At 58.7% G+C, this 57305-nt stretch carries 50 protein-coding genes and 5 tRNA genes (2 of these 55 running past the window's edge); 30 read left to right on the plus strand and 25 right to left on the minus strand.

Annotated features, from left to right (window positions below):
- Positions 1-466: the start of an IS1249 family transposase gene (locus HMPREF3158_RS08130; RefSeq protein WP_070498012.1), read on the minus strand. It extends 713 nt beyond the left edge of the window; 466 of the gene's 1179 nt are visible here — the first part of the coding sequence; the start codon lies at positions 464-466; its stop codon lies beyond the left edge, outside the window.
- Between the two features lie 240 nt (positions 467-706).
- Positions 707-779: transfer RNA gene (locus HMPREF3158_RS08135), tRNA-Lys, on the minus strand.
- Between the two features lie 285 nt (positions 780-1064).
- Between HMPREF3158_RS08135 and HMPREF3158_RS08140 the strand changes: the two genes are divergently transcribed.
- Positions 1065-2285, plus strand: coding sequence for a L,D-transpeptidase (locus HMPREF3158_RS08140; protein WP_061924316.1), 1221 nt, complete (start codon positions 1065-1067; stop codon positions 2283-2285).
- A gap of 9 nt (positions 2286-2294) precedes the next feature.
- On the opposite strand, the gene crtI is transcribed toward HMPREF3158_RS08140, so the two are convergent.
- The 4 genes from crtI to orn all read right to left on the minus strand — a co-directional run bounded on the left by crtI (position 2295) and on the right by orn (position 5644).
- Complete coding sequence (gene crtI / locus HMPREF3158_RS08145) at positions 2295-3902, minus strand: phytoene desaturase family protein (protein WP_070498013.1); 1608 nt, start codon at positions 3900-3902, stop codon at positions 2295-2297.
- Positions 3902-4798, minus strand: coding sequence for a phytoene/squalene synthase family protein (locus HMPREF3158_RS08150; RefSeq protein ID WP_246816198.1), 897 nt, complete (start codon positions 4796-4798; stop codon positions 3902-3904). Before HMPREF3158_RS08150 ends, crtI begins: the two co-directional genes overlap by 1 nt.
- A gap of 90 nt (positions 4799-4888) precedes the next feature.
- A tRNA-His gene (locus HMPREF3158_RS08155) sits at positions 4889-4961 on the minus strand.
- A gap of 50 nt (positions 4962-5011) precedes the next feature.
- Positions 5012-5644, minus strand: coding sequence for an oligoribonuclease (gene orn, locus HMPREF3158_RS08160; RefSeq protein ID WP_061924309.1), 633 nt, complete (start codon positions 5642-5644; stop codon positions 5012-5014).
- A 332-nt stretch (positions 5645-5976) separates the two neighbouring features.
- Here orn and HMPREF3158_RS08165 point away from each other — a divergent pair, with 332 nt between their 5' ends.
- Positions 5977-7488 (plus strand): alanine/glycine:cation symporter family protein, encoded by a 1512-nt coding sequence (locus tag HMPREF3158_RS08165; protein WP_070432979.1) that lies wholly within the window; start codon positions 5977-5979, stop codon positions 7486-7488.
- 40 nt (positions 7489-7528) lie between these two features.
- On the opposite strand, the gene cmrA is transcribed toward HMPREF3158_RS08165, so the two are convergent.
- The gene (gene cmrA / locus HMPREF3158_RS08170) at positions 7529-8341 is read right to left on the minus strand and encodes a mycolate reductase (RefSeq protein ID WP_062037495.1); all 813 of its coding nucleotides are present in this window, start codon (positions 8339-8341) and stop codon (positions 7529-7531) included.
- Positions 8342-8487: 146 nt separating this feature from the next.
- On the opposite strand from cmrA, the gene HMPREF3158_RS08175 reads away from it, so the two are divergent.
- Positions 8488-8673 (plus strand): PspC domain-containing protein, encoded by a 186-nt coding sequence (locus tag HMPREF3158_RS08175; RefSeq protein WP_201057373.1) that lies wholly within the window; start codon positions 8488-8490, stop codon positions 8671-8673.
- A gap of 3 nt (positions 8674-8676) precedes the next feature.
- Here HMPREF3158_RS08175 and HMPREF3158_RS08180 read toward each other — a convergent pair whose 3' ends face one another.
- The 3 genes from HMPREF3158_RS08180 to HMPREF3158_RS08190 form a co-directional block, all read right to left on the minus strand.
- Positions 8677-9339, minus strand: a complete 663-nt coding sequence (locus tag HMPREF3158_RS08180; RefSeq protein ID WP_070498189.1) for a hypothetical protein — start codon at positions 9337-9339, stop codon at positions 8677-8679.
- 102 nt (positions 9340-9441) lie between these two features.
- Positions 9442-9515, minus strand: a tRNA-Arg gene (locus tag HMPREF3158_RS08185).
- Between the two features lie 56 nt (positions 9516-9571).
- Complete coding sequence (locus HMPREF3158_RS08190; protein ID WP_070498015.1) at positions 9572-10537, minus strand: LysR family transcriptional regulator; 966 nt, start codon at positions 10535-10537, stop codon at positions 9572-9574.
- 75 nt (positions 10538-10612) lie between these two features.
- On the opposite strand from HMPREF3158_RS08190, the gene HMPREF3158_RS08195 reads away from it, so the two are divergent.
- From HMPREF3158_RS08195 to ald, 6 genes are all read left to right on the plus strand, one after another.
- Entirely contained in the window at positions 10613-12733 is a 2121-nt protein-coding gene (locus tag HMPREF3158_RS08195) for a bifunctional copper resistance protein CopD/cytochrome c oxidase assembly protein (RefSeq protein ID WP_070498017.1), read from the plus strand.
- Between the two features lie 262 nt (positions 12734-12995).
- Positions 12996-13595, plus strand: a complete 600-nt coding sequence (locus HMPREF3158_RS08200) for a single-stranded DNA-binding protein (RefSeq protein ID WP_070455883.1) — start codon at positions 12996-12998, stop codon at positions 13593-13595.
- Between the two features lie 160 nt (positions 13596-13755).
- Positions 13756-15426, plus strand: a complete 1671-nt coding sequence (ettA, locus tag HMPREF3158_RS08205) for an energy-dependent translational throttle protein EttA (protein WP_062037514.1) — start codon at positions 13756-13758, stop codon at positions 15424-15426.
- A gap of 29 nt (positions 15427-15455) precedes the next feature.
- Complete coding sequence (locus tag HMPREF3158_RS08210) at positions 15456-15884, plus strand: acyl-CoA thioesterase (protein ID WP_062037517.1); 429 nt, start codon at positions 15456-15458, stop codon at positions 15882-15884.
- Between the two features lie 56 nt (positions 15885-15940).
- Positions 15941-16585 (plus strand): DUF8185 domain-containing protein, encoded by a 645-nt coding sequence (locus HMPREF3158_RS08215; RefSeq protein ID WP_062037520.1) that lies wholly within the window; start codon positions 15941-15943, stop codon positions 16583-16585.
- 230 nt (positions 16586-16815) lie between these two features.
- Positions 16816-17907 carry an alanine dehydrogenase gene (ald, locus tag HMPREF3158_RS08220; protein WP_061924230.1) on the plus strand — a complete coding sequence of 364 codons (1092 nt, stop codon included), beginning with the start codon at positions 16816-16818 and terminating at the stop codon, positions 17905-17907.
- 3 nt (positions 17908-17910) lie between these two features.
- Here the strand turns inward: ald and HMPREF3158_RS08225 are convergent, their stop codons facing one another.
- Both HMPREF3158_RS08225 and HMPREF3158_RS08230 read right to left on the minus strand, forming a co-directional pair.
- Positions 17911-18306: a globin gene (locus HMPREF3158_RS08225; protein ID WP_070498019.1), complete on the minus strand. Its 396-nt coding sequence runs from the start codon at positions 18304-18306 to the stop codon at positions 17911-17913.
- Positions 18307-18309: 3 nt separating this feature from the next.
- Positions 18310-19350: a mechanosensitive ion channel family protein gene (locus HMPREF3158_RS08230; RefSeq protein WP_062037527.1), complete on the minus strand. Its 1041-nt coding sequence runs from the start codon at positions 19348-19350 to the stop codon at positions 18310-18312.
- 237 nt (positions 19351-19587) lie between these two features.
- On the opposite strand from HMPREF3158_RS08230, the gene HMPREF3158_RS08235 reads away from it, so the two are divergent.
- Positions 19588-20739 (plus strand): cystathionine gamma-synthase, encoded by a 1152-nt coding sequence (locus tag HMPREF3158_RS08235; RefSeq protein WP_062037530.1) that lies wholly within the window; start codon positions 19588-19590, stop codon positions 20737-20739.
- A 163-nt stretch (positions 20740-20902) separates the two neighbouring features.
- Here the strand turns inward: HMPREF3158_RS08235 and HMPREF3158_RS08240 are convergent, their stop codons facing one another.
- The gene (locus HMPREF3158_RS08240) at positions 20903-22810 is read right to left on the minus strand and encodes an FAD/NAD(P)-binding protein (RefSeq protein WP_070498021.1); all 1908 of its coding nucleotides are present in this window, start codon (positions 22808-22810) and stop codon (positions 20903-20905) included.
- 149 nt (positions 22811-22959) lie between these two features.
- On the opposite strand from HMPREF3158_RS08240, the gene HMPREF3158_RS08245 reads away from it, so the two are divergent.
- From HMPREF3158_RS08245 to HMPREF3158_RS08275, 7 genes are all read left to right on the plus strand, one after another.
- Complete coding sequence (locus tag HMPREF3158_RS08245) at positions 22960-24591, plus strand: TIGR04028 family ABC transporter substrate-binding protein (protein WP_070498023.1); 1632 nt, start codon at positions 22960-22962, stop codon at positions 24589-24591.
- Positions 24592-25572 (plus strand): ABC transporter permease, encoded by a 981-nt coding sequence (locus tag HMPREF3158_RS08250; protein ID WP_070498026.1) that lies wholly within the window; start codon positions 24592-24594, stop codon positions 25570-25572.
- Positions 25569-26444, plus strand: a complete 876-nt coding sequence (locus HMPREF3158_RS08255; protein WP_070498029.1) for an ABC transporter permease — start codon at positions 25569-25571, stop codon at positions 26442-26444. The genes HMPREF3158_RS08250 and HMPREF3158_RS08255 overlap by 4 nt, the downstream gene beginning before the upstream one ends.
- A gap of 7 nt (positions 26445-26451) precedes the next feature.
- The gene (locus HMPREF3158_RS08260) at positions 26452-28134 is read left to right on the plus strand and encodes a dipeptide ABC transporter ATP-binding protein (RefSeq protein ID WP_070432990.1); all 1683 of its coding nucleotides are present in this window, start codon (positions 26452-26454) and stop codon (positions 28132-28134) included.
- 65 nt (positions 28135-28199) lie between these two features.
- Entirely contained in the window at positions 28200-29426 is a 1227-nt protein-coding gene (locus HMPREF3158_RS08265) for an alkylhydroperoxidase domain protein (protein ID WP_070432991.1), read from the plus strand.
- Positions 29427-29476: 50 nt separating this feature from the next.
- Positions 29477-30178, plus strand: coding sequence for an SDR family oxidoreductase (locus tag HMPREF3158_RS08270; protein ID WP_062037553.1), 702 nt, complete (start codon positions 29477-29479; stop codon positions 30176-30178).
- A 154-nt stretch (positions 30179-30332) separates the two neighbouring features.
- Positions 30333-31091, plus strand: coding sequence for a GntR family transcriptional regulator (locus tag HMPREF3158_RS08275; protein ID WP_070498032.1), 759 nt, complete (start codon positions 30333-30335; stop codon positions 31089-31091).
- Between the two features lie 12 nt (positions 31092-31103).
- Here the strand turns inward: HMPREF3158_RS08275 and pepN are convergent, their stop codons facing one another.
- Positions 31104-33659 (minus strand): aminopeptidase N, encoded by a 2556-nt coding sequence (gene pepN / locus HMPREF3158_RS08280; RefSeq protein WP_070498035.1) that lies wholly within the window; start codon positions 33657-33659, stop codon positions 31104-31106.
- A 107-nt stretch (positions 33660-33766) separates the two neighbouring features.
- On the opposite strand from pepN, the gene HMPREF3158_RS08285 reads away from it, so the two are divergent.
- Positions 33767-34390: a mycothiol-dependent nitroreductase Rv2466c family protein gene (locus HMPREF3158_RS08285; protein WP_062037564.1), complete on the plus strand. Its 624-nt coding sequence runs from the start codon at positions 33767-33769 to the stop codon at positions 34388-34390.
- A 20-nt stretch (positions 34391-34410) separates the two neighbouring features.
- Here the strand turns inward: HMPREF3158_RS08285 and HMPREF3158_RS08290 are convergent, their stop codons facing one another.
- Positions 34411-35112, minus strand: a complete 702-nt coding sequence (locus HMPREF3158_RS08290; protein ID WP_062037568.1) for a hypothetical protein — start codon at positions 35110-35112, stop codon at positions 34411-34413.
- A gap of 119 nt (positions 35113-35231) precedes the next feature.
- Between HMPREF3158_RS08290 and HMPREF3158_RS08295 the strand changes: the two genes are divergently transcribed.
- A complete protein-coding gene (locus HMPREF3158_RS08295; protein WP_061924185.1) occupies positions 35232-35705 on the plus strand; it encodes a ribose-5-phosphate isomerase in 474 nt (157 codons plus the stop codon).
- Positions 35706-35865: 160 nt separating this feature from the next.
- Here HMPREF3158_RS08295 and HMPREF3158_RS08300 read toward each other — a convergent pair whose 3' ends face one another.
- Both HMPREF3158_RS08300 and HMPREF3158_RS08305 read right to left on the minus strand, forming a co-directional pair.
- Entirely contained in the window at positions 35866-36699 is an 834-nt protein-coding gene (locus tag HMPREF3158_RS08300) for an aldo/keto reductase (RefSeq protein WP_062037572.1), read from the minus strand.
- A 133-nt stretch (positions 36700-36832) separates the two neighbouring features.
- The gene (locus HMPREF3158_RS08305; protein WP_062037575.1) at positions 36833-37618 is read right to left on the minus strand and encodes a hypothetical protein; all 786 of its coding nucleotides are present in this window, start codon (positions 37616-37618) and stop codon (positions 36833-36835) included.
- A 150-nt stretch (positions 37619-37768) separates the two neighbouring features.
- Here HMPREF3158_RS08305 and HMPREF3158_RS08310 point away from each other — a divergent pair.
- From HMPREF3158_RS08310 to tig, 3 genes are all read left to right on the plus strand, one after another.
- Positions 37769-37843: transfer RNA gene (locus HMPREF3158_RS08310), tRNA-Gly, on the plus strand.
- 573 nt (positions 37844-38416) lie between these two features.
- Positions 38417-38490, plus strand: a tRNA-Pro gene (locus HMPREF3158_RS08315).
- Positions 38491-38574: 84 nt separating this feature from the next.
- Entirely contained in the window at positions 38575-39933 is a 1359-nt protein-coding gene (gene tig, locus HMPREF3158_RS08320; RefSeq protein ID WP_061924176.1) for a trigger factor, read from the plus strand.
- 106 nt (positions 39934-40039) lie between these two features.
- Here tig and HMPREF3158_RS08325 read toward each other — a convergent pair whose 3' ends face one another.
- The 5 genes from HMPREF3158_RS08325 to HMPREF3158_RS08345 form a co-directional block, all read right to left on the minus strand.
- Positions 40040-40615 carry an NADPH-dependent FMN reductase gene (locus HMPREF3158_RS08325; RefSeq protein ID WP_061924173.1) on the minus strand — a complete coding sequence of 192 codons (576 nt, stop codon included), beginning with the start codon at positions 40613-40615 and terminating at the stop codon, positions 40040-40042.
- A gap of 286 nt (positions 40616-40901) precedes the next feature.
- Entirely contained in the window at positions 40902-41927 is a 1026-nt protein-coding gene (nrdF, locus tag HMPREF3158_RS08330) for a class 1b ribonucleoside-diphosphate reductase subunit beta (protein WP_082787678.1), read from the minus strand.
- Positions 41928-41980: 53 nt separating this feature from the next.
- A complete protein-coding gene (nrdE, locus tag HMPREF3158_RS08335) occupies positions 41981-44179 on the minus strand; it encodes a class 1b ribonucleoside-diphosphate reductase subunit alpha (RefSeq protein ID WP_062037791.1) in 2199 nt (732 codons plus the stop codon).
- Positions 44180-44214: 35 nt separating this feature from the next.
- Positions 44215-44643 carry a class Ib ribonucleoside-diphosphate reductase assembly flavoprotein NrdI gene (nrdI, locus tag HMPREF3158_RS08340; RefSeq protein WP_246815603.1) on the minus strand — a complete coding sequence of 143 codons (429 nt, stop codon included), beginning with the start codon at positions 44641-44643 and terminating at the stop codon, positions 44215-44217.
- Positions 44644-44790: 147 nt separating this feature from the next.
- Positions 44791-45471, minus strand: coding sequence for a metal-dependent transcriptional regulator (locus tag HMPREF3158_RS08345; RefSeq protein ID WP_062037796.1), 681 nt, complete (start codon positions 45469-45471; stop codon positions 44791-44793).
- Positions 45472-45608: 137 nt separating this feature from the next.
- Here HMPREF3158_RS08345 and HMPREF3158_RS08350 point away from each other — a divergent pair, with 137 nt between their 5' ends.
- On the plus strand, positions 45609-46208 hold the full coding sequence (locus tag HMPREF3158_RS08350) for an ATP-dependent Clp protease proteolytic subunit (protein WP_062037799.1): 600 nt from the start codon (positions 45609-45611) through the stop codon (positions 46206-46208).
- A gap of 21 nt (positions 46209-46229) precedes the next feature.
- The gene (locus tag HMPREF3158_RS08355; RefSeq protein WP_070498037.1) at positions 46230-46853 is read left to right on the plus strand and encodes an ATP-dependent Clp protease proteolytic subunit; all 624 of its coding nucleotides are present in this window, start codon (positions 46230-46232) and stop codon (positions 46851-46853) included.
- A 94-nt stretch (positions 46854-46947) separates the two neighbouring features.
- Here the strand turns inward: HMPREF3158_RS08355 and HMPREF3158_RS08360 are convergent, their stop codons facing one another.
- Positions 46948-47343 (minus strand): hypothetical protein, encoded by a 396-nt coding sequence (locus HMPREF3158_RS08360; protein ID WP_070498039.1) that lies wholly within the window; start codon positions 47341-47343, stop codon positions 46948-46950.
- A gap of 201 nt (positions 47344-47544) precedes the next feature.
- Between HMPREF3158_RS08360 and HMPREF3158_RS08365 the strand changes: the two genes are divergently transcribed.
- Complete coding sequence (locus HMPREF3158_RS08365) at positions 47545-49044, plus strand: peptide MFS transporter (RefSeq protein WP_070498042.1); 1500 nt, start codon at positions 47545-47547, stop codon at positions 49042-49044.
- 304 nt (positions 49045-49348) lie between these two features.
- Complete coding sequence (gene clpX, locus HMPREF3158_RS08370; protein WP_061924143.1) at positions 49349-50644, plus strand: ATP-dependent Clp protease ATP-binding subunit ClpX; 1296 nt, start codon at positions 49349-49351, stop codon at positions 50642-50644.
- A 67-nt stretch (positions 50645-50711) separates the two neighbouring features.
- On the opposite strand, the gene HMPREF3158_RS08375 is transcribed toward clpX, so the two are convergent.
- A complete protein-coding gene (locus tag HMPREF3158_RS08375) occupies positions 50712-51482 on the minus strand; it encodes a TetR/AcrR family transcriptional regulator (RefSeq protein WP_082787679.1) in 771 nt (256 codons plus the stop codon).
- A gap of 271 nt (positions 51483-51753) precedes the next feature.
- Between HMPREF3158_RS08375 and HMPREF3158_RS08380 the strand changes: the two genes are divergently transcribed.
- Positions 51754-52716, plus strand: a complete 963-nt coding sequence (locus HMPREF3158_RS08380) for a malate dehydrogenase (RefSeq protein WP_070498044.1) — start codon at positions 51754-51756, stop codon at positions 52714-52716.
- On the opposite strand, the gene HMPREF3158_RS13280 is transcribed toward HMPREF3158_RS08380, so the two are convergent.
- Positions 52713-52841, minus strand: coding sequence for a hypothetical protein (locus HMPREF3158_RS13280; protein WP_256374589.1), 129 nt, complete (start codon positions 52839-52841; stop codon positions 52713-52715). The genes HMPREF3158_RS08380 and HMPREF3158_RS13280 overlap by 4 nt on opposite strands.
- A gap of 43 nt (positions 52842-52884) precedes the next feature.
- Here HMPREF3158_RS13280 and HMPREF3158_RS08385 point away from each other — a divergent pair, with 43 nt between their 5' ends.
- The 3 genes in view from HMPREF3158_RS08385 to HMPREF3158_RS08395 are tightly spaced (each overlapping or abutting the next) and all read left to right on the plus strand, a layout consistent with a single transcriptional unit that may run on beyond the window.
- Positions 52885-55665, plus strand: a complete 2781-nt coding sequence (locus HMPREF3158_RS08385) for a valine--tRNA ligase (protein ID WP_062043553.1) — start codon at positions 52885-52887, stop codon at positions 55663-55665.
- Positions 55665-57200, plus strand: a complete 1536-nt coding sequence (locus tag HMPREF3158_RS08390; protein WP_061924129.1) for a bifunctional tetrahydrofolate synthase/dihydrofolate synthase — start codon at positions 55665-55667, stop codon at positions 57198-57200. The genes HMPREF3158_RS08385 and HMPREF3158_RS08390 overlap by 1 nt, the downstream gene beginning before the upstream one ends.
- On the plus strand, positions 57197-57305 hold the 5' portion of the coding sequence (locus HMPREF3158_RS08395) for a DUF4233 domain-containing protein (protein ID WP_061924127.1). Its footprint extends 356 nt past the window's final position; 109 of the gene's 465 nt are visible here — the first part of the coding sequence; its start codon is at positions 57197-57199; its stop codon lies beyond the right edge, outside the window. Before HMPREF3158_RS08390 ends, HMPREF3158_RS08395 begins: the two co-directional genes overlap by 4 nt.

Consider the following 57305-nt stretch of genomic DNA (forward strand, 5'->3'; position numbering starts at 1 on the left):
CATCGAGTACCACCATAAGTGGTGGCTGGAGTGGTTCAAGTAGTTGCTGGTAGGCCTGTGCGGTTTCGTGCTTGGCCCATACCCAGTTCAGGACGTGGAAGCGTGTGGCTGCAATGAGAAGGCACCCGGCTCCGGTGTAGGTTCCGTCTATAAATATCTGGTCGTAGATGCGGAAGCTGTCGATGTGGTGGGGGATGTCGATGAACCAGAAAGTATAAAATCGTCGTTCCACGCTGCGCCGGCTGATGTTGTGGCTAGCAGCGACGTGCGCTACTGAGGCACCGCCGCAGATGCAGTCAATGAATGTGTTGAAGTCTGCGGATAGTTGACGGTCTGGACGGGTCTTTGTCGTGGATGCCCCGCACGTCGGTGAGGTGCAACGCCATCGAGTTGTACCTTTGGTTGTTGTGCCGTTTTTCTTCATTACCCCAGCGCACACGGGACATCGTGGTCTGTTTTTCTTCATCCACTAAGACAACACCCACGCCTACCACAGACTCTGCATTGGATCGTGGATTGACCGTTCCGGGGACGTTTATATCGCTTCGAAGATTATAAACGCCCCAGTTTTACCCCCTTCACCTGCGTGTACCCCACCCGCACAGACACACTTTCTGTCGCATATCCCTCCGGCGAAGGTTAAGGGCGTTTCCGGAATAAAAAATCTCGCGGCCTCCGTGAAAGGAAACCGCGAGATTCTGTATTGTGCGCCATCAGGGACTTGAACCCCGAACCCACTGATTAAGAGTCAGTTGCTCTGCCAATTGAGCTAATGGCGCTTATGTTGTCTGGCTGGTTTGTTTGCCTGCCGTGCAACGAGAAATAACTTTAACACCCACTATTCAAAACTGTAAAATCGCCAGGCCATTGTGTGTTTTTAGGGCGTTTTATGATGGTTTATAGGGCTTCAAGATCTGCCGTCGAAGAAGGTGGGTGGGGCAGGGGTGTTCTTCTTATAACAATTGATTAACGCGTGAAGCGCCGTGTGGTGTTTTGAAGGTGTGCGATATACGCTAATTGAGAAATTCTGACCGTCTTATATACACAAATTTTAAAGGGCCCAAGTGTTTAATTCCCTCCCTCTCGCTCGTCGTGTCCTTGCCACTACCGCTGTAGCCCTAACAGCCACTGTTGCGGCAGCGTGCACCATTGATTCTTCCGCTCAAGATAATGCCGCTGAACAAGCCGCGTCCGCTGATGGCAGTCAGGGTGGTGCAGAGCAATCGCAAGCGCCAAAGGCAAAGGATCTGCAGTTCTCCGTTAAAAACGGTGCGAAAGACGTCGATCCTTCCGAGCTCGTCACGGTAAAGACCGAGGGTAAGCTGAAGTCCGTCACCATGACCAATGAGCTTGGCGTTGAGGTTGCGGAAAAGCTTTCCTCTGACGCGAAGACCTGGTCCACCGATGAGGTTCTGGGCTATAACCACACCTACACAATCAAAGCCGCCGACGTTGATGGAAACGAAAAGACCATCACCTTCAGCACCCCGCAGGCGGCGGGTGTCTCTGAGGTTGCGCTTTCCCCGATTCCGGGCGCCGAAGTGGGCGTTGGTCAGGTCATCGGCGTGCGCTTTGGCAACTACGTCACCGACCGCAAGGCTGCCGAGGAAGCAATCACCGTCAAGACCACCCCAGAGGTTGAAGGCGCCTTCTACTGGATCAATGACCAGGAAGTGCGCTGGCGTCCGAAGGATTACTGGCAGCCAGGCACCAAGGTTGAGGTCAACGTTGATCTCTACGGCCGCAACCTGGGCGGTGGCATCTATGGCGGCGAGGACGCTTCCACCAACTTCACCATCGGTGACCGTGTGATTTCCCTGGTGGACAACGCCACCAAGACTATGAAGGTATTTAAGAACGGCCAACTGCTGCGCGAGATTCCGGTTTCCCTGGGCACCGATGGCCAGTGGGATACTCCGAATGGCCGCTACATCATCGGCGATGAGTACGAGTCGTTGGTCATGGACTCCAGCACCTTTGGCTTGGCTGTCGACGCCGGCGGCTACCGTACCTCCGTCAATTACGCTACGCAGATGTCCTACTCCGGCATCTACGTTCACTCCGCACCGTGGTCCATCGGCGCACAGGGCGTCTATAACCAGTCCCACGGCTGCATCAACCTCTCCCCGGAGGCCGCGCAGTGGTTCCAGTCTGTGGTCAAGCGCGGCGACATCGTCCGCGTCTTTAACACTGGCGGTGAGCAGCTCAACCCATTCGATGGTTTGGGTGATTGGAACATGGACTGGGAGACTTGGTCCAAGGGCAATACCAACGCCAACGCTTAAAGCAGAGCTTCAAGCAGGATAAAAGGAACTAAGCGGTGACGCCGTGGCGTCGCCGTGCATGCGTTTGAGCACGTTCTCGGCGGAAATTAGGCACATCGGCACGCCCACTCCGGGCACTGTCGTGGCACCAGCATAGTAAAGCCCGGCAACCTTGGAAGAGACGTTCTTTCCGCGCAGGAACGCAGACTGCGCCAGCGTGTGCGCCGGGCCGATCGAGCCGCCGCGCCACGCGTGATAGCGTTCTGCAAAATCCGCTGGGCCCAGCGTGCGGCGGATTACGATGCGTTCTTCCAAGTCTGCGATACCGGCCCAATCCCCAATCTGCTTTACGGCAGCGTCAGCAATGGCCTCCACGTGGGCAGAAGGACTATCGCGGTAGGCGTTGCCGTGTCCCAGCGCGGAATCAGCCGGCACTGGCACGAGCACGAAGAGATTCTCGTGACCTTCCGGCGCCACATCGGGGTCCGTTGCCGAAGTCTTGGAGATGTAGATGGAGTGCGAACAGTCCAGCGGACGGGCTGGCTCAGGGCCGTGATAGACCGCGCGGAAGTCCGGCGCCCAGTCCTTGCTAAACAACAACGTGTGGTGTGAAAGCTCCGGAAGCTTGCCCGTCACTCCGAGCAGCACCAGCACGGTTCCAAGCCCCGCATCCCGCCCGGCAAAATACTTTTCCGGGTAGGTGCGCAGGCGTTGTGGGAGGAGCGCGTTCTCGGTGTGGTGAAGATCGGCGGCGGAAACCACGGCGTCGGCAAGCAGCTTTTGCGTGCCGGAGGCGTCGGTGATGCGCACGCCCGTCGCGCGCGGGGAGGCGCCCGCTGTGAGGATGCTGGTGACCTCCGCGCCCAAGCGGAACTGCACGCCGGCGAGCTGGGCCTGCTTGGCGATGGCGCGTACCACCGCATCGAAGCCACCCAGCGGGTAGCGCACGCCCTCGACCAAGTCCGTGTGGCTCATCAGCGAGTACAACGCCGGCGCCGCCGCGGGTTCGCTGGATAAGAACACCGCTGGATAGCTGAGCACCTGGCGCAGCCGGTAATCGCTAAAGGACTGCGCCACATGTTTGTCCAGCGTCCGTACAAGGAGCTGCGCCAGCATACCTAGCCGGGAGCGAACCGCGGGGCCTAAAAGCTCGCGGGGACTGCTGAAAGTGGTGTAAAGGAACTTCGATAGTGCCACGTTGTAGATGTCGCTGGCCTGGGCGAGGTAGGCGCGGATGCGGGCGCCGGCGCCGGGTTCGATGGACTCGAAGAGTTTGGCGACTTTCTCAACGCCGGTCTCGACGTCGAGGAAGTCACCATCGTCGTTGTAGACGCGGTAGGCGGGGCTGAGATCGATAAGCTCGAGCTCTGCCTGCGTGGACGTGCCACAGAGCTCAAAGAAGTGGTCGAATGCCTCTGGCATCAGGTACCAGGAAGGGCCCGTATCCCAACGAAAGCCCGCTTCTGTCAGGCTGCCCGCGCGGCCGCCCACCTCTTCTAGTTTGTCCACTACGGTGACCTTCTTGCCATCGCGCGCAAGCAACGCTGCGGTGGCAAGGCCGGCGACGCCTGCCCCGATGACGATGACGGTCTCGGGCTGCCCGCTGGAGTGGGCGGTAGAAAGGCGGGGCAGTTTCATCAGTTGCTCTTTCTTAAAGAATGCAAGGTGGCGCGGGTTAAAAGTGACAGCTTGCGTGGGGTGCTGACGCGGGTGCGTTGGGAAAAGACGGCGTCGGCAGGCAGTGCTGCAAGGTCGTTGGTCAAGGCCTCGAAAAGGTCAGTGGCGGCGGTGACACCGACACGCGCCGAGAATGGAAGCCTGCCGGTAACGGCGCGGGCAGTGGCGAGATCGCTGCGGATATCGGCGATGAGCAGGTCTTTGTCCTGCGTGCTCAAGCCGCCGTCGCCTGCCTGCGGGAAGTAGCTGCGGCCAAGTTGTGCGGTATCCGCGCCGAGGTCGCGCAAAAAGTTGACCTTTTGAAAGGCGGCGCCGAGGCGCCGTGCACCCGTCTCGAGCTGGCTCAGCTCGGGGCCAGAAACTGGATGATCCACCAAGAAAGCAGACAGGCACAAAAGCCCAATGACCTCCGCGGAGCCGTAGATATAGGCCTCGAGATCTTCCTCGTCGACGTAATCGCACTGGTGAAGGTCGCGGCGCATCGACGCGAAGAAGGCCCGGATGTGTTCATCTCTGAACCCGCAGCGCCTGGCGGAAATACCATAGGCATGCAGAACAGGATCAGTGTGAAAGCGTTGCGAAGGCGCGCGCAGAACCGCCTCTTCGTATGCATTGAGAGTCTGTTCGACTTCTGTTGTGTTAAGGCCCGCGGCGGTTGCGGCGCCGTCGACGATTTCATCCGCTATGCGAACCACGGCATAAAGATTGCGGATATCGGTGCGTGTGCGGGGAGCGAGCAGCTCGGAGGCAAAGGAAAAGCTCGTGGAATAGGCCGCGATGATTTGTGCTGCGGCTCTTTGGGCACTTTGGTCATAGCGTGGCAAAGGCTGAGTGGGGAAGCGAGAAATCCCAAACACAATCGGCCACCTTAATCCACGGGGCTAAAAATAGCGCGAGAAAAGTATAAGGCCCTAACCTGAAAAATAACAGGTTAGGGCCCTCATCGGGGTGGCTGACGGGGCTCGAACCCGCGACACCCAGGATCACAACCTGGTGCTCTACCAGCTGAACTACAGCCACCATCGCTGCCTTAAAAGCAGCACGGATAAGATTAACTCACGCCGCGTAAATTACAAAAACGCCTGGTAGTCAGCGGTAGTTGACTCCTTGAGATCCGCTGCTTCCGCGGAGGAGGGACCGTCGTCGGTGCGGAACACACTGCGGCGGTAGTAGTCCAACTCGCGGATGGACTCGATGATGTCCTGGAGCGCGCGGTGCGCCATGCCCTTGTCTGGCTGGTTGTAATAAGCGCGCGGGAACCAACGGCGGCTGAGCTCCTTGATGGTGGAAACGTCAATCATGCGGTAGTGCAGCGCTTCATCCAAGCGCGGCATGTAGGCGCGAATGAAGGTGCGGTCGGTGGCGATGGAGTTGCCTGCCAGGGGGGCAGGATGCTCGGGGTCGCAGTGCTCAGCGATGAGCGCCAGGACGGCATCTTCGGCTTCCCGCAGAGTGGTGGTGGATTCGCGGATTTCCTTATCCAGGCCGGAGTTGGCGTGCATGTTGGTGACAAAGTCATCCATCTCAGCGAGCTCCGCTTCCGTGGCATGGACCACTAGGTCGATTCCCTCACCAATGACGTTGAGGTTGCCATCAGTGATGATGGCGGCCACCTCCACGATGACGTGGCGCTTCGGGTCCAGCCCTGTCATCTCCAAGTCAATCCAGACGAGTCGGTCATTCTTCGGGGCGATGTCAGTCATGGGTTTAACCTTAGTCTTCCTAGAGCCGCGCTTGTCGACGCCTCCCTTCCCACCGTCTGATTTAATCCACCGGCGTGGAAGGTGTGGCGGGGGTAGGCAAAGGGTGTGTTTTGGTGCAGATAGTTCAGTTTTTCTAAATGGTTTGTCTTAGCGGTATTGACGGTCCTTGAGCTGTGCATTAAATTTCGTTCAACCGACAGGTAATGTGAAGAATTAGATTCTTCCAAAACATTTTCGTGATTATCCTCACAAAGTTCGATTGAAGTAGTGCATGATTCTTTATGTCACTCTTTATGTTAGAGATCACACTTTTAGAAAGTAGGTTCCCTCATATGGCCGGGTTCTTGGATGTTCTCAACTCCCTCATTTGGTCCCCAGCACTCGTGTTCCTGTGCTTGGGCGCCGGTGTCTATTTCACGATCGTGACCAAGGGGTTGCAGATTCGCTGTATTCCCGACATGATTGCGCAGCTGAAGAACGGCGAGAAATCAGACTCCGGTGTTTCTTCCTTCCAGTCCCTGATGATTTCCCTCGCCGGTCGCGTCGGCGTCGGCAATATTGCCGGTGTTGCCACGGCGATCGCCTTCGGTGGCCCAGGTGCTGTCTTTTGGATGTGGGCGGTGTCGCTGTTGGGGTCCGCTACCTCGTTCGTGGAATGTACTCTCGCCCAGGTCTACAAGGAAAAGGATCAGGACACCGGCGAGTACCGCGGTGGCCCGGCGTACTACATCGAAAAGGCTTACCGTCACACCTCTGTGGGCCCGTTCATGCTGGTCTACGGCATCATCTTCGCTGTCGCCATGACTCTGGCTACCAGCTACTTTCTCCCAGGCATCCAGGCCAACGGTGTGGCCGCTGCAGTGGGGAACGCCTGGGGTGTCAACGTCACCTGGTCCGCAGTCATCCTGGCTGGCGTCTTGGCCTTCATCATCATCGGTGGCGTCAAGCGTATCGCTAACTTCACCTCGCTCATCGTTCCATTCATGGCCGGCGCTTATATCATCATTGCGCTGACCATCCTGTTCATGAACTTCGGCGACATTCCACACGTTTTTGGCCTCATCTTCAAGTCTGCATTTGACATGGAAGCAGGATTCGCGGGCATGCTGGGCTCTGCAATCATGTGGGGCGTAAAGCGCGGTATCTACTCCAACGAGGCAGGCCAGGGCACCGGCCCGCAGTCGGCAGCAGCTGCTGAGGTTTCCCACCCAGCAAAGCAGGGCTTCGTTCAAGCATTCGCCGTCTACGTCGATACCCTCTTCGTCTGCTCGGCCACCGCCTTCATCATCATCTCCACTGACATGTACAAGGTCTTCGAAGGCGAGTCCGAGGACGGCGCCGTTCGCTACGCCGGCTCCCTGCCTGACGGCATTGAGGTCGGCCCAGGCTTCGTTCAATCCGGTATGGACTCGGTATTCAACGGGGTCGGCGCTTCCTTCGTGGCAATTGCTATCGCGTTCTTCGCCTTCACCACCGTTCTGGCTTACTACTACATGGCAGAGACCAACCTCACCTACTTCAACCGCTGGATCAAGAATGCTGGCGCACGCCGCGCGCTGGTGTGGGTCCTGCGCGGCCTCATCATCATCTCCGTCATCATTGGTGCTACCACCACCCCGGGCTCCGCGTGGGCATTGGGCGACATCGGAGTGGGCGCCACCGCATGGCTTAACATCATCGCCGTCCTCTTCCTCCAGGTCCCGGCACTCAAGTGCCTCAAGGACTACAGCGCGCAGAAGAAGGCTGGCAAGGATCCGGTCTTCGACCCTGAAGCTCTGGGCATCAAGAACGCCGACTTCTGGGTAGAGCGCAAGAACGCTCGCTCTTCCTCTGTAGTTGAGTAAGGCACACCAAAAGCAGGCTCGCGGAAAGGGTGGGAGTGCCTTAGGCCATCTTTGAGTAGAAGCTGCCGATGAGCGGTGCGGCAATCGGGGTAGGAATGATTTGGCCAAGCGTATTCATGGCCTTCGACAGCGGGCCTGGCACCACGCGGCGCTGGTTGCGAGCCATAGCCTCTAGGGTCTCTGCGGAGCAGGACTCGTAGGTGGTCCACAGGAAGTCAGGAACTACCTTATCTACGATGGACTGCTCTTCTTCCGGGATGACGGCATCGCGCACCGGGCCGGGGGCTAGCAAGGTACAGCTGACGCCAGAGCCTTTGAGCTCGTAGTGCAGCGCCTCGGTGAAAGCGTTGACGCCTGCCTTTGTAAATACATAGGTGGCGTTGTTCGGGATGGAGACGTTGCCCGCTGCAGAACCAACGTTGCAGATAGCGCCGGAGCGACGCGGCAGCATCTGGTCCAAAGCGGCGCGGGTCAGGCGGTGCACGGCCTTGCCGTTGAGATCGAATTGCTTGTTCTCATAGTCCCAGTCCTGGTCCATGAATTTGCCAAAGCTGGCGATGCCCGCGGAGTTGACGATGATGGAAATCTCTTTGCCGGCCATGAACTCGATGACGCGGTCGACGTCGGCTTCCTTTGCTAAGTCGGCGGCCAGAGCGATCGCATCGATCTCGTGCTTCGTCTTCAGTTCATCCGCGATGCGCTCGAGGACTTCCTGGCGGCGCGCCACCAAAATGACGTTATAACCGCGGGCGGCCAGATCGCGCGCCATCGCCTCGCCGATGCCCTGGCTAGCGCCCGTAAGTAGCGCATAGGAATTGCGGGTGGGTGCGGGAAGACCTGCGTTTTTAGCCATTGTGATTGTGTCCTTTCGCCGAAAAGAAGTTTTCAACCAGCGTAGACGAAAGCAAAACATCAGGGTGATTCTCGGGGTTTTACCTGATGCGTGTGGCCTGCCGAGAAGCTTTAATGGAAGGCGCACACTAAGAAGAAAGGACAATCATGAATACCCGTTTGACCCGCTCGAGCACAGATTTGTACATCGGAGGCGTGTGCGGCGGCATTGCTCAGACCTACAACCTGGATCCCACGTTGGTGCGCATCCTCTTCGTTGTTGCCACTTTGGCAGGCTTTTCCGGTGTGCTGGCTTATATCATCCTGTGGGTCGTGATGCCGGTAGGCAGCTAAGCCCTACTGCAGTGGCCCAAAGCCCATGAACCTATGCCAGGTTTCCCATTCATCGCGGAGCCTGGCGGCGTGGTGTGCGGGGCTGGCGACGTCGTCGATAAGCACCGCGTCCTGCATTCGCACGCCATTGTCGAAGAACAACGCCGCGTGCCCGGAAGCGCCATAGCGCACGACAGGAACGAGGTTGAGGCCGTCGAAGGAAAGATGCGCATTCGGGCGCACATCAAGGCCCGCGATGGCGGCAAGCGTCGGCGCCAGGTCCATCGGGGAGACTAGCTCTGGGCACGGCTCCACCAGCTTTTGATCCGTAACACCCGGCCACGACAGCGACATCGGCGAGGGCCCGCCGCTTAAGGAACACACAGCAAGGACGCTGTGCTTGGCGACGTCGCGCAACCGCGCCGGCTCCGCAGGTTCCTCGAGCAGCCGGAACACGGGCTGCTCAGCAGTGCCGGGGGGCGAGTCGATGTCCTCGCTGATGCGGTAGCCGGCCTCGCGGAAGATATCGGTGATACGGGTAGTGGCGCCGCGCTGCGGATACTGGCCGGTCAGAACCGAGTTGCGCGATTGTGCGTATTCCGGCGAAGGCGCCCATGCGTTGGCAAAACGCATGCCGATGAGCGCTTCTTCTGGGGCAGTGACGAAGGTGGCCAGCGTGATATCCATGCTTGTCATTTTAGGCGCGCTTACTAATCCAGACCGATAAAACCAAAGAAAAGGCCACCAATCTGTGGAAGAAACTTTCCAGTAAAGTGGCCTTTTCGGCGGTGCCCCCAGCAGGACTCGAACCCGCGACACATGGGGTAGAAACCCACTGCTCTAATCCGCTGAGCTATGGAGGCTTAGGCCTTCATCTTAGACCAGCCGGCCTCCCGTACTAAAAGTAGGGCTTAGCGTCTTAGGCCTTGTCCGCTTCTGCCGAGTGGGCGGACTTGTGAAGAAGGGTTTCTTCGCTCTCGCCGCCAACGGAAAGGATGAGATCTACCAGCTGGTTGGCGGCAGGGGAAAGGTCGCGGTCGCGGCGGTAGATGAGCAAGGACTGCATCGGTGGGATGCCTTCTGCAATCTCGCGGAGGTGAATGCCGCGGTGGTTGAGCGCCTGCGCCGAGCTGGGGACAAGGCACACGCCGATGCCGCCGGAAACCAGCGGGAGGCCGGTCTGGAGGGTAGAGATTTCTTGGACGCGGCTAGGGACGGCGTCCGGGTGCTTGGCAAAGACCTGGTCCAGCAGCTCAGGAAGGCCAACGAATTCAGGGTTGCGCGGAGGCAGGATCCACGTTTCTTCCGCGATGTCGTGAAGGGAAACAGGGTTGGGCAGGTGCTGGAGGCGATCCGGTACAGCGACGCGGAATTCCATCTCGCTGGCTACATGGACGTTGAGCTCGTCGTGGTAACGCTGGGCAAATGCGTGTGGGTCAGTCGAAGGCATCAGGCCTAGGTCGATGGAGCCTTCGAGGATGCGGCGCAGGGTTATGGTCGGTTCCGGATCGTCCAAGAAGATGTTGACCTCAGGGGCGCGATCCACCATGCGGTGAAGAACCTCTGGCATAAACAGCCAGTTGAACTCCGGCGCAGACGCGATAGAGACGCTGCCGGCGGCGCCGCTGGCGATCTCGGTGATGCGCTGTGCGGCGTCGCTAAGCAGGGTGTCCATCTTCGCGGCGATGGAATAGAGGTAGTCGCCCGCTTCGGTGGTCTTAACACCGGCGCGGCCGCGGGTCAGGAGTCGAACTTCAAGCTCCTTTTCGAGCTTACGGATAGAGAGACTGAGAGAAGGCTGAGTCATATCTAGAGCTTCAGCCGCATGAGTGAAAGATCCGTAGTCCACTACGGAACGAAAGTAGAGTAGCTGGCGTGAATCCATAGGGGATAATTATGCCAGAACTTAAAAGATTATTCGTTTTAGGTAAGAAGACGGTTTGGGCGGTAGACTGCGCCTATGGAAAAGCGGGAAGAAACTGCCAGCTCAGCGGCTCGCGCGGCTTCGGCAACGGATTCGCCGGCGCAGGGCGCTGCGTCCAAGAACACAGTTTTCAAAGGTGGAAAACGTGGCGCCAAAGGTGCTACAACGGTCTACCTCGCGGCTCTTATCGTTTCAGGGCTGGTTGCTGGTGTCATTTCCTTGTTCTTTCTGGCGGAGTCACTCGCGGCATTGGGCATTCCCGATCCCGGGCGTTTGACCACATTCGGCCTGCCATTTTTCCGCGGCGTCGCCTGGATTTTAATGGCGCTGTCGGTGGGCTCGTACATGGTTTCAGCCTTTCTCGTTGCGCCGCAAATTCCTAAAAAAGACAATGATCGTCTCATTGAGTCGCGCTTAAGCGTCGATGGACACATCGCCGCCCGCACCGGCGCCCTGGCAGCTTTTGGCGTGGCAGTGGTATCTCTGCTGGAAGTGCCGCTGGTTATGTCCGATCTGACGGGCACGCCTTTCCTCAAAGTCCTCAACCCGCAGCTGATGAGCATGGCGATGGATAGCATTTCCACCTCCCAGGCCTGGTTGGTCACCGCCGCCCTCGCGGTTGTTGCCGGCGTGCTGGGCCTAGTTTCTAAGAAATGGTCCCTGCAGCCCATTGCGTTTTTCTTCGCACTCATGCAGATTGTGCCCCTCGGCATGGAAGGCCACTCTGCTTCCGGCGGCGACCATGATTACGGCACGAACTCCCTGCTTTTCCACCTTTTCTTCATGGTGCTTTGGGTGGGCGGATTGCTGGGGCTTATAGCCCATAGTCGCCGTCTCGGCCCAGGCATGCCTACGGCTGTGCGCCGCTACTCGGTGGTTGCTTTCATCTCCATCGTGGCTATGGCCGCCTCCGGCGTGATTAATGCGCTCATCCGCGTTGAGCTAGCAGACCTGTTTAGCACCCGCTATGGCCTTATCATCGTCACCAAGGCGGTGCTTACTGTTCTGCTTGCCGTCTTTGGACTAGCGCATCGCCAGATCACCATGCCGCAGCTGGAGCGCCGTCCGCTGCTTTTCCGCCGCGTCGCATTCGTGGAAATCCTCGTGATGGCAGCCACCGTGGGCGTGGCTATTTCCATGGGCCGCACGCCGCCCCCGCCGCCGCGCGATCCGAACCTGAACAACATGCAGGTGCTCTTGGGCTACGAGCTTCTCGACGCCCCGACGGTGACCAACGTCTGGACCATGTACCGCTATGACCTCATGTTTGGCACTTTGGGGCTCGTGCTTGCTGCCGCCTATGGTTACGCGCTGCTGCGCTTGCGCCGCCGCGGCCTTAACTGGTCGCGGGTCCGAACCACCTGGTTTATGCTGGGCGCCTTAGGCCTGACCTTCATCATGAGCTCGGGCATCGGCCTTTATATCCCGGCGCTTTATTCCATGCACATGCTGGGGCATATGCTCCTTTCCATGGCGGTTCCGCTCTTCCTCGTGCTCGGCGCACCGCTGACCTTGGTGATGGAGGCCTTTGAGCCCGGCGCGCCGGGGCGTCCCACTGTCCATGACTTGGCGGTGGCGGTAACTAAGTCGAAGCTTTTGAAGTTTCTTACCCATCCGGCGGTCAATCTGATTCAGTTCCTGACCTTTTTGTACGTGCTCTACCTTTATCCGGAGCTGTATCAATTCGCGGTTTCTGAGCATGCCGGCCACGTAATCATGAACTGGGTCTTCTTGGCCTCGGGCTATATCTATTACTGGGAGGTTATCGGCCCGGATCCGTTGCCGTTCCGCGCGCCGACTAACCTGCGCCTTCTGGTGTTGTTCTTCTCGATGCCGCTGCACCTTTTCGCCGGCGTCTACTTGATGCAGCTGCAGAGCGTGCTCGGCGTGGAGTTTTATGAGTCGCTGGGGCTGCCGTGGCACCCGGACTTGCTGCAGGATCAGCGCGTGGGCGGCGGCATCGCGTGGGGCTTTGGCCAGTTCCCGTTGGTCATCGTCTTTGGCAAACTCTTTTTGGACTGGCTGCGCGATGACCGTGCTACCGCTCGCCGCCACGATGCCAAGGCAGAGGTTGACGGCGATGCGGAGCTGGAGGATTACAACGAAATGTTGCGCCGCATGAGTGAGGGCGACGCCACTGGATTCCGGCAGCAGTAATCGTTGCAGTAGAGCCGGTTATTTTTCTGAGCGAAGTTCTTTTTGTGGATAGATCCCCTGCCGTTTCGGGCAGGGGATTAACTTTTGTTGACGCTTCCAACAAGTTATCCACAGCTAGGAAAATCGGCCCTTGTGACAGTGCTAGGACGCTAGCGATGATTCGAGCAAGGAAGGCATTTACACGACCTCCTTAAAACACCGCGAGGCAGGAAGACCTGTACTCACAAGTTTCGCTAGCTCAGCAAAGGATTTTCTAAAGCACATGTCTCAGCTACCAATCACCATCACCGGCCACCTCACGCACGAACCCGAGCTCATTAAAGTCAACACCGACATGTACAAGGCGCGCCTGCGCGTGGCATCCTCCCGCCGCATCCCGGTGGATAACGCGGACAACGGAGTCCGCGAGTGGCGCGATACCGACCTCATCTACATCGACGTGGAGCTGTGGGGTCAGTTCGCGATCAACGTTAAGAAGTCATTGCACCGCGGAATGCCGGTCATCGTGGTCGGCTCGGTCTGCTCCGATTCCTGGCTGGCGCCCGATGGCCAGAATAAGTTCCGCACCTTTATCAAGGCTTTCTATGTCGGCCTAGACCTAAACCGCTACGTTATCTCCTCCCGCAAGCTCGAGCGCGTCTATGAAACCGACGGATTGGAAGCACCTGCTTCGGGCGAGACGATGCCGGAAGTCGATGTAGACAGGACGGCGTCGATGGCCGCAGGTGCCGGCACCCAAGACCATGACGATAAGCACGACACCGCAGCCGATCGCCGTCAAGCTGCGCATAGTAAGGCGAATGCAGCCGAGGAGTCGTTCGAGGAGACCGAGGCGCCCGCCGAGCAATCGGTAGGCAGCTAAGCACCGCCTTGTGGATGCCTGCGACCTGGGCGCCCCGGGGAGGTACAAAGCGGGGGATTGAAATCACACGCTAATCCCAGCCCGAGGCGCTAGGTACATCCATGTCATGTACTCTTTGTTGTGTTATAAACCATTCCCAAGTTCAAGCAAAGGGTGAAACATGGGCGAATTCATCTACACGATGAAAAACGTGCGTAAGGCAGTCGGCGAGAAGCTCATTCTCGACAACGTAACGATGGCCTTCTACCCAGGCGCCAAGATTGGTGTCGTCGGCCCGAATGGTGCAGGTAAGTCCTCCATTCTGAAGATCATGGCCGGCATTGATCAGCCTTCCAACGGTGAAGCATTCATCGACCCGGGCAAGACCGTGGGCATCCTCATGCAGGAGCCACCGCTCAACGAGGAAAAGACCGTCCGCGGCAACGTGGAAGAGGGCCTCGGTGACATCTTCGAGAAGAAGCAGCGCTTCGAAGCTATCGCGGAAGAGATGGCTACCAACTACACCGACGAGCTCATGGAAGAAATGGGCAAGCTGCAGGAGGAGCTGGACGCTGCCGACGCCTGGGAGGTCGACTCCAAGATCGAGCAGGCCATGGAAGCGCTGCGCTGCCCGCCTTCCGATGCCCCGGTAAACAACCTTTCCGGTGGTGAGCGCCGCCGCGTTGCGCTGGCGAAGCTGCTGCTTTCCGAGCCTGACCTGTTGCTGCTCGACGAGCCAACCAACCACCTGGACGCCGAGTCCGTGGAGTGGCTGGAAAAGCACCTTGCTGACTATCCGGGTGCCGTCCTAGCCGTTACCCACGACCGTTACTTCCTCGACCACGTCGCGGGTTGGATCTGTGAGGTTGACCGCGGCAAGCTCTACCCATACGAGGGCAACTACTCCACCTACCTGGAGAAGAAGGCCGAGCGTCTCGAGGTTGCTGGCGCCAAGGATAAGAAGCTGCAAAAGCGCCTGAAGGAAGAGCTCGCCTGGGTTCGTTCCGGTGCCAAGGCACGCCAGGCAAAGAACAAGGCTCGTCTCCAGCGCTATGAGGAGATGGCTGCTGAGGCTGAGCAGTACCGCAAGCTCGACTTCGAAGAAATCCAGATCCCAACCCCTCCACGCCTGGGTAACAAGGTTGTTGAGGTTAAGAATCTGGTCAAGGGCTTCGATGGTCGCACCCTGATCAAGGATCTCTCCTTCACCCTGCCGCGTAACGGCATCGTGGGCGTCATCGGCCCGAACGGCGTCGGTAAGTCCACCCTGTTCAAGACCATCGTTGGCTTGGAGCAGCCGGACGAGGGCACCGTCGAGGTTGGCGAGACCGTCAAACTGTCCTACGTTGACCAGGGCCGCGAGAACATTGACCCAGAGGCAACCGTCTGGGAGGTCGTTTCTGACGGATTGGATTACATCCACGTCGGCCAGAACGAAATGCCTTCTCGTGCATACCTGTCCGCATTCGGTTTCAAGGGCCCGGACCAACAGAAGCCTTCCAAGGTGCTCTCCGGTGGTGAGCGCAACCGCCTGAACCTGGCGCTGACCCTGAAAGAGGGCGGCAACCTGATCCTCCTCGATGAGCCAACCAACGACCTGGACGTCGAGACCCTGGGCTCCCTGGAAAACGCTCTAGAGAAGTTCCCGGGCTGTGCAGTGGTCATTTCCCACGACCGCTGGTTCCTGGACCGCACATGTACCCACATCCTCGCGTGGGAGGGCAACGTTGCAGAAGGCCAGTGGTTCTGGTTCGAGGGCAACTTCGGTGATTATGAGAAGAACAAGATCGAGCGCCTCGGTGAAGACGCTGCTCGCCCGAGCCGTGTTACCCACCGCAAGCTGACCCGATAAGAGTGACTACTAGCTAGTAAAAGGAATCAATGTCTTCTGAAAAGGTGCACGCCCATTCTGTAGGCGTACGGTGGTCGGACTTCGACATGTACGGCCACATGATGAACGCCAACTATATCGAGTTGGCGCAGGAGGCCCGCCTGGCATTTGCCATGGACCATTTCTACAAGCAGGGTTTGGAACTCATTGCGTTCGTGCGTCATCTCGACGTCGACTATGTTCGCCCGCTGAAGTGGGATGGAAAGAATTCCACCGTCACCGTAGAGACTGCTGTGGTACGCCTGGGCAATACCTCGTTTACCACCCGGCAGGAAATCAAAGACGGTGCTGGCAACGTAACTTGCGTGGTCACCTGCACTCAGGTGGTCATCGATAAGGCAACGCAGGCGCCGCGTCCCGTCTCCGAGGAAGAGAAGAAAATCATCACGGAGAATGCTTTGGTTAAGCTGGACGCATAGCGCGAGCCAAATCCGGCTCGCTGCGTGAGCAGTTTGTCTAGGAGGGTCCGCAGACCATGGTTCATGAATCACTCGAATTATTAAGTGGTGGACCTGGTTTGCGGGCCCTTCTCGCACGTGCGGTGGGGCTGGATGCTTCAGCGGTGGTGCGCTTGCGCCAATTCGACGCCCAGACCGTCGAGGCCTTCGTTACCACCCCGTTCGAGGTCGTCGCCGCCCGCCGCATAGAGGCCGTTGTGTCCCGCGATGGGGCAGTGGTTTCCGCGCAGACCCTGCATGATGCGCTTGTGCTCGCCGGGATTGAGTCTGCGACGCTGGACCTAGGCCCAGCCCGCGATCCTTCTTGGCCCGGTGCGCTGCCGCCAGCCACGGGCTTTCAGCTCATCGATACCCTGCCCGTCGAGGTGGTCCGTGAGCTCTCGGATAAAGGCCAACAGTTAGCACGCCAGTTCTCTGGCCCAATGGGCCCGCCCGCCAGCTTGCTGAACCAGACCGTGGTCACGGTTAGCGGCGGTGCGGAGCAAGAGGTAGAAATCCCTATGCGGATGATCTTTGCCTGCACGAGCCTAGGCCTAATTCCCGGTTTTGCTGCGCCCATGGATATCCCACGCCATCTGCGTGTCTCCGGCCTCGGTCGGTGGGTGCGCGTCGATGCGCCCTTCGGTAGCGTTTATCGCTCGACGCGCTTGTCCCTCTTCTAACTCGCTACAAAAGCGCCGCGGGCCCTCCGAAAGCCGTCCGCCGAGCGGGCCAAAAGAGTGGCTGAGCTCGAAAAATACACGGTTTATTTGCGTCATTCTAAGGATGGTAGCGGTGTGCTATGGCCCCCGCGAGCCGTGGTAAAAAATCACACTCGAAACCATTTGTGTTGTGCGTTACTCTTTGAGAAGGAGTGTATCCATCAAGATTATCTTGTTTAAGGAGTTCTAGAATGCGCATTGGCGTCCCTAAAGAAATTATGAATAACGAAAACCGCGTGGCTCTGACCCCACTTGCGGTGCAAACACTCGTAAAGGATGGACACGAGGTGCTGGTGGAAACCGGCGCTGGCGTGGGCGCTTCCTTCCCTGATAGCGATTACGAGGACGCCGGTGCGCGCATCATGCCTACCGCCGCAGAGACTTGGGAGCAGGCGGAGATGGTGGTCAAGGTCAAGGAGCCGCAGGCCTCCGAATATGGCTACCTGCGCCCAGACCTCATCGTGTTTACCTACCTGCACCTGGCGGCGGACCGGCCGCTTACCGATGCCCTCGTAGAAGCCAAGACCACCTCGGTGGCCTACGAGACTGTTACCGACCGCCACGGCACCTTGCCGCTTCTTACTCCGATGTCCCAGGTGGCGGGACGTCTCGCGGTGATGGAGGGGGTGCACCACCTCTTGTCCACGCAGGGCGGCCGCGGCGTGCTGTTGTCGGGCGTTCCGGGCACGCAGGCCGCCCGCGTCGTCGTCATTGGCGGTGGCCAGGTCGGTGCCTCGGCCGTGGCTATGGCCCGCGGCCTCCGTGCTGAGGTGACGGTTCTGGACCTGGATCCGCATGTGCTGCAGCGCTTCGACGAGCAGTACCAGGGCACCGTCCGTACGCTCATTTCTGACCCAGCCACCCTGGAGGCGGAGCTCCTAGAAGCCGATCTCGTCATCGGCGCTGTCCTCGTGCCAGGCGCCGCTGCACCGAAGTTGGTGCGCGAGGAAACGGTCAAGAAGATGAAGCCGGGAGCTGTGCTTGTCGACGTCGCGATTGACCAAGGCGGCTGCTTCGAGAACTCGCGCAAGACTTCGCACGATGAGCCGACCTTCAAGGTGCACGACACTTTGTTCTACTGCGTGGCCAACATGCCGGGCGCGGTGGCTAACACCTCTGCGCGGGCGCTGAACTCGGCAACTCTGCCGTACATTCGCGCAGTCGCAGCGCAGGGTGTCGATGGTGCTATCGAGCGCTTCCCAGGCTTGTCCGGCGGTGTGATGACCCGTGACGGCAAGCTCATTTCTGAGCCGGTGCGTCGGGCCTTTAATTGGGAGGATTAAACCCTAGCGATTGATGAGCATCTGCGCCACGCGCTGCATGTGATCCCAAATCATGTGGCGATAGGCCGGCGGAATCGTCTGCTCATCAATCTCCGCCAGTGAATTGCCCATGAGCTCTAACCAGCGGTCGTGGGTCTGCTGGTCCACGGGGTACGGGGCATGGCGCATGCGCAGGCGCGGATGCCCGCGGTTTTCGCTGAAAAGCTGCGGGCCGCCCCAGTATTGAACCAAGAACCATTTGAGGCGCTCCTCAGCGCCCTCCCAATCGGCATCGGGGTACATCGGGCCGATGACGTCATCGTTGCGAACTTGGGCATAGAAACCGTGGACCAACTTTTCGAAGGTTTCCATGCCGCCGATTGCCTCATAAACGCTGGCTAGCTGCTTTTCAGACGGCATGATTTAAGACTCGTTTCCTGGGTTCGAAGGGTTGAGGCTTTCTACCTGTGTGTCTGGAGCCTCGTCCAAGTCAAAGAAGGTCACGCCCTGTGGGTATGGGGTATCGATGTCGTTGGCATGCATCGCGTTGAGAATCTTCGACTGCAGTTTGCGCTGCACGCCCCACTGCTTTCCTGGCAAGGTCTTGACCACGACGCGGAAGGACATATGGTCGACCTCGAGGCTGGAAATTCCGTTGACGTCGGGCTTGCCCAGGAGGTCGTCGCGGATGGCGTCGTCAAGCGCGGCTTCTTCAACCGTCTTGGAAATGACGTCAAAGGCCTTATCTGGGTCGTTGGAAAGCGCGACCGGAACCTGCACGCGGGCTACAGAATAATGGTCGGAATGGTTAGCCACCTGCAGGATCTCGCCATTGCGGACGTACCACAGGGCGCCGTCGATATCGCGCACGGTAGTGATGCGCAGGGAAATCGATTCCACGTCGCCGAAGACACCGTTGCCCAAATCGATGGTGTCGCCGATGCCGTACTGATCCTCCAACAACATGAAGATGCCGGAGAGGAAGTCCTTGACCAGTGACTGAGCGCCGAAACCAAGGGCAACACCGACCACACCTGCGGAGGCTACGAGTGGGGCAACGTTGACGCCGACCTCGTCCAGGATTGCGAGCACGGCCCAGACCCAGATGAAAATGCCCGCGGCGGAACGGCCCACGCTAGCCAAAGTCTGCAGGCGGGAAACGCGGCGCGCCTCGTGGGATTTGGACAGTGCGGTTTCCTGTTTTGCAGCTTTGCGGCGTGGGCGAATCTGGGACTTCAGGCGGCCGTTTTTGATGCTGTTATCTGCCAGCTTCGTGATGAGGCGGCGTAGCAACCAGTGGCCGACGAGCGCGATGAGAAGGATGATAGCCACGCGGATGGGCTTATCCACGAGCCATGCCTGGGTGGTTTCGTTTTCCCACAAGCCGGTGAGGTTATCTACTGCCTCTTGTGGAGTGGTCTCGCTTTGGGCGAGCGTCAGATGCGGTGCGAAATTAGGACTCATAGTGCTTTCTATTTGGGGAAAGTGTGCGAGAGGCGTGCAGTGACGGGGCTAGCAACGATGGGCTAGCGAAATCTGCTACGCGCAGCCACACCATGGTACGTAAAGGGCAATCGTTGGGCATGGCCCACGGGCTCGACGTTGTCTCAAGTTTCAGCTCAGCGTTGCGTTAAGTGCTGCAATGAATTTAAAGAAGCAATCCACGGGCAAAGTGGACAGCTTTGTCTACAATTTTCAGACATGACTGTTAAGCGTGCTTCTGGATTCCACTCTCGCTCCATCCATGCTGGCTACCAGCCCGATAGCCACATGGGCAGCATCAACGTACCGATTTATGCCTCGACCACCTTTCAACAAGATGGTCTGGCGCAGTTGCGCGGCGGCTATGAATACGGGCGCGTGGCTAACCCCACGGTGCGCTCGCTCGAGTTAACGCTTGCCGCATTAGAGAATGCGCAATATGCGCGGGCTTTTTCATCTGGCATGGCGGCCATCGATACGCTGTTGCGCATTATCTTGCGCCCGGGTGACCACGCTATCTTGGGGAATGATGCTTATGGCGGAATGTATCGCCTGCTCAACAACGACTATGGGCAGTGGGGCATTGAGCTTGACATCGTAGATACATCCGACGCCGCGGCGGTTGCTGGGGCCATCCGCGAAAACACCAAGCTGATTTGGCTGGAAACGCCAACAAACCCGGCGCTGAATATCACTGACATCGCCGCAGTTGCCGCGTGCAAGGGCGGCGCCCAGGTGGTCGTGGACAATACCTTTGCCACTCCATACCTGCAGAATCCGCTTGAACTGGGCGCGGACCACGTGGTGCATTCCACCACCAAATACTTGGGCGGCCATTCTGATGTGTTGGGCGGAGCAGTGGTGACAAACTCTGCAGAAATGGACGAGCGCTTGCTGTACTTCCAGGGCAACGTCGGTGCGGTGTCTTCGCCCTTCGATGCATATCTCACCGCCCGCGGCATTAAGACGCTGGGGCTGCGGATGGATAGGCACTGTGAAAACGCACAGGCAGTAGCCGAATACTTGGAATCGCGGCCCGAAGTAAAACAGGTGCTGTATCCGGGGCTGCCGACGCATCCGGGCCATGAATTGGCTGCACGGCAAATGCGCGGCTTCGGCGGCATGATGTCGGCGCGCTTCCATAGCGAGGAGCACGCAAAGCAGATTTGCCTGAACACGAAGCTGGTCTCACTCGCGGAGTCGCTGGGCGGTGTGGAATCGCTGATTGAGCATCCGCAGAACATGACCCATGTTTCGGCCGCGGGTTCCGAGCTGGTTCCACCCGCGGACTTGGTGCGCATCTCGGTCGGCATCGAGGATATCGCTGACCTTATTGCGGACTTCGAGCAGGCATTGGACACGTTGGGTTAGGGAGGCGGCGGCCTTACTCGAACAGATACCCAGGGCTGGGCACCCAGACCTCCTAGATAGCCTCGTTGGATTTTTCATCAGCCGCGAAGTCGAACTGGAGGTCTTGGTTTCCAGCCCTGGGTATTTGAGTAAATGGTGAGGATGGAAAGGGCGCAGGGGCGCGCTAGCGAAGTGCCGCTAACAGCGAGCCGGCGGTGCGGTCGGTCTCCTGCAGCATCAGTGGGTCGGTGCCAGGCATCGGGGAGATGGTGGTATCCGGCCACTGTGAGTAGGTAGGGATGCCGATGACGTGCAGGCGCGGGTCGACGCTGCCGTCGGGGCGAACCACCTTGCGCTCCCACGTGGTCTCTGGGGAACCGGTGGGGTTGCCATGGTCCAGGAAGGGGCGAACGCGGTCCTTAAGCGATACCGCTAGCGGGTCGGCTGGGCGGCGCACGTCGGGAGAGTGCATCCACGCATCAATCAGCCACGGGCTCGAAGCAGCGCGTGGGCCGGAAGTCAGCGTGAATTCGTCGTCCCAGCTCAGTGCGGGGCGACCTCCCAAGAAGGAGACCACGCCAGCGTCCACGAGAGCGAGCAGCTGGCGGACGCGGAACAGGGGTGGGCCGGAGCCGACCATCTGGCCAAAGGCCATGAACTCTTTGTAATTGCTGGTGCGTGACTCCCAGTCCAGGCGGCCCTCAGAGCTTGCGATGGCAGAGGGCTTGCGGGCGGAGGAAACCGCCCACAGTGCAGACTTCAGCGGGGAATCCTGAGCGGCATCGGCAGCGATGATATCGCCCGCCAAGCTGTCCGCGATGTACGCGGTGAGCTCTTCTGCGGTGGAACCCGTGAAAGCATCCAATGGATTGACCCAGTGGGAGAGATCGAGCGGCTCGGCAGAAACATCCTTGAGTGCCGCATTGAGCTCCTGGGAGATGCCGACGATGTTTTGGGAATTGAGTTTCGCCGCATCGATGCGCGCGATGATCTCTTCCAGTGGAACCTGCAGTGCCGCAGAGTTAACGCGGGCCTGTGTTTCGTAGTACTCGGCATAAGCATCGCGAGCGATGTGGGGGAGTAGGTCGCGGCCGAAATCGATTTCGCCGCCTTCTACCTTCGCGAGTTGTTCGCGGAAGCGCATAAGTTTCGCGCGCGGTGGGAGTGAGTGATAGTCAGACTTGGGAATATAGGGGTAGCCGCGGCCCGAGGAGGCGATGAGGTGCGGCTCGTTGCCGGAAGGCTCGTAGCGCAGGCCGGAGCGAGTGGACGCGTCTTCGTGGAAGACACCGCCGCGGTCGATGGTCAGCAGTGCCATGATGTCGAAGAAACCCATGCCCAGGCCGCGCACCAAGACGTCTTGGTTGGCAGGGATTTCGGCAATGTCCTGTTCCACCGGGTTATTAGGGCGTACCCAGTGAAGTGAGTCGGAGGCGGCGGTGGCCTCAGCAAGGTGCTGCTCAGAGTCGTTTAGACCCGGCACCTGCCAGCCATAAGCCAGCACGGTGGAATCGGCGGTGACGCTAGAGCCGTCGGCAAGCTCGATGACGTCCTGCGTGCCTTCTTCGCGCACAGCAACCGCGCGGGAGGGGTGATTTGAGACGGTGACAGTATCTGGCAACTGTGCCAATGCCACCTCAAAAGTCCAGCGCAGATAAGCGCCATAGAGCGCGCGGGAAGGGTTGGACTCGGGGCGGCTGGACTCAATTTCGGTGCGGAAAGACTCGTCGATGGTGACGGGGTGGGCGTCGAAAAGCGCCTGCTTTTCTGGAGAGATGCCCTCGCGCTCGCCGCGTAGTAGCTGAATCCACTCGTACTGAATGGGGCCCTCGAGAACCGGGGCGCTCATGGTGGAGCCGGGCTCGGTGAACAGCGTGACCGCACCGGCAAGGGTATTCATGCACAGCGTCTGGGTTTGTTCGGTGTCCCAGATGCGGCCGGCGCCGAACTGGGCGTCGTCGATGAGATGCAGCGTGAGGGCGGGAGATTCGCTGCGGGTATTGAGGTGCGCGGCCAACCGCTCTATAACGGAGATGCCGCGAGGCCCCATGCCAACGATGGCGATGGAGGGGGTCGAATCTGGCGAAATCATTTAATTCATCCTTTGGGGCGAGCTTGTGGGTGCGCCGTTTTGAGAGTTTTTCTAGACCGGACTGTCTATGAAATTAATACTAACATGTCTATGTTGTGTTAATTTGCATGGCTAATAGCAACCTCTTTAAAACTCGAAGGCTTTAGAAAGTGAAACTGATTCGCACCATCGCCAGCGTGGTGGGTGCCGCGGCCCTTCTTACAGGATGCGCGACACCGACTGGCGCGGGTTCTGGGGATGAAGACAACGTCCTGACCTATCTCGAACCGCAGTTCTTCCGCACGCTGTATCCGCCAGCGGCCGGCTTTTATCCCAATGGTGGCGTGGTCAATCAGCTCACCGACCGTCTGCTGTACCAGGACCCGGAGACCCTTGAGCTTTCTCCATGGATCGCCACGGAGATGCCAAAGGTCAACGAGGACGCCACCGAGTACACATTTAACATCCGCACGGATGTGACTTACTCCGACGGCAGCCCGCTGACCGCAGAAAACGTGGTGCGCAACTTCGATCTTTATGGCTTGGGCGATACCGAGCGAACCCTGACGGCCTCGGAGCAGATTGCCAATTATGAGCGCGGCGAAGTAGTCGACGAAGACACTGTGAAGTTCTACTTCTCCGAGCCTTCGCCGGGCTTTTTGCAGGCGACTTCCTCCTATAACGCAGGCCTACTCGCAGATAGCTCCTTGCAGTTGGACAATGAAGGCTTTGGTCCCGGTAATGCAAAGAGGTTCGTGGGTTCTGGCCCCTTCGTGGTCGACGAAGAAAAGATCGGCACCGACCTCGTGCTTAAAACCCGCGAGGACTATGACTGGGCGCCACCGGCCGTAGAGCACCAGGGCCGCGCCGACATCGACGGCGTGCATTACATCCTGGCAGCCGAGGAATCCGTGCGCACGGGCGCCATCATCTCCGGCCAGGCAGACATCGCACGCCAGATCTCTGCCCCGCAGGAGTCGCTGCTGGAAGACAAGGGTGTAGAAATCTTCTCCCGCGGCACCAATGCGATTAACAACCAGCTGGGATTCCGCTTCAATCACCCATTCCTGCGCGATAAGCGCGTGCGCGAGGCTATCATTCACGGCATCGACCGCGAGGAAATCATCCGCGTGCTCTTCTCCGAGTCCTACCCGCTGGCCAAGTCTTCTGTGGCCGAGACCGGCTTGGGTTTCAAGGATCAGTCGGCGGCCTATACCTTCGACCCGGAGGAATCGAAGCGCCTGCTTGACGAAGCCGGCTGGAAGCCCGGCCCCGATGGCATCCGCGTCAAGGACGGCAAGCGCCTAGTGCTGCGCTCGAATACCGCGCTGCCGCAGCCGCGTTCCAAGGAAGTCATGACGATGGTCCAAGATCAGCTGGGCAAGCTGGGTATCGCCATCGAGATTAACCCGGGCGACCAGGCAACTCAGAACGCAGATGCGAAGTCCATCGACAAGGTGCAGCTCTACCACATCATGGTCGGCCGCGCGGACTATGACGTTATTGCCTCCATGTACTCGGTGAACAACCGCGACGCCCTGCTCAACCAGGACGAAGAGGGCAATCCTCTCGATGCGGAGCTGGAAGAGCTGCTGGGCAAGGTGACCTCCAGCCCCAAGTCTGAAGACCGCAAGAAGGCCGTCGAAGAGGTGCAGGATTACCTCACCGAGCAGGCCTATCTCATTCCTCTTTTCGAGGAACCGCAGGTCTTCGCGGTATCGCCGGAGGTTTCCGGTTTCCACACCGAGTCGGTGGCCCGCCCGTGGTTCTACGAGGTCAGCTTGAATCAGGAGGAGAAGTAAATGACTGCTCGACAACTAGCTGCCCGCATCGGGCAGGCACTCGTGGTGCTGCTCGTGACTTACACGGTGGCCTTCTTCCTGCTTTCCGCTCTGCCTTCCGACGCCGTGATGTCTCGCTTTGGCGACCCAGCACTGGGCCTTTCGGAGGCGGAGATTGTTGCCATCCGGGAGGAAATGGGCGTCGATAAGCCGCTGCTCGTGCAGTTCTTTACCGGGCTCGCAGGCTTTTTCACCGGCCATTTCGGTAACTCTACGCAGACGGGCGCGGCGGTATCGACGCTGATTGCCGATGCCCTCCCGCACACCCTTATCCTCGCCGCGTGCGCGATTGGCCTGGCCATCGTCGTGGCGCTCAGCGTGGCCTTCCTGGCTACCTTGCCGGGCCTCGGCGCGATTGCGACCTTTTTCCGCGGGTTGCCATCTTTCATGGTCTCCCTGCCCGGTTTCTGGATTGGCATCCTGCTTATCCAGGTCTTTTCCTTCCAGTTGGGCTGGGTGCGCATCATCGAACCTTCCAGGGTAGAGGGCCTTATCCTGCCGACCTTGACGCTGTCGGTGCCGATGGCCGCACCACTTATCCAGGTGCTGATTCGCTCCATCGACGAGACTCAGTCGATGCCTTTCGTGCAGGCAGTGCGCGCTCGTGGTGCTACAGAAGCTTGGATTTTCTGGCGCGACATTCTGCGCAACTCCCTGCTGCCGGCGTTGACCATGGCGGGCCTGCTCTTCGGTGAGCTCGTAGGCGGCGCCGTGGTGACGGAGACCGTCTTTGGCCGCAACGGCCTGGGCTATATGACTGCCCAGGCAGTCTCGAACCGCGATACGCCGGTGCTGCTGGCCGTGGTTCTGATCGCGGCTACCGCTTACGTCATCATCAACCTCGTGGTGGATCTGCTCTACCCAGTCCTGGACGTGCGCCTGCGCCGTCCTGCCACCGCTACTGCAGGATCGACCGAATCCGCGAAGGGAGCCCGCGCATGAGCGTTCCAACCTCGAATAACACAAACGCGCAACCCACGCAGCTGCGCCGCAACCGCCACCACGTCTCGCGCGCACAGCGCAACCCGTGGACCAGCCCAGCCTCCATCCTCGCGCTGGTGATCCTCGCGGTGGCCTTCCTAGCGGCCTTGGTGCCGGGCCTTTTCACCAACTCGGATCCTTATGCCGGCACCGACGTCGCTCTTTTGCACCCCAGCTCTGAGCACTGGTTCGGCACCGACGCGGTAGGCCGCGACCTATATGCCCGCGTGGTCTATGGTGCGCGTCAGTCACTCATTGGCGCGCTCATCGCCGTGGCAGTGGGCCTCGTGGTCGGCACCTTGCTCGGCCTGCTGGCCGGCTCGCTGCGCGGCTGGGTGGATGCGGTCATCATGCGCGTGGTGGACGTGTTACTTTCCATCCCGGGCATCCTGCTTTCCCTGTCCATCATCATCGTGCTGGGCTTTGGTTCCCTGCAGGCCGCCGTCGCGGTGGGTGCGACCTCTATTGCCACCTTCGCCCGTCTGGCCCGCTCGCAGGTGATGTCCGTGGCCGACTCCGACTACATTGAGGCCGCCTACGGCGCCGGCGCGACCCCCATGCAGGTCATGGCGCGCCACATCCTGCCGAATTCCCTGACCCCGGTCATCGCCCTGGCTACTTTGCAGCTTGGTTCTGCAATCTTGCAGCTTTCCATCCTCGGCTTTTTGGGCTACGGCGCTCCGGCCCCGACTCCGGAGTGGGGCCTCATCATCGCCGAAGGCCGCGATTTCATGGCCACCGCTTGGTGGCTCATTATCCTGCCGGGCCTGGCCATCGTGGCCGTAGTGGTCTCTGCCAACCGTCTATCCCAAAACTTCCGAGCGGAGGCTTAGAAAAACAATGACAGTTAAAGAGACAGCTAAAGACAAGGCTGCACAGAATAGTCCTTTGCTCACCATCCGTGACTTGAACGTCTCCTACACTACGGCCGCGGGCGAAATCCCAGCCGTGCAGGGCGTTAGCCTGGAAGTCCATCCAGGGGAGATCACCGCCATCGTGGGTGAGTCCGGCTCCGGCAAGTCCACCTCCGCCATGGCCGCCATCGGCCTACTCGCGCCCAACGCGCAGGTCGACGCCGGAACGATCGCCTTCAAGGGGGCCAACGTCACCGATTACACCAATGCGCAGTGGCGCAAGCTCCGCGGGCGCGCAATTGGACTCATCCCGCAGGATCCCAACAACTCGCTGAATCCGCTCAAGACCATTGGTGCATCCATCGAGGAAGGCATGGCCATCCACGGCATCGGCAGCGCCGCTAGCCGCAAGCAGCGCGCGATTAAGCTGCTGGAGAAAGTGGGCATCGACGAACCTGCGCGCCGCTATGGCCAGTACCCGCACGAGCTCTCCGGCGGCATGAAGCAGCGCGTGCTCATCGCGGCAGCGGTGGCGCTGGAGCCAGAACTCATCATTGCCGACGAGCCGACTTCGGCACTCGACGTGACGGTGCAGAAGGTCATCTTGGACCTGCTTGATGAAATGCGCCAGGAGACCGGCGTGGGCATCTTGTTCATCACCCACGATCTCGCCGTGGCAGGTGACCGTGCGAACCGCATCGTCGTCATGGAAAAGGGCCAAGTTCGCGAGTCCGGGCAGGCCGCGCGCGTGCTCACCGATCCGCAGCATGCCTACTCACGCCGCCTGCTTGCCGACGCCCCGTCGCTTTCTGTAGCCGAGGTCCCGCACTCTTCGAGCGTGGCGCGGCCTGCCAGCAAAGAACCTGTTGCTGAAACCGTGCTCAAGGTCCGCGACCTCACCCAGCGCTACGGCGACTTCGTGGCTTTGGATGGCGTGAGTTTCGACGTGGCGAAAGGAACCGCCCACGCGCTGGTGGGCGAGTCTGGCTCCGGAAAAACCACCACGGGACGCTCCATTTCTTTGTTCAATTCGCCGACCTCGGGCTCTATCGAACTGCTCGATGCAGCTGGTAGTACCACCGAGCTGACCAAGCTGAAGGGCAAGGCGCTGCGCGAGGCGCGTAAGTCCGTCCAGCTCGTCTACCAGAACCCGTATTCCTCCCTGGACCCACGCCAGAGCATCGGTGACGCCATCGCTGAGCCGCTGCGCAACCTCGCGGGCGCTAGCAAGTCCAAGGCTAAGGCTCGCGCACAGGAGTTCCTGGAGCTCGTCGCGCTCGACCCACAGCACTATGACCGCCGCCCGCGCGAGCTTTCCGGCGGCCAGCGCCAGCGCGTGGCCATTGCCCGCGCCATGATCGTGGAACCGGAGTTGGTGGTGCTTGACGAGGCAGTCTCCGCCCTCGACGTGACCGTCCAGGCGCAGATCCTGAGCCTGTTGGCGCAGCTGCAAAATGAACTGCAGTTGAGCTACGTCTTCATCTCCCACGACCTCGCCGTGGTCAACCAGATCTCCGATACGGTCTCGGTGCTCTCCCATGGCAAGCAGGTAGAGTCGGGCCGGACCGCCGAGGTATTTGCGAACCCGCGCTCCGAGTTCACGCGCACGCTAATCGACGCCATCCCCGGCCAGCGTTATCGCGCCGGGGACTTAAACCTAGGGCTGTAAGCACCGCCGCTCATACGCGGCGGGTAAAGGCCTTAAAAACCTTAAGAACAAGGAAAGGAAGTTTCATGGCAGACATCATCAACCAACTAGCCGGGGCAAGCCCGGAGCTAGCGCAGCTGCGCGCACGCCGGCCCGATGCTTTGGCGAACGCGCAGCTTTCCTTCCAGGCCCTGCTGGAGCCAGAGGAGCCCGGCACCTTTAGCTATGCGCAGCGCTATGCCGTGGCGGCTTTCTTGAGCGGCATTTACCAGGCTAAAAGCGCCGGCGAGTTTTACGGGGATCTGCTTGCTGATGAGGCCACGGAGACTCTGCAGGGAGCCGTCCAGGCTGCCATTGAGTACGGCACTACTTCTGGCCCTTATGCCGCACCGGCCGATATTTCGGGCGAGGGCGCAGGCTTTATCACCTTCGGTGAGATTGCCGGCCTAGACGAGCGCTTGGCCGCTGCCTTCGATTTTGCACATCTTCTGGCATTCCACCCTAAGGACGCTTCCGCGGAGGCCATCGGCCACCTGCAGGCTGCCGGTTGGTCTGAGGATGACATCGTGAGCCTGTCCCAGCTCATTGCATTCCTTTCCTTCCAGCTGCGCGTCATCCACGGGCTGAAGGTCTTGGGTGGTGATGAATCCACCGCCCCCGAGACCACCCGTATTGAGGGCGCTTCCGACCCAGGCTGGCAGCTGCACGAGCACACGCTTAACCCAGAGACCCACGCTCCGCAGGGCTTTGTTGCCCACTCGCTGGGCTGGAAGCCGTGGTTTACACCGCTGTCCAAGGAGGAGCTCACCCAAGAGCAGATCGATGCACTCATCCGCCCAGAGCGCATCGACTCCGAGTACTTCCGCCTGCTGGCCCGCGATGCTGCGGCGCTGAAGGCCCGTACGCTCACGGACTTGGATATCTTCTACAACACCGACGGCGGCTTGGGCCGTGCCGAGCGCGAGCTGGCCGCCACCGTGGTTTCCCGATTCAACGGCTGCGAGTTCTGCGCCTCGGTGCACCAGCAGCGTTCCAAGGATGAGGGCGGCGATGCCGCGGCCATCGATAGGCTGCTTTTCGAAGGCCTCGACGCCGATTTAGGAAGCGATGCATGGGGCGTGATTCGCGACGCCGTGCGTGAGCTGACGCGTTCGCCCTTCAGCTTCAACTCCGGATGCGTGGCCAAGCTGCGCAGCGTGGGCTTCGATGACCTGGCAATCATCGACCTCATCAACTCCGCGTCCTTCTTCAACTGGGCCAACCGCCTCATGCTTACCCTCGGCGCGCCGGATGTGCCGAAGCGTTATCGCTAGAATCGGGAAACCTAAACAAGCGCAAACATAGTTAGGAAGGCGAGTAAATCATGGCAAATACCAAGATCGCAGTAGTAACCGGCGCTACCGGCGGCATGGGCCGAGAGATCATCGAGGACCTCGCGCGCGACCACCATGTCTATGCGCTGGGACGCCGCGCCGAGGAGCTGCCGGAAGCCGCGAACATCACCCCGGTAGCGCTCGACTTGCTGGAGCTTCTTGACCCCAAAACCGCGCTGCCAGAGCCGCTGCAGGCCCTCGACCGCGTCGACGTTCTGGTACACGCGGCCGCTCGCGCCGATAAGCACTCCGTCGAGTCCGCACGCCCGCAGGACTGGCAGGCACAGATGGACTTAAACGTCCACGTTCCCGCTGAACTAAGCCGCCGCCTGCTGCCGCAGTTGCGCGCGGCTGATGGGGAAGGCCTCGTGGTCTTCATCAACTCTGGTGCCGGTATCCACAGCTACGGCGACAATGTCATCTATGCCGCGACCAAGCATGCGCTTTACGCGCTTGCCGACGGCCTGCGCCTCTCCGAGCTCGGTATCCGCGTTTCCACCGTGGCCCCAGGCCCTACCGATACCCCAATGCTGCAAGGCCTGCAGGACTACGACCCAGCGCACGTCATCGCGCCCGTCGAGGTGGCCAATGCCATCCGCGCTGCGGTGGATGCAGGCTCTACCACCCAGCTCACCGAGATCCGCGTGCGCCCGCGCGTGGAGCTTGCGCAACGCAAGAACCTCAAAGGATAGGCGCAAGAACTAGCTAGAAAACTAGTTTAAAACCGAAGCAAATTTGTAGTTAACGCTCGGGCGGGGGATGTGCACCACGGTGGTGCCTTTCCTCGCCCTAATTCACATCTGCTCGAGATGCGAAAGCTCGGCTGCGCTGTAGACTTCTGAAATTGTGACTACTTCAAGCCGCCGCCGACCTGCCTATTTGGTGATCGCGGATTCGCTGCGCTGCAAGATCGAAACCCAGCAACTCAAGCCAGGCGAGCGTTTCCCCACTGAACGCGAATTGGTCCAGGAATACAACGTTGCCCGCATGACCGTGCGCCACGCGTTGGACATCTTGCAGATCGAGGGCTTAATTGATCGCAAACGCGGCCGTACCGGTGGCACTTTTGTACGCGCTATCCCGCCCACGCTTAGCCTGACTAGTCATGAAGGCATTCTGCTGCAGCTGCGGGATCGTGGATTCCTAACGCGCGTTGAAGTAGTAGCGCTGCACAAGACAGAAGTGCTCTCCCATATGGCCGCGACCCTCGGGGTAGAGGAGGGCACGCTCGTGTGGGAACTTAAGGGGGTGCACTACGTTGACAATGCCCCGATTAGCGTCTCGAAGTACACCATCCCCGTGCAGCTGGTTCCAGACCTTGATGAGCGCGATCTCCACCAGCCTTTGCTGGAGACCTTAGAAAACTGTGGTCTAAAAATGGCGCACAAGCGCGATCGCATCGTAGCCGCTACCGCCCGAGCAGAGGAGCAAAAACTGCTCGGCGTGGGCCGTTCGCACCCATTGCTGCGCTTTAGCCGCGTCATCAAGCAGTCCGATGGCACCGTTATGGCGATAAACGAGGAAACTTTGCGCTCCGATATCGCCAACGTGGAGGTCATCGTCGGCGAGGACCCATCACCCGGACAGGTACCTCACCTCGACTAATTAGCGTGCCTTTTATGCTTCCTGCGCATCTACCGCACGATTGCGCAGCGCACGAGCCATACGGTCGCGCTGCTCGGTAACCGCACGGCGCAGGCCGCCGGCTAGGTCGCGCTGCAGGAAGGCATCAGCCTCATCCAGGCTCTGCTGCGAGATAGCCCAGGATGGGAACAAACCAGTCACGGAGGTCAGTCCGATCTCGGTGGACTGGGAAGCCCAAATCTTTTCTGCCACATCGAAGAACTCGGAAGTCGGCAACAGCTCGTCAGCGCCGGGGTAGGTAAGGCCCTCTAGCTTCGAAGTCAGCTCGCGGTTGCTCAGCTCGCCCTCGACAATTTCTTCCCACACCGCGCGCTTGTTTTCCGCGGTGTTGACCGCGGCGCGCGCACGCACTGCGGCTTGGTGGCCGGTTGCGGAGTTATCGCGCGCCAGCTGCGCATCGATGGCAGCCGGGACATCGTCAAGCGCGCCGTCGGCAGCCAGCGCTGCGATTGCGTACCAACGCAGGCCCTCGTCATCGGAGGAGTCCAAAACATCCTGCAGGAAGGCGCGGGTGCCTTCGGTCAGGCGAATCTTGGTCAGCGCCTGCGCGAAGACGATGGAACGCTCTGGGTCTTCGTCCTGCGTGCCGGCGAGCAGGGCGTCGGCAAGCAGCGTCGACTCCTTGGCCCACGCTGGGTCCGCGTAGTTGAATTGCGCCGAAGCCGCCTGCTGTACGATGCGCTCGAGCACCGCCAGCTCGGTCTCTGCCGCCGCGCCGCGCGCTACGAGCGCCACGAAGTCGCGGGCGCGCATGGTGCCGCCGCGGGTCATCTCCCATGCTGCGGACCAGCACAGAGTACGCGCCATTGGGTCGGCGAACTTGTCGATGTTTTCGACCATGAATTCCAGCGACTTGGAATCCAGCTCGATGAGCGCGTAAGTCAGATCATCGTCGTTTGGCAGCAGGAAGTCGATGTCTTGTTCCTTGCGGCCTACAAGCTGCGGAATATCGGTGTACTCGCCGTCGATATCCATCTCGATGCGATCGGTGCGAACGGCCTTGCCATCTACCAAGTTGTAGATGCCCACGCCTGCGCGGTGGGTGCGCAGCGTCTCGCCACACTGGACCAGCTGTGCGGTGGTGATGACCCCGGCGTCGTCAGTGTCTAGCTCAACTGCAAACGTGTTGATGCCGGTGGTCTTGAGCCATTGCTTAGCCCAGAAGCTCAAATCGCGGCCACTGGACTCGGCCAGGGAGGCAAGAAGATCGTCGAAGGTGGCATTAGAGAAAGCATGCGCCTTGAAGTGGCGGCGCACCCCGGCAAAGAAGTTCTCGCGGCCCACATAAGCCTGCAGCTGCTTGAGCACGGAAGCTCCCTTAGCGTAAGTGATGCCGTCGAAGTTCTGCTCCACGGTCTCGATGTCGGAGGCATCGGTGGAAATCGGGTGCGTGGTGGGCAGCTGATCCTGCTGATAAGCCCAGGACTTTTCCACGTTGGCGAAGGTGACCCATGCGGTGTCGTACTGGGTTTCCTCAGCCTGGGAGATGGCGGCGGACCAGGTGGCGAAGGACTCGTTGAGCCACAGGTCATCCCACCATTCCATGGTGACCAAGTCACCAAACCACATGTGCGCCAGCTCGTGGAGGATGGTGTCAGCGCGGCGCTCGTACTTGTAGTGGGTGGCCTTGGAGCTAAAGACGTACTCGTCGCGGATGGTCACGCAGCCGGCGTTCTCCATGGCGCCGGCGTTGAACTCCGGCACGAAGATTTGGTCATACTTGCCAAAGGGATAAGCAAAGCCGAAGTTACGGTGGTAGAAGTCGAAGCCCTGCTTGGTTTCAGTAAGGATGCGCTCTGCGTCAAGGTGCTCTGCTAGGGAGGCGCGGCAGTAGACCGCCAGCGGGACGGAAACCTTCTCAGCGGCATTGCCTTCTGGGTGCTCAGTTAGTTCGCCGTTCCAGGTATCGGTGACCTCGAAGTAGGGGCCGGCGCACAGGGCAACCAGGTAGGTAGAAAGCGGGTAATCAATCTCCGTGGACCAGGTTTGGGCACCAGCCTTGCCCTCGATTGGTGCGACGGTGGTGGGGCCATTGGTGATGATTGTCCAGTCTGCCGGGGCATCGAAAGCCAGCGAATAAGTGGCCTTCATATTGGGCTGGTCGAAGCAAGCGAAGACGCGCTTGGCATCGGCAGTTTCAAACTGGGTGTAGAGGTAAACCTTGCCGTCTGCTGGATCGACGAAGCGGTGTAGGCCCTCACCGGTGTGGGAATAAGGAATCTTGGCTACAACCTTGAGCTCATAATCTGCTACCTGCAGCCCGGACAGCGGGATTCCGTACTCGGCCTCATAAGCCTTGGTGGGCAGGGGAGCGCCGTTCAAGCGAACCTCTAGCAGCTCCTCGCCGCGCAGATCGATGAACGTGGAGCCAGCCTGCTTGGCGCGAAAGGTCACGGTAGTCGTGGAGATGAAATGCGTTTCGGAATTAACCTTGGAACTAACAAGGTCTAGGTGGACGTCGTAGTGGGAAACGTCGATCATCTGTGAGCGGCGCGTGGCCTCTTCGCGAGTGAGGTTAATCGAGGTCATAGGCTAATTACTCCTCCTTGTAGCAATTGAGTTTCTGCATCCACCCTAGTCGTGCCCGTAGGGTGGGAAAGGCCAGTTAGCAATGAATTTGTATAAAAGGAGTCCACATGGCTGAGTCTGTGAAGTTTTGGTTCGATTGCAGCTGCCCGTTTGCTTGGGCCACCTCCCGTTGGATCAAGGAAGTAGAAAAGGTCCGCGATATCGAGGTCACCTTCGTGCCGATGTCGCTTTCCGTGCTTAACGACGGCCGCGATTTGGACCCGGATTACATGGAAATGATGAAGGCAAACTGGGGCCCGGCCCGCGTCGCCACGAAGATCGCCGTCGCGGCCCCTGAAAAGGTCGATGCCTATTACACCGCGATGGGCAATCTCATCCACGGCCAGGAACAGGGCGGTAAGAAAGGCTTCGGCGCTTATGATGAAATCATTGCGCAGGCGCTGGAAGAGGCTGGCTTGCCGCCAGATTACGCCGAGGTGGCAAACACAGAGGATGTTGACGATAAGCTGCGCGAGTTCCACAATGCCGCCATCAACGAGGTCGGCGATGAAGTAGGAACCCCAGTGGTCAAGCTCGGCGATACCGCATTCTTCGGCCCGGTAATCACCCGCGTGCCAGAAGGTGAGGAAGCCGGCGAAATCTTCGATGCTTCCGTCCGTCTCGCGCAGTACCCATATTTCTTCGAACTAAAGCGCACCCGCACCGAAATGCCGCAGGTGAGTCAGAAGTAACTTGGGCTAGCACCCCGAACTTAATGCTTGACGCGGGTGTTTGCCCATGCCGCGAAAGCAAATACTGCTGAAAATGCCGTGACGAACGGGATGAAAAAGCTCAGCAGGGCAAAGCCCCCGGCACCCACCATGAGGTTCCGGGGCTTTGGGCTGTCTGTGCTCATTCCCGTGACCAGTGCCAGAGCGGCCATGACAAAGGGGGCGATGCGCGAGACGACGATCATGGCAGCGCGCGCAGTCTCCGGCGAGACGCTGAGCGAATCGAGGCGCTCCTGGAACAAGAAGGTCCAAAGGACCTCGACCAAGACCAAGACGGTAAAGGCCAAGCCGATGACGAAGTAACGCTTGCCGGTGCGGGAAGGCTCGTTGAGGTGCAGATTCGTGGTGGAGAGGAACAACAGCACCAGCAACGTGGCTATGGGCGCCACCATGCCTGCGATGTTGATGATGGGCAGCGTCATCTGCGCGGAGTATTCCTCCCACGCTGAGTGCGCCCAGGTAGCCCACGACGCCGCGCCAATCAGTGCAGTAATTCCCACCCGGAGGTCACGGTGCGCGGGGAAGCAGTAGAACGCTCCGAGCACGATGTGGGTGAGGGTAATCAACATAGTGCCCACGAGCGGCCCCACAAAGGGCGGAAAAATGAGCGGAAAAATCGCTAGCAAGAACACGCTGGCGATGAAGATGCCAATTACTAGTCGGGTGTCGAAGCGGTCATTCATGGGGGCGCCGCCACCTTTCATCAGAGGTATCCCTGGAGGCATGCATTAACGGGGGTTGATTATTGCTAGAACGTCGATCATAGCAACAGGGCTGCTCGCGAGACTGTAGTATCTGGGGCATGCGCGTTTATTTAGGAGCAGACCACGCAGGGTTCGAGATGAAGAACGTCATCGTTGAACACCTGAAGAAGCAGGGCCACGACGTCATCGATTGTGGCGCACACGTTTACGACGCTGAGGATGATTACCCAGCTTTTTGCATTGAGGCGGCACTGCGTACCGTCAACGATCCCGGTTCCTTGGGCATCGTGCTCGGTGGTTCCGGCAACGGTGAGCAGATTGCAGCCAACAAGGTAAAGGGCGCACGATGCGCACTGGCTTGGTCCCCAGAAACCGCCCGCTTGGCTCGCGAGCACAACAACGCTCAGCTGATCGGCATCGGCGGCCGCATGCACTCTGAAGAAGAAGCACTGGCCATCGTGGATGCTTTCCTCGAGCAGGAGTGGTCCGCGGCGGATCGCCACCAGCGCCGCATCGACATCCTGGCTGAGTACGAGCGCACTGAGATTCCCCCGGAACTGCCTGAGGCTTAGTTCCTTCAAGGTGCCTTCTAGGAGCCTTAAAGTACCAAAACTGCTAAACGCGCCTTCACTTTTCTTCGCCCGCTCACTGGATGTGGGGGGACAAGGGGAGATGAAGGCGCTTTTTAGATGCCTAGCTAAGCTGACTCGTGCTGTCTAGTTTTCGCGCTGCTTAGCTAGCGTTGAACTCGTTCGGGTGCGGGCCGCCGCGGCCTTCCTCGCCAAGATCCAGATCCGTGATGGCAGCCATCTCATCCTCGGTTAGCTCAAAGCCAAAGACGTCGAAGTTTTCCGCAATGCGCTCTGGGTTCGCGGACTTCGGGAACAAGATGACGTCATTTTGCAGGTGCCAGCGGATGATGACCTGCGCAGGGGAGACCCCATATTTCTTGGCAGGCTCGGTAATCTCATCAATCTCGAAAAGGTCCGTCTGGCCCTGGCCGAGTGGGCCCCACGCCTCAATCTTGACGCCGTGTGCACGGAAAGCGTCCAATTCGCGCCAACGCTGTAGGTACGGGTGCAGCTCAACCTGGTTGACCACCGGGGTAACAGAGGTGTGGGTTTCCAGCTGCTCTAAGTGCTCGAGCTCGAAGTTGGAAACGCCGATGGATTTGGCCTTGCCGGCCTTTTGCAGCTCAATCATCTGCTTCCATGCCTCGACGTAGTTGCCGTTTTCTGGGCATGGCCAGTGGATGAGATAAAGATCGACGTAGTCGAGGCCTAGCTTCTGCAAAGACTCATCGAGGGCCTCTGCGGCGTTGGTCTGGCTATCGTTCCACAGCTTGGTGGTAATAAATAGCTCCTCGCGCGGAATATCGGAGTTAGCGATGGCGCGGCCTACGCCCTCCTCGTTGCCATAAACGGCAGCGGTATCGATGTGGCGATAGCCCACGCGCAGGGCTTCAGCGACGAGCTCTTCGGTCTTTTCTGGATCGACCTTGAAGACGCCGAAGCCAAGCTGTGGGATTTCGTTACCGTCGTGGAGTTTCATCATTGGTACAGACATGGCTCCCAGACTACGTTGCGAGTGAACAACTTAGCAGAAGCCAAGCTCAGCGGAACAAAATAGCCACGAAAATTTACGTATTAATTATTGCTCGGGTGGGGCAGTTGCTGGGCGCCCAGTGTGGGGGCGAGAACTAGAAATCGAAATCGAAGTCAAAGAGACCGTCGTCGCCATCGCCGCCGTCGAAGAGGCCGTCGAAGAGTCCGCCGCCATCTTCGCCGTCACCGCCCGTGTCTCCGGCGATGTCACCACCGCCTAACTCGCCGCCGCCCCAGTCGCCGCTTTCAGCAGCTGCTGCCGAGTAGCCAATGCCGGACATGCCGCTGAACATGGCATTGAACATCATGGAGTAGCCCATCATCCATACGCCGGTGCTCAGTGCGTCGGCCCACCATGGGCGGGAGTACCAACCAGCCGGAACCGGGCGGCCTGCAACCACGCCGCCGGGGTAGTAGTTCGGCGTCTCGCTGGATGCATAAGGCGAAGCGGTAATCGTCTGGCCGTCTGCCTCAACTGTGCGCTTTTCAGTGACCTTGCCAGCCTGGCGCTGGCCCTCCAACGGTGGGAGCTCTGGACCTGCATCCATGCCCATGATTTCGCGCGCTGCGTTGACATAGTGCATGCCCTCTAGCGCGGATTCGCGCGCCAGATTCGCCTGCTTGACGGTGTTGGCGCGGGAAATCGCGGCATTGGCCGCGGTGAAACGCTCGGAAGCATCTGCCATGGCTTGTGTGGAAGCAGCGTCGGTGCCGGAAATCTGCATGACCTGACCACCCAGGCGCTCAGTCCAGCGGCGGGCATCTGCCAATGCGTCCTCGAAGCGCTGCGCTTCAAGCTCTTCGCGCCTTTTCTTCTGTCCGCGCGAAGCAAAGTAGGCGGCGCCGCCGCCGACGGCAATAAGCAGGATAATTGGTGTCAAGAAAACTCACTTCCAAATCTTGATGGGCAACACACGTTGAACGCCTTCCAAGCCTAGTTAGTTCCCCACGTTGACGGGCCCGGTTTTATTTTCTGCCGGCAAGTGCGCTAAAGTGGTTCGCACGTCAAACATCGCTGGATGTTGGACTGTGGGAATGTCGTATAGTGGCTAATACCTCAGCCTTCCAAGCTGAAGACGCGGGTTCGATTCCCGTCATTCCCTCCAATTTTTAAATCTCGAGTCAACGTTTCATGCAAATGTTGGCTCGAGATTTGTCGTTTTCCACCTTGCGGCCAAATCCAAGTGAAGGGGGTATAAAGCGTGCTTGTTTGGCCGAAACCCCCAAATGGTGAGGTGACAAACCTACATGGTGAGGTCTAAAAGGTGAGGTCAGTAGACTCCAGCCACAGCCGTTATCACCAGGCACAGAATTGACGGCGCGACCTCACCATCTAGGAATGGGCAACCTCACCATCTGGTTTAGGGCAAGGCCCACGCCCCACAGTGCGATGTTGTGGGGCTTCGCTGAACGGGCTGCGGAGACGTTGCCGATGCAGTGGGTCGATGCAGTGGAACGGCGCCGCAAAACAAGCGCTAAAACTCGCGCTTTAAGGCGTTAATTTGCATAATTGACCGTTGTGACGGGGAGGAAATTAATAGCTTTTAACCTGCGGAAATGCTCTTAAGTGGGGGTCGGTGTTAGGTCATTTGGAGATATGCCGCTACACTATTTCGAGTATGCAACGCACCCACGGCGAAAAGCATGACATGTTTTAGAAGATCGTGGAGGCCTACATACGGGGCGTGGCGCAGTTTGGTAGCGCACCTGCTTTGGGAGCAGGGGGTCGCAGGTTCAAATCCTGTCGCCCCGACGTATGGGGGTCTGGGAATACCCTTAAAGTATTTCCAGACCCCTTATTTACATTCTGAACCAATTTATGCCAGGAGAGTTTCTCGTGAAGACCACCGTAGACAAGCTGAGCGATACCCGCGTCAAGCTCACCGTCAACGTTCCGTTTGCTGAGCTGGACAAGGAAATCGATCAGGCCTACGCGGCGATCGCACAACAGGTTTCTATCCCAGGTTTCCGTAAGGGTAAGGCTCCGCGCCAGCTTATCGACGCCCGCTTTGGTCGCGGCCCGATTCTCGAGCAGGTTGTCAATGACATGCTGCCGACCCGTTACGAGCAGGCAGTTCAGGAAAACGACCTGAAGGTTATCGGCCAGCCAGAGGTTGACATCGCGAAGATAGAGGACAACGACTTCGTCGAGTTCACCGCTGAGGTTGACATCCGCCCGGAGATCGAGGTTCCGGACTTCTCCAAGCTGTCTGTTACCGTTCCGGCTCTGGAGGCTAAGGAAGAGGACGTCGACAAGGCTCTCGAGGACTTGGCAGCACGCTTTGGTGAGCTCAAGGACACCAAGCGCAAGATGAAGACCGGCGACTTCGCCATCATCGACATCGTTACCGAGATCGACGGCGAGAAGCTGGAAGAGGCATCCTACGAAGGCATGTCCTACCAGATTGGTGATGACGACCTCATCAAGGGCCTTGACACCGCACTGCGCGGCATGAAGACCGACGAGGACAACGAGTTCACCTCCACCATCCAGTCCGGTGACCACGCTGGTGAAGAAGCAACCATCAAGGTTCACGTTCAGCAGACCAAGGAGCGCAAGCTTCCGGAACTGGACGATGAGTTCGCACAGATGGCTTCCGAGTTCGACACCATGGACGAGCTGCGCGAGTCCACCAAGACCCGTGTTGAGGAGTCCAAGAAGGCTGAGCAGGCTGCGAACATCCGCGACGAGGTTCTGAAGGCTGCTCTCGACGGCGTTAAGTTCGAGCTGCCGACCTCCGTCGTTGACGAGCAGGTTCACGCACAGCTGCACCAGATCCTGGGCCAGCTGGCTCACGACGAGAAGGCATTCGCACAGCTGCTTGAGGCGCAGGGCACCACCCGCGAGGAGTTTGATAAGGAAGCTCGCGAGTCCGCTGAAGAGTCCGTCCGCACCCAGCTGTTCCTGGATGCCGTTGCTGAGGAAGAGCAGCCTGAGGTCTCCCAGCAGGAGCTGACCGACCACATCCTGTTCACCGCTCAGTCCTACGGCATGGACCCGAACCAGTTCATTCAGCAGCTGCAGTCCAATGGCCAGATTGCAAACCTCTTCTCTGATGTTCGCCGTGGCAAGGCTCTCGCAGCCGCTATCTGCCGCGTTGACGTCAAGGACGAGGACGGCAACAAGGTTGACGTCGACCAGTACTTCGGCGAGGTCGAAGAAGAGGGCGCTGAAGATGCTACCGAGGAGAAGTAGGTTTCTTTCGTAGCGAGCGGTTTCTAGCGCACTAGCAAACCCCGGATTCATGAATGAGTCCGGGGTTTGCGTGATCGTGAACGCCCTCTAGAGATGTGCGTGGGTCCTAGCTGGTTAAGGCATTGTCCACCAGAGCCAGGAAGCGCATGACGTAGTCCTTTACAAATTCTGCGGTGTGTTCATTAAGACGGCCCGAGTCTTCGAAAAGGGTGGGTGATTGGCCGAGGAATACCTCGGGCTGCCCAGGAAAAGGCATATCAAAGTAAGACAGGGCCAATCGGAGGTTCTTTTGTGAGCTATACCCACCCATGCGCCCTACAGAATGGCTGATGATTCCTGCGGGGAGGTTCTTCCAAGCCACATCTGAGTTGGGTTTAGAACCGATGTCCACCGCGTTTTTGAGGCATGCGGGGATTGTGCGGTTGTTTTCGGGCGTAATGAAAAGGACTCCGCTAGAGTTCTTGATGGTGTCGCGGAAGGTGGTGTACTCGGCCGGAGTTGGCTTGTCCGTGACCGCGGGATCATCGTAGTCGAAGTCATAAAGGGGTAAGTTGCGGATTTCGAGGATGTTTGCCTCGTAGTCTTTCGGGATCATTGTGAGTACTTCGTGCGCAATCTTGCGCGCAATTGATCCGCGACGCAGGCTACCTACGATAACGGTGATGCGTGGGGTGGAAGTCATGCTGAACCTTCTTTCTTCATTGGGGCTGGATTAAGGGAGAAAAGGCTTGCAACCGAAAGCTGGGGGCGGGCCGGCACTGTGGGCGGCAGCGAGAAATCCCTCTATTTTGTCATCTTCTTCATTGCGGAAATACAGTTCAATGAGGCCCAAGAGCCCTCCCAGGACGGCCTCGCGTGCGGCCGAGCTTTGTAGCAGCCGCAATGCCGCAGGTTGGTTTCCTTCACGAATAGTCTCAAACAATGCAATGGTTTCAAGCCAGCTTCCTTGGTCTGGTCGTGGGAAGGGTTTAGAAATCCCAGTCATCATCACTCGTTTCTTCAGCGGTACCAATGACATAGGAGGAGCCTGAACCAGAGAAGAAGTCATGGTTCTCGTCTGCTCCAGGAGCTAGGGCGGCGAGAATTTCTGGGTTAACTTCCGTTTCCTCAGGTGGGAAGTAATCTGGGTAGCCCAAGTTCATCAGGGCCTTATTTGCGTTATAGCGAACGAAGACGGCCACATCGTCCATGAGTCCTAATGGTTCATATAGTTCGCCGGAGTATTCCAGCTCTAGGGAATAGAGCTCCTCGAGCAAAGAGATGGTGAAATTCTTCATCTCTTTTTGCCTTTGAGGAGAAGAAGATTCTAGGCCACGCTGGTATTTATATCCCGAGTAGTAACCGTGTACTGCCTTGTCACGCAGAATGAGGCGAATCATGTCTGCCGTATTGGTCAGGGTGGCGTGGACAGAAAAGTGTAAGGGGAGATAGAAACCCGCGTATAGAAGGAGCGAAGAAAGAAGCGTCGATGATACCTTGCGCTTGAGCGGATCCGGCCCGAAATAGTGCGTGAGGACTTTCTTGGCACGTGCTTGGAGAAGGTCATTATTCACCGCCCAGCGGTAGGCTTCGTCAATTTCCTTTGTGCTGCTTAGCGTAGAAAACACTGAAGAATAAGAACGGGCGTGAACTGATTGCATGAAGGCAATGTTGGTGTAAACGGCCTGCTCATGCTCGGTGCGGGCGTCTTGAATTTGGCAGATTTCTCCCACGGTAGCCTGCACGGTATCTAAAGTGGTCAGGCCTGTGAACACCCGCATGGTGAGGTTACGCTCTGAGGGCGTCATTTTCTGCCAGGCTGAGAGATCATTAGAAAGCGGCACTTTCTCCGGCAGCCAGAAATTGGCGGTGAGCCGGTTCCATACTTCAAGATCCTTTTCGTCACTCACACGGTTCCAATTGATGGGGCGGATGCGGGCTGAGGGATCATGTCGGAAGCTCGGAGGCGTAACAGAGATGCTAGTTAACGCAGCAGCGTTCGATGCTGAAGTCATTACTTTTTCCTTTCGGGTGAATTGGTAGTGCAAAAGATGGGAGGGCAGCGCTCCTATAAAGCGCAGGAGACGCAGCCTTCGACCTCAGTGCCTTGGAGCGCGGATTGGCGTAAACGGATGTAGTACAAGGTCTTGATGCCGGCCTTCCAGGCATAGATTTGCGCCCTGTTGATATCCCTAGTGGTGCTGTCGGCAGTAAAGAACAAGGTCAGAGAAAGGCCTTGGTCCACGTGCTGCGTGGCCATGGCGTAGGTATCAATGATTTTCTCGTATCCCACGGTGAAAGAGTCCTCGAAATACTCCACATTGTCGTTGGTCATTTCCGGTGCGGGGAAATACACGCGCCCCAATCGGCCTTCCTTGCGAATTTCGATCTTGGAGGCAATCGGGTGGATGGATGCAGTCGAATCATTGATGTAGGCAATTGATCCAGTGGGTGGAACTGCCTGTAGATAGGCGTTATATATTCCGTCTCGGGCCACCTGATTCTTTAATTTCAGCCAGTCCTCGCGTGTAGGAATCCGCACGCCTGCTTCATGGAAAAGCTGCTCTACTCGCTTGGTGGCAGGGACCCATTCCTGTTTGAGATACTTGTCGAAGAATGCGCCGGAGGCATAAGCAGAGTCTTCAAAACCCTGGAATCGCTGACCTTTCTCTACCGCTAACGCATGGGATGTGCGCAGCGCATGATAGGTCACAGTCAGGAAATAGAAGTTGGTAAAGTCCAAAGCCTCGGCGCAGCCATAGGGAATCCGTTTGGAAGCAAGGAAACCATGGAGATTCATCTGCCCCAAACCAATCGCGTGCATGGATTTATTGCCTTTAGCAATGGAAGGAACTGCTTCGATATCGGTAAGATCTGAGACTTGGGTGAGCGCGCGCACTGCGGTTTCTACAGTTGCTCCAAAATCCGGTGATGCAAAGGCCTTAGCGATGTTGAGCGAACCCAGATTGCATGAAATGTCTTGGCCGATGGTGGCGTAGTTGCCAGATGGGCCAAAAGTGGATGGCGCGTTGACTTGAAGGATCTCGCTACACAGGTTGGACATATTGATACGCCCTTTGAGGGGATTAGAGCGATTGACCGTATCTTCGAAGAGGATATAGGGGTATCCAGATTCAAATTGAAGCTCAGCAAGCGTAGTGAAAAACTCCCTGGCCTTGATGGTGGTGTGCGAAATTCGCGGATTGGTCACCAGCTCGTCGTAATGCTCGGTGATAGACATGTCGGACATGGGCACGCCGTATTCGCGAGCAATGTCATAAGGACTAAACAGATGCATGTCCTTGTTCTCTTTGGCCAGGCGAAACGTTATATCCGGAATAACGACACCCAGTGAAAGGGTCTTGATGCGAACTTTTTCATCTGCATTTTCCCGTTTGGTATCGAGGAAGCGAAGAATATCTGGGTGATGCGCATGCAGGTAGACAGCCCCAGCGCCCTGGCGGGCCCCCAGTTGGTTGGCATAGCTGAAACTATCTTCCAGAATCTTCATAACTGGGACTACGCCGGATGCTTGGTTCTCAATCTTTTTGATCGGGGCTCCGGATTCGCGCAGATTGCTTAGCAATAGGGCCACGCCACCGCCGCGTTTTGATAGCTGTAGCGCGGAGTTCACACTGCGGCCAATGCTTTCCAAGTTGTCTTCTATTCGCAGGAGGAAGCAAGACACCATTTCGCCGCGCTGAGCCTTGCCTGCGTTGAGAAAAGTAGGGGTGGCGGGCTGGAATCGTCCGGACATGATGTCGTCCACCAGTTTCTCTGCAAGAACTTTGTCGCCTTGTGCCAGGTAAAGAGCTGTGGTGGTGACGCGTTCTTCGTAGCCTTCAAGGAGTGTTGAGCCGTCAAAGGTTTTTAGCGCGTAGGAAGTAAAGAACTTAAATGCGCCGAGGAATGTGCGGAACCGATGCTGGGCGCGATGTGCTCTGTCATATATGGCGCACAGGAACTCGTCCTCGTAAAGTTCGAGGAAACCCCGCTCGTAGTATTCATTATCTACTAACCATTCCAGGCGTTCCGTGGTGGAGCTAAATGTGCGCATGCGGGGAGCAACATGGTGGGTTAAATAATCCTGTACTGCCTCAATATCTTTGTCGAACTGAATTCTCCCGGAAGAATCGAATAAGTTCAGCTGCGCGTTGAGCGCATGGTAACTTTTGCGCTTACCAACGCCGCCTTCGTCGTTAGCACCGGTGGTGATGCGATGGGCTGCGTCAACAGGCTGCGTGGGTGTGGTCTGCGGAGGGGTCATTGTGTAGTCCAATCTGTGTGGTCCGGACGTGTTCTTCATCTTTTGACGTGTTCTTGCTGTTCCCAAAACTTGTGAAGACCTTGTTTTACGGTGTCAATATCTTTTTGGGTGCCGAGTAGCTCGAAGTGATACAGCTCGGGCACGTGGCACTTGGCGGAAATGATTTGGCCGGCTACGCAGTAGGCGTTTCCGAAATTGGTGTTTCCTGAGGAAATGACGCCGCGGATAAAGGATCGATTGATTGGGTCGTTAAGGAAAGTGATGACCTGTTTAGGAACCGCGCGTTTGAGAGAGCCGCCTCCGTAGGTGGGGACGACGAGTACATACGGGTGTGAAACCTGGATCATTCCGTTTTTCTTGGGCCGTAGTGGAATTCGCACTGCGGGTCTGCCTAGGCGTTCAACAAATCTTTTTGTGTTTTCAGAAACGCTCGAAAAGTACACCAAATCTGGTGAGTCTGACATAGCAATCCTGCTCATCCTGGCCTGAGCCATTCGTGGGATATGTGATATCCGAAAGCGTAACTACGTGTGAGCGTAGTTGCAAACTACGTTGCAACGTATATTTTAAAAGGGCAGGTAATGTTAGGTTTAGGTGGAGGGGGATGGCTTTTATGGGGTATGAGGAGCTACAAAAACTGCGTCGGTAGCCGGGCGTCCGAGCAGTACCCACGGAGTGCTACCAAATACTCGCACTTCGAGTGATTCTGAAAAGGGGGCTCCTTCGCGCGTGTCTAGAACGGCACCCGTGACGATGCCGTGTTCTTTCAGGAAAGCTAGTAGTTGTGGGTCGGAATCGGAGATTCGTTCAACGATCACCTGAGATTGTGCTCCGCTGTCAGAGAGCCGGTGTGCACGAGGAATCGTGATGTTCCCATCAACTGTGGGAATAGGATCGCCGTGTGGATCCCTACTGGGAAAATTGAGGAACTTGTCCACGCGCTCTATCAGCATGTCCGACACTGCGTGTTCGAGGTTTTCTGCTTCGTCATGGACTTCGTCCCATGTATAGTCCAATGCCTGTACCAAGAAAGATTCAAGCAATCGGTGACGGCGCACCATATCCAATGCATACTGTCTACCCCGATCGGTGAGCTCCACTGCTCCGTAAGGTGTGTGTGATACCAACCCTTGCTTGGTCATTTTGCGCACTGCATCGGAGACTGAGGAGAGTTTGAGCCCTAACTGTGCTGAAATAAGCGTGGCGGTTACGGGCTCAGATGACCATTCCTTTAGCCCCCAGATGGCTTTCAAATAATTCTGTGTGCTAGTGGAAAGCTCGGAAACAGACATGGGGAAATCTTAACCCAGCACCTTAGTGTGTGCTGACGTAGCGCTCCCAACGCTCATAGCGAACAGGGGCCAAATTTGAGAAGAATGTCGGTAAGGTGGGGCCAGTTAAAAATTCTTCAATTGAAGGAGCATCATTAATGTCTGAGAAGATTTCAATGAACTCATCCGCTACTGGTATGAGCCTGGGCGATAGCGTCTATGAGCGCCTCTTGCGCGAGCGCATTATCTTCCTGGGAACCCAGGTGGATGATGAGATTGCGAACAAGCTGTGCGCCCAGATTCTCCTGCTGTCCGCAGAGGATCCCACGCGCGATATTTCGCTTTATATCAATTCGCCGGGTGGCTCCGTTACCGCGGGCATGGCCATCTACGACACGATGAAGTACTCGCCGTGCGATATTGCCACCTATGGCATGGGTCTGGCAGCTTCCATGGGCCAGTTCTTGCTCTCCGGCGGCACCAAGGGCAAGCGCTACGCTCTGCCACATGCTCGCATCATGATGCACCAGCCTTCCGCTGGCGTGGGTGGCACCGCTGCTGACATCGCCATCCAGGCCGAGCAGTTTGCGCAGACCAAGCGCGAGATGGCTGAGCTCATCGCTGAGCACACCGGCCAGTCTTTCGAGCAGATTACCCGCGACTCCGACCGTGACCGTTGGTTTACTGCACAGCAGGCCAAGGAGTACGGCATCGTCGACCATGTCATCGAATCCGTCAACGGCCCGATCAACAACTAGGGATTAAGGAGATCCACTACTATGTCTAATATGCAGATGCCTTCTTCCCGCTACGTCCTGCCGGAGTTTGTCGAGCAGAACGCACAAGGCTCTAAGACCACCAACCCATACTCCAAGCTCTTTGAGGAGCGCATCATCTTCCTAGGCACCCAGGTTGATGACACCTCGGCGAATGACATCATGGCGCAGCTGCTGGTTCTGGAATCCCAGGATCCTGACCGCGACATCACCATGTACATCAACTCCCCGGGCGGCTCCTTTACTGCGCTGATGGCCATCTACGACACCATGCGCTACGTCCGCCCAGACGTGCAGACCGTCTGCCTGGGCCAGGCTGCATCTGCTGCAGCCGTCCTGCTGGCTGCGGGTGCTCCGGGTAAGCGCGCTGCGTTGCCGAACTCCCGCGTGCTGATTCACCAGCCTCGCACCCAGGGCACCCAGGGCCAGGTCTCGGACCTCGAGATTCAGGCCAACGAGATCGAGCGCATGCGCCGCCTCATGGAGACCACCCTCGCTGAGCACACCGGCCGCACCGCAGACCAGGTCCGTGAGGACACTGACCGCGACAAGATCCTGACCGCTCAGGAAGCCGTTGAGTACGGCATCATCGATACCGTCTTTGATTACCGCAAGCTCAACGCCTAAAACCAGTAGTTAAGCTAAAGCCCTTGCACCGTATTCGTGGTGCAAGGGCTTTGGTTTTAGTTCTATAGGGCTTGGAGTATCACCCAAGTCCGTCCTACGGGTGGATGTGTTTAGGCAGCCGCCACATCAGCACAACGCTGGAGATGATAGCGATAGTGCTGAAAATGAATAGGCCTGGGTATGGCGCCTCGATTGGGATACTGAAGGTGTATGCGGCCCGGTTTATCACGATTGCTAGGAAATAGACGAGGAGAATGCCTCCAGCGGCGGTGATGGTTCGCATAGCAATACTTCTATTATCAAGCGCTTTGAAGAGCAGTCCTATCGCCGTGCCAGCATAGCCCGCACCGTTGGGGCCGATAACGCCGTAGATTCCGGGGGCTAGTGCTTCGGCTAGAAGCGGTGCGACGAAATCCTCGTGTAATGCGGCACGATGCTTTTCTGCAACGCGGGTGCGGTCGCCGGGGGCGAGCTGGCCGGACATGATCATGTCGCGGATGCCGCTGGCGAGTTGTTGGTAGAGGGGGGAGGTTGATGCTCCGACCCTTGGTCGATTCGGCTGCAAATATGGGTGTGAACGGTTTCGCAGTGCGGGGCCGTGACGTGGATTTTCTGCAGCTGCGTGTCTTAACAATTATTTCGGGCAACCAACCGATTTGTTGTTACCGAGAATTAGTGGTCAACTATTTATATGTCAGATCACAATACGCAGCTGTCTGGCGCGACAGCACATAAAGCGGAGTCTGAAGAAAGACTGTTCTTCGGGCATCCGTGGGGCCTAGCCAACCTCTTTGGCATCGAGATGTGGGAGCGTTTCAGCTTCTACGGCATGCAGTCGATCGTCTTGCTCTATATGTACTACTCCGTTACCGATGGCGGACTGGGCATGGACAAGACCGCTGCAACGTCGGTGGTTGGTGCCTACGGCGGTCTGGTCTATATGGCCTGCCTTCTGGCCTCTTTGGTTGCAGACCGAATTTTGGGCCCGGAGCGCACCCTGTTCTACTCCGCGAACCTGGTGATGCTCGGCCATATCGCTCTGGCGTTTATTCCGGACGTTATTGGTCTGGCGATTGGTTTGGTTCTCATCGCCATCGGCTCCGGCGGCGTGAAGACCACCGCCCAGGTGGTGCTTGGCTCGCTATATAGCCGTGATGACACCCGCCGTGACGGTGGTTTCTCCATCTTCTACATGGGTGTCAACATCGGCGCTCTATTCGGCCCGTTGATCACAACGATCATGTGGGGCTGGAAGGGATTCCACTGGGGCTTTGGCCTCGCGGCAATCGGCATGTTCGCGGGCCTGATTCAGTACACCCTGATGCGCAAGTCCACCATCAAGGATGCAGGCCACGAGGTCCCGAACCCTGCTAGCAGCAAGCAGATGCTGCTCGGCCTAGCTGCCGTCCTTGGCATCGTGGCAATTGCGGTAAGTTCCATCGCAACCGGCGTTATCAAGGTCGATTGGCTATCCAACATCGTCACCGTCGTTGCGCTGTTGGCGGCAATCGTATTGTGGTGCCAGATGTACTTCTCCGAGCTGGTTGATGCGGAAGAAAAGAAGCGTCTGCTGGGATTTATCCCACTGTTTGTCTCTGGTGTTTTGTTCTTCGGTATCTTCCAGCAGCAGTTCACCGTCATGACCATCTACGCGGACGTGCGCTTGAACCGTAACTTCTTCGGCATCGAGATTCCGCCGTCACTGGTGCAGTCCTTCAACCCGATCTTCATCGTGATCTTCTCTGCGATTTTCGCAACGATGTGGACCAAGCTCGGTAACCGTCAGTGGTCCACGCCAGTGAAGTTCGGCGCCGCGAACATCATCATCGGTATTTCCTTGTTCTTCTTCCTGCCGTACTCCGGTACCGGTGCAAATTCCACGCCGATGTTTGCCATCATTGGCATCCTCTTCCTGTTCACCATGGGTGAGCTTTTGCTGTCCCCGGTTGGTAACGCGCTTGCTACGAAGGTCGCGCCACGTGCCTTCCCCTCCCGCATGATGGCGGTGTGGATGATGGCCGTTGCCATGGGTACCTCCCTGGCTGGCTCCCTGGCTGGTTTCTACAACCCAGAGGACGCTGGCGCGGAGAATACCTTCTTTATCTCCCTGGGCATCGCTTCCATCGTTCTGGGTCTGCTGGTCCTGGCAGTCAGCCGCTGGGTGGTTAAGAACTTCGCCACCTTCCGCTAAAAAGGAGCCGATGCTTTCCGACGCCGTTGGTCTTAAGGCCCGCGGCGTCGTCGCCGTTTTCTTGGTCCCTGCGTTGCCTGCTGAAAGCAGACGCATAGTGTATGTGAACTGCGAAAAGGGAAGTCTCAAGGAGGGGTTGAGGCTGCGCCACGCGGAGGAATGAATGAGGGCGGTGTCGCGTTGATTTACTAAGGTGGAGGTATCTGTGGGACGCGCCCCTTTTTAAGGGCGCCGGATGCAAAGGATTGGCATCCTAGAATCTTCCCACCACAATCAATAATCAAAAGCGAGTGGAAAGACCTTAATGGCACGTATGCAAGAAAGCGCTGACCTGCTCAAGTGCTCCTTTTGTGGCAAGAGCCAGAAACAGGTGAAAAAGCTCATCGCCGGCGGCGGTGTCTACATCTGTGATGAGTGCATCGAGCTGTGTAATGAGATCATCGAAGAAGAACTCGGCGCAGCCGCCGCGGCTGACAATGCCGAGAAGGAAGTAAAGCTTCCGCGCCCTTCGGAGATTTCCTCCTTCCTTGATAAGTACGTCATCGGCCAGGACCAGGCCAAGCGCGTGCTTTCTGTGGCGGTTTATAACCACTACAAGCGCATCAAGGCAGAAGAAGCAGCGGGCCTGGAAAGCCGCCGCAAGAAGGTCGAGGATGAGGACGTCGAGATCGCTAAGTCCAACATCCTGCTGCTCGGTCCTACCGGTTCCGGCAAGACCTACCTAGCGCAGACGCTGGCTCGCATGCTGGATGTTCCTTTTGCTATCGCCGACGCCACCAGCCTTACCGAGGCCGGCTACGTGGGCGAGGACGTAGAAAACATTCTGCTTAAGCTCCTGCAGGCCGCAGACTTTGACGTAGAGCGCGCGCAGCGCGGCATCATCTACGTCGATGAGGTGGACAAGATTTCCCGCAAGTCCGAAAACCCATCCATTACTCGTGACGTTTCCGGTGAGGGCGTGCAGCAAGCCCTGCTGAAGATCTTGGAGGGAACCGTAGCCGCCATCCCGCCGCAGGGTGGCCGTAAGCACCCCAACCAAGAGTTCATCCAGCTCGATACCTCGAACATTCTGTTCATCGTTGCTGGTGCCTTTGCTGGCCTCGATAAAGTCATCGCAGAGCGCGTGGGCAAGAAGGGCGTGGGCTTTGGCGCGAAGCTCGAGACCGCCAGCGAGCGCGAGAAGCTCGACCTCTTCTCTGAGGTACGCCCTGAGGATCTCGTAAAGTTCGGACTAATCCCGGAGTTCATTGGCCGCTTGCCGGTTGTGGCCACCGTGGACAACCTCGATCGTGAGTCCTTGGTCAAGGTCTTGGTGGAGCCGAAGAACTCGCTCATCAAGCAATATCAGCGCCTCTTCGAGATGGATGGCGCGGAACTGGTCTTCGCAGACGAGGCCTTGGGCTCCATTGCCGAGCTCGCGCTCGAGCGCAAGACCGGCGCTCGTGGCTTGCGTGCCATCATGGAGGAGCTGCTCGTTCCCATCATGTATGACCTGCCAGACCGCGAGGACATCACGGCCGTGCACATTACCGAGGCCTGCGTTAAAGGCGAGGGCGAGCCGGAGTTTGTCTATTCTGACGCCGAAAAGGAATCTGCCTAGCTAACGCGTTTCCGTCTAACCCCACATGCTCAAAGAGCCGCCTTCTATAAGGCGGCTCTTTTAGGCTTTATTCGTAAATGTCCGATGTGGCCTGCTCCTCGTCGCTGGAGTAGATATCCTGCGGGCTAGCGTCGTTGTCTTCGTCGGCGGCGCTGGTGGTGAGGTAGGAGCCGTGCCCGGAATCCGGGATGTTGGCGGTAAGGAATGCCAGGACTGCGTCGACAGCCATGCGGTGCATGCCGTCGGTGTTTTCGGGGCTGCGCATGTCGATATCCAACAAATTCTGCATCATCGAGCGATTGGTCACGCGGTACATCGTGAGGGAGGCAATGAGGGTGAAGATATCGTTGGCCGAAATGCCCGGGCGGAAGGCGCCGGAGTCCTGGCCCAGCATCAAAAGTTTGTCCAAGTGAAGGGAAACTTCGGAGACGTCGATTAGCGCGTGGCCGCCATCAAGCGCGCCGGTGGAGGTCTCCATCGTCATCATGCGGATGGCCTCTGGGTGCTCAACGTGCTGCTTGAAAAGCCAGTCTACGAGCGTGCGTACCCCTTCCACTGGGACTGCAGAGTCCAGCTCAAGGCTGCCTGCCGGTGGGTTGAGGCGGCGTGCCGCAACCGCGAGGGCCTGCTGGTACAGGCCCTTTTTGTCTCCAAAGTGGTAATGGATCATGCGCTTGGACATGCCGGCGAGGCGGGAAATGTTGTCCAACTTGGTGTCAGCGAATCCCAACTTGGAGAACTGCTCGATGGCGACGTCGATTACTTTGTCGACGGAGCCCGTAAGCTCGGCGGTGCCGACGGAATCGGGCGAAGCCGAATCAGTGGCGTCCATGGTCATTGTTTCCGTCCTTGTAAGTCCTGTGCGAGATGAATCTGTTCCTTTAAGACTCTTTCTTTCTCCTTCCTATAGTGCCCAAAAACCAACTTTTCCGAGTTTCAAGTGAAAATAAAGTCATGAACTGCGGGATATTCGGGGGTAATTTTCGCAATTTTGTGATCTCGATTGACTCCAAAAGAGGGGAGTAACCTGCTGCATAAGTTCTGCGCGCAAGGCTAAGGTGGGCTTTAAGAACACGTTTGTTTCACCACATCCCGCAGGAGGATTGCACATGACTGAGTCAGCATTGAAGCCCGTCAAAGTAACCGTTACTGGAGCAGCCGGCAACATCGCTTATTCGCTGCTGTGGCGCATCGCTGCTGGCGACGTCTACGGAAAAGACACCCCGGTTGAGCTCGCGCTGCTGGAAATCCCTGACGCTGTAGGCGCCGCAGAAGGCGTGGCCATGGAGTTGGCTGACTCCGCTTTCCCGCTGCTGCGCGGCATCACCGTCACCGATGACCCAGCAGTGGCCTTCAAGGACACCAAGGCCGCCTTCCTCGTGGGCGCGCGCCCGCGTTCCAAGGGCATGGAGCGCGCGGACCTCCTCGAGGCCAATGGCGCCATCTTCACTGTCCAGGGCAAGGCCATCAACGATCACGCAGCGCGCGATGTCCGCGTGCTCGTCGTCGGTAACCCAGCCAACACCAATGCCTACATAGCCGCCCAGAGCGCACCAGACCTGGACGCCAGCCAGTTCAACGCACTCATGCGCCTAGACCACAACCGCACGCTCAGCCAGCTTTCGCTCAAGACCGGCACGCCAACCGCAGAGTTCACCAAGGTGGCCGTTTGGGGCAACCACTCCGCCACCCAGTTCCCAGACCTTAGCTACTCCAACGCGGAGGTAGATGAGAAGTGGTACACCGAGGAGATGATTCCGAAGGTGGCCAAGCGCGGCGCGGAAATCATCGAGGTCCGCGGTCATTCCTCCGCTGCTTCTGCTGCCTCTGCTGCAGTCGATCACATGCACGATTGGATCCACGGCACCGAGGATTGGCGCACCGCCGCGGTGGTCTCCGATGGTTCCTATGGCGTGGACGAGGGCCTTATTTTTGGTTTCCCCACCGTGGCCAAGAACGGCACCTGGGAAATCGTGCAGGGCCTAGAGCTTGGTAAGTTCCAGACCGAACGCATCCAGGCCAACGTAGAGGAGCTGCGCGCTGAGCGCGAAGCCGTCCAGCACCTGCTTTAATCGAGCAGCAGGTTATCGATAAGCCGCACCGGACCCACGAATGCGGCAACCAACGCTAGGGCAGGGCGCGCTGCAGCAGCCACCGGCGCCCGCGGTGCCGATCCCGCGGTGCCGATTTCGTCCAATGGGGGTGAGAAGCCAGTTGACCGACAGGGTAGACTTGTCCGGGTGACTGAGCAGAACAACGCTGTAGATAAAGAGCAACTAGTAGGCACTAACCGTGCTGACGCGCTTCCGAAGTCCTGGGAGCCGCAGGCGGTAGAAAAGGACCTCTACGAAGGTTGGGTCGAAGCCGGCTACTTCACCCCGGATGCCGCCAGCGAGGCAGAGCCTTATTCCATCGTGCTGCCGCCACCCAACGTGACCGGCCAGCTGCACATGGGCCATGCCCTAGACCACACCCTCATCGACTCCATCATTCGCCGCAAGCGCATGCAGGGTTATGCCACCCTGTGGCTGCCGGGCGCCGACCACGCGGGTATCGCCACCCAGACCAAGGTCGAAGCCAAGCTGAAGGAGACCGAGGGCAAAAAGCGCTGGGATTATGAGCGTGAGGAGTTCATCTCCAAGGTCTGGGAATGGAAGGAAGAATACGGCGGCACCATCCAGAATCAGATGCGTGCCATTGGTGACTCCGTGGACTGGTCCCGCGAGCGCTTCACCCTGGACGAGGGCCTGTCCCGCGCGGTCCAGACCATCTTTAAGCAGCTTTTCGACGCCGGCATGATCTACCAGGCCCACCGCCTGGTCAACTGGTCCCCGGTTCTGGAGACCGCGGTCTCCGACATCGAGGTTGTTTACAAGGACGTCGAGGGCGAGCTCGTGTCCATCCGCTACGGCTCGCTAAACGACGACGAGCCGCACCTCATCGTGGCCACCACCCGCGTGGAGACCATGCTTGGCGACGTCGCGATTGCCGTCCACCCCGATGACGAGCGCTACAAGGACCTGGTGGGGCAGGAGTTTGCCCACCCATTCCGTGATGATCTCAAGCTCAAGGTCATCGCTGATGATTACGTGGACATGGAATTCGGCACCGGTGCTGTGAAGATCACCCCGGCCCACGACCCGAACGACTACCAGATGGGCCTGCGCCACAACCTGGACATGCCCACCATCATGGACTCCACCGGCCACATCGCGAACACCGGCACCAAGTTCGATGGCCTGACTCGTGAGGAAGCACGCGTGGAGATCCGAGAGGCGCTGCGTGAACAGGGTCGCATCGTCAAGGAAATCCGCCCTTATGTCCACTCCGTTGGCCACTCCGAGCGCTCCGGCGAGCCGGTCGAGCCGCGCCTTTCCCTGCAGTGGTTCGTGGCGGTAGAAAAGCTGGCCAAGTACTCCGGCGACGCCGTGCGCGAGGGCGATACCACGATTCACCCGACCTCCCTCGAGCCGCGTTACTTCGAGTGGGTCGATGACATGCACGACTGGTGCATCTCCCGCCAGCTGTGGTGGGGCCACCGCATCCCGATCTGGTACGGTCCGGAGACCACCGACGCCGAGGGCAACACCACCCGCGATATCGTCTGCGTCGGCCCTGACGAGGAGCCGCCGGCAGGCTACGAGCAGGATCCAGACGTTCTGGATACCTGGTTCTCCTCTGCGCTGTGGCCATTTTCCACGCTGGGCTGGCCGGAAAAGACTCCGGACCTGGAGAAGTTCTACCCAACCAACGTGCTGGTCACTGCCTACGACATCCTGTTCTTCTGGGTCGCCCGCATGATGATGTTCGGCACCTTCGCTGGCGGCCAGACCCCGGAGTTGCTCAACGCTGGTGATGGCTCCGCGCGTGATGGCCGCCCACAGATTCCTTTCCACGACATTTACCTGCACGGCTTGGTTCGCGATGAGCAGGGCCGCAAGATGTCGAAGTCCCTGGGCAACGGCATCGACCCGATGGACTGGGTCCGCGACTACGGCGCGGATGCCCTGCGCTTTACCCTGGCGCGTGGCGCAAACCCGGGCGTCGACCTGCCGCTGGGCTCCGACGCTGCTGCGGCTTCCCGTAACTTCGCCACCAAGCTTTTCAACGCCACCAAGTTCGCGCTCATGAACGGCGCTGGCGTGGCGGAGCTGCCGGCACGCGAGGAGCTAACCGACGCCGACCGTTGGATCCTGGACCGCGCCGAAGAGGTCCGCGTCAAGTTCGACGCTTACCTGGATGACTACCAGTTCTCCAAGGCCAACGAGCTGCTCTACCACTACATCTGGGATGAGCTGTGTGACTGGTACCTGGAGATTGCCAAGTCCCAGATTCCGCGCGACGTCGATTCGGCAGATACGTCAGACGCGGAGCGGCTGACCGGCCGCAACACCCAGATCGTCCTGGGCCGCGTCCTCGACGTCGTCCTGCGCCTTTTGCACCCAACCATGCCTTTTGTCACCGAGGTCCTGTGGAAGGCACTTACCGGCGGCGAGTCAATCGTGATTGCCCCGTGGCCAACCGCGGCCGATACCAACGGCGGCATGGCTACCGACGAGGTTGCCGCTCGCCGTATCGCGGACGCCGACAAGCTCATCACCGAGCTGCGCCGCTTCCGCTCTGACCAGGGCGTTAAGCCTTCGCAGAAGGTTCCAGGCCGCCTGGACTTCGCCTCGGTGGACCTTGCAGGTCAGGAGAACCTGGTGCGCAACCTGGCTAATACCACCGTGCCGGAAGAGGGCTTTACCGCCTCTGCTTCCATCGAGGTTCGCCTTTCCCAGGGCACCGTCGAGGTCGCCCTCGATACCTCCGGCGCAGTCGACGTCGAGGCAGAGCGCAAGCGCCTGGAAAAGGATCTGGCCAAGGCCAACAAGGAGCTCGAGCAGACCGGCAAGAAGCTGGCTAATGAGTCCTTCCTAGCCAAGGCTCCGGAGGAGGTCGTGGAGAAGATCCGCACCCGCCAGCAGGTGGCACAGGAAGAAGTCGACCGCATCACTGCACGCTTGGAGGCACTTAAGTAGTGAGCAAGCGAGAAGATCGCGAGGAATACGAACTCGTCGACGCTCTGCAGGAGGGCACTGAGGGCGGACCCGTGGAGATCACGGAGTCCGGCCTGCAGCTCAACCTCGGCATGGGCGCGGAAGACGAGTACGAGGAAGCCGCTCCCATCGAGGTCAGCCCGGAGGAACTCGAAGCGCTAGCGCTTGTCGACGCCGAGCTCAACGCCCGCGCGCCCGAAACCCAGATCGCTCCGAGCCTGGAACGCATCCAGGCGTTGATGGATTTGCTGGGTAACCCGGAGAAGTCCTTCCAGGTCATCCACGTCGCGGGCACGAATGGCAAGTCTTCGACTTCCCGCATGATCGACTCCTTGCTGCGCGCCTTCCACCGCCGCGTCGGATTGGTGACGAGCCCGCACCTGCAGCTGGTCACCGAGCGCATCGGCATCGATGGCCGCCCGATTCACCCGCGTGACTTCGTGCGCATTTGGGGCGAAATCAAGCCTTATGTCGAGATGGTCGACGCGCGCTCGGACATTCCGATGTCCAAGTTCGAGGTGCTGGTGGCCATCTCTTATGCGGCCTTCGCCGACGCGCCAGTCGACGTCGCCGTGGTCGAGGTCGGCCTCGGCGGCACCTGGGATGCCACCAACGTGGTCAACGCCGAGGTCTCCGTCATCATGCCGGTGGGCCTCGACCACACCGACTACCTGGGCGATACCCTCGCCGAGATCGCGGGGGAGAAGGCCGGCATCATCAAGGCGCGCGAGCACGACGATGATGACGTCCTTGCCCCGCGCGAGAACATCGCCATTATCGCGGAGCAAGAGCCGGAGGCGATGTCCGTCATCCTGCAGCGCACCGTCGAGGTCGGCGCGGGCGTGGCGCGCTCCGGCAGCGAGTTCGCGGTGCTGGAGTCCCGCATCGCGGTCGGTGGCCAGCAGCTGAACATTCAGGGCTTGGGCGGCCTCTACGAGGACGTGTTCCTGCCGCTGCACGGCGAGCACCAGGCTAAAAACGCCGGCGTGGCGCTGGCTGCGGTCGAGGCCTTCTTCGGGGCGTCGGCAGGCAAGCCGCTCGATGCGGCCACCGTGCGCAACGGCTTTGCACAGGCCATCTCTCCCGGCCGTCTGGAACGCGTGCGCACCAGCCCCACGACCTTCGTCGATGCCTGCCATAACCCGCACGGCGCGAAGGCCCTAGGCGCGGCCCTTGACCGCGACTTCGACTTCGCGCGCCTCGTTGGCGTCATCAGCATCTTCGAAGACAAGGATGCCCTTGGCATATTGGAGGCCCTCGAGCCTTATCTCACTGAGGTCGTCATCACGCAAAACTCTTCTCCGCGCGCCCGCGACGCCTACGAGCTGGCAGAGCTCGCCCGCGACATCTTCGGCGAGGAGCGCGTCTACGTGGAGCCTGATCTGCCCGGTGCCTACGCGCAAGCAGTGGAACTGGCTGAGGATGCGGAAGTTCAGTCCGGCTCGGGTATCGTCATCACGGGTTCCGTCGTCACTGCCGGCGACGCCCGCGCGATGTTTGGAAAGGATCCCGCATGAGTCAGTCCCGCCGCACCAACCGCAACGAGGTGCCGGAATCTGAAATCAGTCCGCTCGGTCTCGGCAAGGCACCGGTCAAAGACCCGCTCAAGCAGTTTGGCGGGA

The sequence above is a fragment of the Corynebacterium sp. HMSC06G04 genome (assembly GCF_001807365.1).
Taxonomy (GTDB): domain Bacteria; phylum Actinomycetota; class Actinomycetes; order Mycobacteriales; family Mycobacteriaceae; genus Corynebacterium; species Corynebacterium simulans.

Bases quoted from the DNA above. Each gene is read 5' to 3' on its own strand.
- crtI (WP_070498013.1), bottom strand. From the start codon at position 3,902: ATGAAACTGCCCCGCCTTTCTACCGCCCACTCCAGCGGGCAGCCCGAG.
- orn (WP_061924309.1), bottom strand. From the start codon at position 5,644: ATGACTGACATCGCCCCGAAGAATGACCGACTCGTCTGGATTGACTTG.
- HMPREF3158_RS08165 (WP_070432979.1), top strand. From the start codon at position 5,977: ATGGCCGGGTTCTTGGATGTTCTCAACTCCCTCATTTGGTCCCCAGCA.
- cmrA (WP_062037495.1), bottom strand. From the start codon at position 8,341: ATGGCTAAAAACGCAGGTCTTCCCGCACCCACCCGCAATTCCTATGCG.
- HMPREF3158_RS08175 (WP_201057373.1), top strand. From the start codon at position 8,488: ATGAATACCCGTTTGACCCGCTCGAGCACAGATTTGTACATCGGAGGC.
- HMPREF3158_RS08180 (WP_070498189.1), bottom strand. From the start codon at position 9,339: ATGGATATCACGCTGGCCACCTTCGTCACTGCCCCAGAAGAAGCGCTC.
- HMPREF3158_RS08190 (WP_070498015.1), bottom strand. From the start codon at position 10,537: ATGGATTCACGCCAGCTACTCTACTTTCGTTCCGTAGTGGACTACGGA.
- HMPREF3158_RS08195 (WP_070498017.1), top strand. From the start codon at position 10,613: ATGGAAAAGCGGGAAGAAACTGCCAGCTCAGCGGCTCGCGCGGCTTCG.
- HMPREF3158_RS08200 (WP_070455883.1), top strand. From the start codon at position 12,996: ATGTCTCAGCTACCAATCACCATCACCGGCCACCTCACGCACGAACCC.
- ettA (WP_062037514.1), top strand. From the start codon at position 13,756: ATGGGCGAATTCATCTACACGATGAAAAACGTGCGTAAGGCAGTCGGC.
- HMPREF3158_RS08210 (WP_062037517.1), top strand. From the start codon at position 15,456: ATGTCTTCTGAAAAGGTGCACGCCCATTCTGTAGGCGTACGGTGGTCG.
- HMPREF3158_RS08215 (WP_062037520.1), top strand. From the start codon at position 15,941: ATGGTTCATGAATCACTCGAATTATTAAGTGGTGGACCTGGTTTGCGG.
- ald (WP_061924230.1), top strand. From the start codon at position 16,816: ATGCGCATTGGCGTCCCTAAAGAAATTATGAATAACGAAAACCGCGTG.
- HMPREF3158_RS08225 (WP_070498019.1), bottom strand. From the start codon at position 18,306: ATGCCGTCTGAAAAGCAGCTAGCCAGCGTTTATGAGGCAATCGGCGGC.
- HMPREF3158_RS08230 (WP_062037527.1), bottom strand. From the start codon at position 19,350: ATGAGTCCTAATTTCGCACCGCATCTGACGCTCGCCCAAAGCGAGACC.
- HMPREF3158_RS08235 (WP_062037530.1), top strand. From the start codon at position 19,588: ATGACTGTTAAGCGTGCTTCTGGATTCCACTCTCGCTCCATCCATGCT.
- HMPREF3158_RS08240 (WP_070498021.1), bottom strand. From the start codon at position 22,810: ATGATTTCGCCAGATTCGACCCCCTCCATCGCCATCGTTGGCATGGGG.
- HMPREF3158_RS08250 (WP_070498026.1), top strand. From the start codon at position 24,592: ATGACTGCTCGACAACTAGCTGCCCGCATCGGGCAGGCACTCGTGGTG.
- HMPREF3158_RS08255 (WP_070498029.1), top strand. From the start codon at position 25,569: ATGAGCGTTCCAACCTCGAATAACACAAACGCGCAACCCACGCAGCTG.
- HMPREF3158_RS08260 (WP_070432990.1), top strand. From the start codon at position 26,452: ATGACAGTTAAAGAGACAGCTAAAGACAAGGCTGCACAGAATAGTCCT.
- HMPREF3158_RS08265 (WP_070432991.1), top strand. From the start codon at position 28,200: ATGGCAGACATCATCAACCAACTAGCCGGGGCAAGCCCGGAGCTAGCG.
- HMPREF3158_RS08270 (WP_062037553.1), top strand. From the start codon at position 29,477: ATGGCAAATACCAAGATCGCAGTAGTAACCGGCGCTACCGGCGGCATG.
- pepN (WP_070498035.1), bottom strand. From the start codon at position 33,659: ATGACCTCGATTAACCTCACTCGCGAAGAGGCCACGCGCCGCTCACAG.
- HMPREF3158_RS08285 (WP_062037564.1), top strand. From the start codon at position 33,767: ATGGCTGAGTCTGTGAAGTTTTGGTTCGATTGCAGCTGCCCGTTTGCT.
- HMPREF3158_RS08290 (WP_062037568.1), bottom strand. From the start codon at position 35,112: ATGAATGACCGCTTCGACACCCGACTAGTAATTGGCATCTTCATCGCC.
- HMPREF3158_RS08295 (WP_061924185.1), top strand. From the start codon at position 35,232: ATGCGCGTTTATTTAGGAGCAGACCACGCAGGGTTCGAGATGAAGAAC.
- HMPREF3158_RS08300 (WP_062037572.1), bottom strand. From the start codon at position 36,699: ATGTCTGTACCAATGATGAAACTCCACGACGGTAACGAAATCCCACAG.
- HMPREF3158_RS08325 (WP_061924173.1), bottom strand. From the start codon at position 40,615: ATGACTTCCACCCCACGCATCACCGTTATCGTAGGTAGCCTGCGTCGC.
- nrdF (WP_082787678.1), bottom strand. From the start codon at position 41,927: ATGACTTCAGCATCGAACGCTGCTGCGTTAACTAGCATCTCTGTTACG.
- nrdE (WP_062037791.1), bottom strand. From the start codon at position 44,179: ATGACCCCTCCGCAGACCACACCCACGCAGCCTGTTGACGCAGCCCAT.
- nrdI (WP_246815603.1), bottom strand. From the start codon at position 44,643: ATGTCAGACTCACCAGATTTGGTGTACTTTTCGAGCGTTTCTGAAAAC.
- HMPREF3158_RS08345 (WP_062037796.1), bottom strand. From the start codon at position 45,471: ATGTCTGTTTCCGAGCTTTCCACTAGCACACAGAATTATTTGAAAGCC.
- HMPREF3158_RS08350 (WP_062037799.1), top strand. From the start codon at position 45,609: ATGTCTGAGAAGATTTCAATGAACTCATCCGCTACTGGTATGAGCCTG.
- HMPREF3158_RS08355 (WP_070498037.1), top strand. From the start codon at position 46,230: ATGTCTAATATGCAGATGCCTTCTTCCCGCTACGTCCTGCCGGAGTTT.
- HMPREF3158_RS08360 (WP_070498039.1), bottom strand. From the start codon at position 47,343: ATGATCATGTCCGGCCAGCTCGCCCCCGGCGACCGCACCCGCGTTGCA.
- HMPREF3158_RS08365 (WP_070498042.1), top strand. From the start codon at position 47,545: ATGTCAGATCACAATACGCAGCTGTCTGGCGCGACAGCACATAAAGCG.
- clpX (WP_061924143.1), top strand. From the start codon at position 49,349: ATGGCACGTATGCAAGAAAGCGCTGACCTGCTCAAGTGCTCCTTTTGT.
- HMPREF3158_RS08375 (WP_082787679.1), bottom strand. From the start codon at position 51,482: ATGACCATGGACGCCACTGATTCGGCTTCGCCCGATTCCGTCGGCACC.
- HMPREF3158_RS08380 (WP_070498044.1), top strand. From the start codon at position 51,754: ATGACTGAGTCAGCATTGAAGCCCGTCAAAGTAACCGTTACTGGAGCA.